38 protein-coding genes (1 of these 38 cut by a window edge) are annotated in these 40,918 nt (G+C 71.1%); 15 read left to right on the top strand and 23 right to left on the bottom strand.

What is annotated here, in order from left to right:
* The 3 genes from BLS56_RS11680 to BLS56_RS11690 form a co-directional block, all read left to right on the top strand.
* Positions 1–241, top strand: partial view of a hypothetical protein gene (locus tag BLS56_RS11680; protein ID WP_091449998.1) — the 3' portion only. The gene continues 2,012 nt to the left of window position 1, outside the view; 241 of the gene's 2,253 nt are visible here — the last part of the coding sequence; its start codon lies off the left edge, out of view; the stop codon is at positions 239–241.
* A 206-nt stretch (positions 242–447) separates the two neighbouring features.
* On the top strand, positions 448–1,248 hold the full coding sequence (locus BLS56_RS11685) for a hypothetical protein (protein ID WP_091449999.1): 801 nt from the start codon (positions 448–450) through the stop codon (positions 1,246–1,248).
* 201 nt (positions 1,249–1,449) lie between these two features.
* Complete coding sequence (locus tag BLS56_RS11690) at positions 1,450–5,337, top strand: beta strand repeat-containing protein (RefSeq protein ID WP_091450000.1); 3,888 nt, start codon at positions 1,450–1,452, stop codon at positions 5,335–5,337.
* 54 nt (positions 5,338–5,391) lie between these two features.
* On the opposite strand, the gene BLS56_RS11695 is transcribed toward BLS56_RS11690, so the two are convergent.
* Complete coding sequence (locus BLS56_RS11695; RefSeq protein WP_091450001.1) at positions 5,392–6,207, bottom strand: GGDEF domain-containing protein; 816 nt, start codon at positions 6,205–6,207, stop codon at positions 5,392–5,394.
* A gap of 234 nt (positions 6,208–6,441) precedes the next feature.
* Here BLS56_RS11695 and BLS56_RS11700 point away from each other — a divergent pair, with 234 nt between their 5' ends.
* The 3 genes from BLS56_RS11700 to BLS56_RS11710 all read left to right on the top strand — a co-directional run bounded on the left by BLS56_RS11700 (position 6,442) and on the right by BLS56_RS11710 (position 9,242).
* Positions 6,442–6,807, top strand: coding sequence for a nuclear transport factor 2 family protein (locus BLS56_RS11700; RefSeq protein WP_091450002.1), 366 nt, complete (start codon positions 6,442–6,444; stop codon positions 6,805–6,807).
* Between the two features lie 80 nt (positions 6,808–6,887).
* On the top strand, positions 6,888–7,601 hold the full coding sequence (locus tag BLS56_RS11705) for an endonuclease/exonuclease/phosphatase family protein (protein ID WP_091450003.1): 714 nt from the start codon (positions 6,888–6,890) through the stop codon (positions 7,599–7,601).
* A gap of 192 nt (positions 7,602–7,793) precedes the next feature.
* On the top strand, positions 7,794–9,242 hold the full coding sequence (locus BLS56_RS11710) for a nitrilase-related carbon-nitrogen hydrolase (RefSeq protein WP_228771560.1): 1,449 nt from the start codon (positions 7,794–7,796) through the stop codon (positions 9,240–9,242).
* A 26-nt stretch (positions 9,243–9,268) separates the two neighbouring features.
* Here BLS56_RS11710 and BLS56_RS11715 read toward each other — a convergent pair whose 3' ends face one another.
* Positions 9,269–9,886: a cysteine hydrolase gene (locus tag BLS56_RS11715; RefSeq protein ID WP_091450080.1), complete on the bottom strand. Its 618-nt coding sequence runs from the start codon at positions 9,884–9,886 to the stop codon at positions 9,269–9,271.
* Positions 9,887–10,133: 247 nt separating this feature from the next.
* Between BLS56_RS11715 and BLS56_RS11720 the strand changes: the two genes are divergently transcribed.
* Complete coding sequence (locus BLS56_RS11720; RefSeq protein ID WP_091450004.1) at positions 10,134–10,973, top strand: SMP-30/gluconolactonase/LRE family protein; 840 nt, start codon at positions 10,134–10,136, stop codon at positions 10,971–10,973.
* A gap of 362 nt (positions 10,974–11,335) precedes the next feature.
* On the opposite strand, the gene dnaB is transcribed toward BLS56_RS11720, so the two are convergent.
* From dnaB to BLS56_RS11760, 7 genes are all read right to left on the bottom strand, one after another.
* On the bottom strand, positions 11,336–12,715 hold the full coding sequence (dnaB, locus tag BLS56_RS11730; protein WP_091450005.1) for a replicative DNA helicase: 1,380 nt from the start codon (positions 12,713–12,715) through the stop codon (positions 11,336–11,338).
* Between the two features lie 448 nt (positions 12,716–13,163).
* Complete coding sequence (gene rplI / locus BLS56_RS11735; RefSeq protein ID WP_228771572.1) at positions 13,164–13,622, bottom strand: 50S ribosomal protein L9; 459 nt, start codon at positions 13,620–13,622, stop codon at positions 13,164–13,166.
* A 16-nt stretch (positions 13,623–13,638) separates the two neighbouring features.
* The gene (gene rpsR / locus BLS56_RS11740; RefSeq protein WP_091450007.1) at positions 13,639–13,887 is read right to left on the bottom strand and encodes a 30S ribosomal protein S18; all 249 of its coding nucleotides are present in this window, start codon (positions 13,885–13,887) and stop codon (positions 13,639–13,641) included.
* A 65-nt stretch (positions 13,888–13,952) separates the two neighbouring features.
* Positions 13,953–14,447: a single-stranded DNA-binding protein gene (locus BLS56_RS11745; protein ID WP_091450008.1), complete on the bottom strand. Its 495-nt coding sequence runs from the start codon at positions 14,445–14,447 to the stop codon at positions 13,953–13,955.
* 2 nt (positions 14,448–14,449) lie between these two features.
* Positions 14,450–14,740, bottom strand: a complete 291-nt coding sequence (gene rpsF, locus BLS56_RS11750; protein WP_026421757.1) for a 30S ribosomal protein S6 — start codon at positions 14,738–14,740, stop codon at positions 14,450–14,452.
* Positions 14,741–14,825: 85 nt separating this feature from the next.
* Entirely contained in the window at positions 14,826–15,641 is an 816-nt protein-coding gene (locus BLS56_RS11755) for a hypothetical protein (RefSeq protein ID WP_139190614.1), read from the bottom strand.
* A gap of 63 nt (positions 15,642–15,704) precedes the next feature.
* On the bottom strand, positions 15,705–16,760 hold the full coding sequence (locus BLS56_RS11760; RefSeq protein WP_091450010.1) for a hypothetical protein: 1,056 nt from the start codon (positions 16,758–16,760) through the stop codon (positions 15,705–15,707).
* A gap of 182 nt (positions 16,761–16,942) precedes the next feature.
* Between BLS56_RS11760 and BLS56_RS11765 the strand changes: the two genes are divergently transcribed.
* Positions 16,943–17,713, top strand: coding sequence for a deoxyribonuclease IV (locus BLS56_RS11765; protein WP_091450011.1), 771 nt, complete (start codon positions 16,943–16,945; stop codon positions 17,711–17,713).
* Positions 17,710–19,158, top strand: a complete 1,449-nt coding sequence (locus tag BLS56_RS11770) for a glycosyltransferase family 87 protein (RefSeq protein ID WP_091450012.1) — start codon at positions 17,710–17,712, stop codon at positions 19,156–19,158. Before BLS56_RS11765 ends, BLS56_RS11770 begins: the two co-directional genes overlap by 4 nt.
* On the opposite strand, the gene rarD is transcribed toward BLS56_RS11770, so the two are convergent.
* The 5 genes from rarD to BLS56_RS11795 all read right to left on the bottom strand — a co-directional run bounded on the left by rarD (position 19,140) and on the right by BLS56_RS11795 (position 26,027).
* Positions 19,140–20,105, bottom strand: a complete 966-nt coding sequence (rarD, locus tag BLS56_RS11775) for an EamA family transporter RarD (RefSeq protein WP_228771562.1) — start codon at positions 20,103–20,105, stop codon at positions 19,140–19,142. The two genes, BLS56_RS11770 and rarD, sit on opposite strands and share 19 nt — an antisense overlap.
* Before the next feature lie 37 nt (positions 20,106–20,142).
* Entirely contained in the window at positions 20,143–21,717 is a 1,575-nt protein-coding gene (locus tag BLS56_RS11780; RefSeq protein WP_091450081.1) for a glycosyltransferase family 87 protein, read from the bottom strand.
* Between the two features lie 142 nt (positions 21,718–21,859).
* Entirely contained in the window at positions 21,860–24,208 is a 2,349-nt protein-coding gene (locus tag BLS56_RS11785) for a transglycosylase domain-containing protein (protein ID WP_091450014.1), read from the bottom strand.
* An 11-nt stretch (positions 24,209–24,219) separates the two neighbouring features.
* Entirely contained in the window at positions 24,220–25,389 is a 1,170-nt protein-coding gene (locus tag BLS56_RS32740) for a collagen-like domain-containing protein (RefSeq protein ID WP_139190615.1), read from the bottom strand.
* Positions 25,390–25,622: 233 nt separating this feature from the next.
* Complete coding sequence (locus BLS56_RS11795; RefSeq protein ID WP_091450016.1) at positions 25,623–26,027, bottom strand: DUF5318 domain-containing protein; 405 nt, start codon at positions 26,025–26,027, stop codon at positions 25,623–25,625.
* Between the two features lie 256 nt (positions 26,028–26,283).
* Here BLS56_RS11795 and BLS56_RS11800 point away from each other — a divergent pair, with 256 nt between their 5' ends.
* The 5 genes from BLS56_RS11800 to BLS56_RS11820 all read left to right on the top strand — a co-directional run bounded on the left by BLS56_RS11800 (position 26,284) and on the right by BLS56_RS11820 (position 31,655).
* Positions 26,284–26,829 (top strand): PadR family transcriptional regulator, encoded by a 546-nt coding sequence (locus tag BLS56_RS11800; RefSeq protein ID WP_091450017.1) that lies wholly within the window; start codon positions 26,284–26,286, stop codon positions 26,827–26,829.
* A gap of 70 nt (positions 26,830–26,899) precedes the next feature.
* The gene (locus tag BLS56_RS11805) at positions 26,900–27,991 is read left to right on the top strand and encodes an inositol-3-phosphate synthase (RefSeq protein ID WP_091450018.1); all 1,092 of its coding nucleotides are present in this window, start codon (positions 26,900–26,902) and stop codon (positions 27,989–27,991) included.
* 276 nt (positions 27,992–28,267) lie between these two features.
* Complete coding sequence (locus BLS56_RS11810; RefSeq protein ID WP_228771563.1) at positions 28,268–30,328, top strand: PhoX family protein; 2,061 nt, start codon at positions 28,268–28,270, stop codon at positions 30,326–30,328.
* Positions 30,329–30,423: 95 nt separating this feature from the next.
* Entirely contained in the window at positions 30,424–31,116 is a 693-nt protein-coding gene (locus BLS56_RS11815; protein WP_091450020.1) for an SDR family oxidoreductase, read from the top strand.
* Between the two features lie 11 nt (positions 31,117–31,127).
* Positions 31,128–31,655, top strand: coding sequence for a hypothetical protein (locus tag BLS56_RS11820; protein WP_139190616.1), 528 nt, complete (start codon positions 31,128–31,130; stop codon positions 31,653–31,655).
* 259 nt (positions 31,656–31,914) lie between these two features.
* Here the strand turns inward: BLS56_RS11820 and BLS56_RS11825 are convergent, their stop codons facing one another.
* The 9 genes from BLS56_RS11825 to BLS56_RS11865 all read right to left on the bottom strand — a co-directional run bounded on the left by BLS56_RS11825 (position 31,915) and on the right by BLS56_RS11865 (position 40,114).
* Positions 31,915–33,225 carry an amidohydrolase family protein gene (locus BLS56_RS11825; protein WP_091450022.1) on the bottom strand — a complete coding sequence of 437 codons (1,311 nt, stop codon included), beginning with the start codon at positions 33,223–33,225 and terminating at the stop codon, positions 31,915–31,917.
* A gap of 28 nt (positions 33,226–33,253) precedes the next feature.
* Positions 33,254–34,312: a nitric oxide synthase oxygenase gene (locus BLS56_RS11830; RefSeq protein WP_324187515.1), complete on the bottom strand. Its 1,059-nt coding sequence runs from the start codon at positions 34,310–34,312 to the stop codon at positions 33,254–33,256.
* A 78-nt stretch (positions 34,313–34,390) separates the two neighbouring features.
* Positions 34,391–35,029 carry a tRNA (guanosine(46)-N7)-methyltransferase TrmB gene (trmB, locus tag BLS56_RS11835; protein WP_228771575.1) on the bottom strand — a complete coding sequence of 213 codons (639 nt, stop codon included), beginning with the start codon at positions 35,027–35,029 and terminating at the stop codon, positions 34,391–34,393.
* Between the two features lie 93 nt (positions 35,030–35,122).
* Positions 35,123–35,617 carry a hypothetical protein gene (locus BLS56_RS11840; protein ID WP_175482783.1) on the bottom strand — a complete coding sequence of 165 codons (495 nt, stop codon included), beginning with the start codon at positions 35,615–35,617 and terminating at the stop codon, positions 35,123–35,125.
* A 247-nt stretch (positions 35,618–35,864) separates the two neighbouring features.
* Positions 35,865–36,605 (bottom strand): hypothetical protein, encoded by a 741-nt coding sequence (locus BLS56_RS11845; protein WP_091450025.1) that lies wholly within the window; start codon positions 36,603–36,605, stop codon positions 35,865–35,867.
* The gene (locus BLS56_RS11850; RefSeq protein ID WP_091450026.1) at positions 36,602–37,519 is read right to left on the bottom strand and encodes an ABC transporter ATP-binding protein; all 918 of its coding nucleotides are present in this window, start codon (positions 37,517–37,519) and stop codon (positions 36,602–36,604) included. Before BLS56_RS11850 ends, BLS56_RS11845 begins: the two co-directional genes overlap by 4 nt.
* Before the next feature lie 156 nt (positions 37,520–37,675).
* Positions 37,676–38,401 (bottom strand): hypothetical protein, encoded by a 726-nt coding sequence (locus BLS56_RS11855; protein ID WP_091450027.1) that lies wholly within the window; start codon positions 38,399–38,401, stop codon positions 37,676–37,678.
* Positions 38,401–39,165 carry a hypothetical protein gene (locus BLS56_RS11860; RefSeq protein ID WP_091450028.1) on the bottom strand — a complete coding sequence of 255 codons (765 nt, stop codon included), beginning with the start codon at positions 39,163–39,165 and terminating at the stop codon, positions 38,401–38,403. Before BLS56_RS11860 ends, BLS56_RS11855 begins: the two co-directional genes overlap by 1 nt.
* 4 nt (positions 39,166–39,169) lie before the next feature.
* On the bottom strand, positions 39,170–40,114 hold the full coding sequence (locus tag BLS56_RS11865; protein ID WP_091450029.1) for an ABC transporter ATP-binding protein: 945 nt from the start codon (positions 40,112–40,114) through the stop codon (positions 39,170–39,172).
* A 435-nt stretch (positions 40,115–40,549) separates the two neighbouring features.
* Here BLS56_RS11865 and BLS56_RS11870 point away from each other — a divergent pair, with 435 nt between their 5' ends.
* A complete protein-coding gene (locus tag BLS56_RS11870) occupies positions 40,550–40,906 on the top strand; it encodes a hypothetical protein (protein WP_091450030.1) in 357 nt (118 codons plus the stop codon).
* Positions 40,907–40,918 lie beyond the last annotated feature (12 nt).

Raw genomic sequence — 40,918 nt, forward strand, 5'->3', positions numbered from 1 at the left:
GCTCGGCCTGATCTGGTTCGCCGGGCACCCGATGGAGAAGCTGGACAGCGACCTGAGCCCGGTGTGGAATCCGCCGCTGCTGGCCACCGACCTGCTGCTGCCCATCATCGACCTGGGCCAGGACAACATGTGGCGGATGGTCGGGCCGTCGCAGTGGATTTCCGGGGCGCTGATCGCCGTCGGCTGGATTCTCGCCACCACGGCGGCCGCAGGCGCGACGCGGGTGCTCAAGCGCACCTGATCCACAGGTGTGGACAACTCGGGGCGGAAATCTGCGATCACCTGGTGTAGTAACTCCTAGTGATCTGTGGAAACACTCTGTGTTCGCCACACGATCAGGTGGCGCTGTTCGGTCACGCGTGCGTAACGACGCCCTCCGGTGACAGTCTCTGCGGTGCACGGCGATCACCGTGCGACCCCGGAACGGAAAGCGACTGGTACCCCACCGTGGCTCAGGCGAAGCAGGAGACGACCGCGCTGCGGCGCGTGCTCTCGCGTTCCCTGACCGTCCTCGGCGGCACCATCGCCACCACCGCGGCCGCATGGGCCATCTCCACCGCCACCGCCGCCGCGGACGAATTCCCCGGAATCCAGGACGACCTGCGTTCCGTGGTCGCCTCGGCGCCCGTGCTCGACGTGCCCGACATGCCCGCCGCCGAGCGGGACCTGGTCTCCGGCCTCGGCCAGATCGTCAAGCCGGTCGAACCGGCGCTCGGCGACCAGGCCGCGAACACCGTCGAGCACGTCGGAACCCGGCTCACCGGGCAGATCACGCCCAGCGCGCCGGTCAAGCAGGTCGCCGAGCTGGTCGAGGTCGACATTCCCGACCTGACGCCCACGCGCGCGGACAGCGACCGGTCCACCGAGCAGACCGCGCAGCGGCTGCCCGTCGAAGCTCCTGCGGTCGAGACGGCCCCGGTCGTCGCGGCTCCGGTCGAGGCGCCTGCCGTCGAGCAGGTCGTGACCGGCGCCAAGCAGCGCGCCGACAGCGACAACGGGAGCGGACGCGGTTCGCCCGCCGCTCCCGAGAAGAGCCCCACCCCGTCCGGCCCCAGCCCGCTGGCGCCGCACAGCACCCCCGGTCCGGCCAACCCCGGCCACACCGGCAGCGGCGCCGACGCGCCGCACTCCGGCCTGCTGTCCTCGGTTCCGAGCGGCGCCCACCTGACCTCGGCCCGTGCCCTGCGCACCGCCCAGGTCTTCGTGCCCGCCACCGTCGACGCGCAGCCCGGCGTCACTCCCGACTGATTTCCGCGCGGCCGTGGAGCGGTTTCCGCTCCACCGGGTCATGCGCGCAGTCCGGCATACCCAGGCCGTGCCCCAGTCGCGGGACCACATCTGTCCCGCACGCCCCCAGAAGCGGATGACCGTCCACCCCGACGCGCCTGGCGCGCGCCCGGTCGCCCGCGCCCCTCCCGCAAGGGAATTCACCACAAGGAGAACACCACAATGCAGACCTGGGCGAAGCGCGGCCTCCAGTCCGCGCTGGTCACCGGTGGTTTGCTGATGCTGGGCACCGGCATCGCTTCCGCCGACGAGGATGTGAACCCCGACCGGCCCGCTTCCGCGCTGGATGGGTCCGTCACGGTTCCAGTCAAGATCGACAACAACGCGCTCGGCACCCCGGCCGGGCAGCGCGACCTCCCTGAGCTTCACCACGAGGCCGAGGTCGGCAGGGGCGCGCTGGCCGAAGCCGTGCCGCGGGAGCGGGTGCCCGCCGTCGTCGCCGAGGCGCTGAGCCGGGCCGCCGCCCGCGTGAGCGAGCAGGACACCACGCGCGGCAACCGGGCGAACGGAGACGTCGTCCTGCCGGTCGACATGTCCGGCAACGCGGTCGCCGCGGGTGGCGACGCAGCGGTGTCCAACACCTCGCGGCAGAGCGCGGGGCACTCGAAGCCGGTGACCAGCGTGAGCCCGCATCGCACCCTCTCGAACAACGCCGTCGACCTCGACTACACCTCCCCGGTGCAGATCACCGGCAACACGGTCGCCGCGGGCGCCGACGCGGAAAGTGTCAACCACGCCGCGCAGCACGCCACCTCGGACGGCGACGTGACCGTCGACGGCAGGCGCGGCGTGCTCGCGGGCAACGCCCTCGCCGGGCACGGCACCACCCCGGCCCAGTTCAACGGCAACGCCCTCGCGGGCGCAGGCAACGCCACCAGCCACTCGACCACCGCGTCCGAGAGCACTTCCGGTGGCGTCGTCACCACCTCCGGCCAGGACAGCACCCTGTCCGGCAACGCGGGCGCCGCCCCGGTGGCCGTCCCGTTCCGGGCCAATGGCCACGCGGTCAGCCTCGCGGGCAACGCCGACGCCATCGGCGCGAACGCCACCACGCCGAGGGCGGGCGCGCAGCGACCGGACTTCAACGGCAACCCGACCTACCTGCACACCGCGGGCGAGGACGCCACGCTCTCGGGCAACATCGTCCAGCCCGCCCTGGCCGGTCCCGCGGCTGGCGACTGCGCCGCCGCGACCGGCGTGGGCACCGCGGACGCGCTGTGCGCGTCCGCGGCCACCGCGACCGCGGGCGGCGGCAACCGCACCAACGGCGCGAACTCGGTGCTGTCCGGCGGCGCGGGGCACGCCCCGGTCGCCCTGCCCACGCAGGCCGGGGGCGCCGCGGGCGGCGTGGCGGGCACCGCCAACGCCACCCGGGCCACCACGGCCGACACCGCGGCGGGCGGGCACACCCGCACCCGCGGCCACGACGGGGTCCTGTCCGGCACCGTGCTCAGCGCGCCCGCCGCGGGCCCGACGGACATGTGCGCCAACGGCACGGGCGTCGTCGGCCAGGCCGAGGTCGCCTGCGACACGATCGTGCGCACCACCGCGGGCGGCGACACCGGCACCACCGGGCACGACTCGATCATCGGCGGCAACGGCGTGATCGCCCCGGTGGCCCTGCCCGTCGACGGCACCACCAACGGCGGCGCCGCGCTCGGCGACTCGGGCTTCACCGCGACCGAGTACAAGGAGACCATCGCGGGCGGCGACAACAGCACCGCCGACGACAACGCCGTCCTCGCCGCCAACCTGGTCCAGGCCCCGTTCGCGGGCCCGGCGCAGGTCTTCGGCAACGGCGGCGGCGCGGTGGCCAACACCGCCGCCGACGCCGCGGCCGTCAACCGGGTCGTCGCGGGTGGGAACTCCACCGCGTCGGGCACCGGCGGCACGCTGTCGGGCAACATCGCGCAGGCCCCGGCCACCGCCCCGGTCCAGGGCTTCGGCGCGGGTGCCAGCGCGCTGGGCCACGGCACCGAGAACGCCACCGGAACCACCCAGGCGACCGCGGGCGGCGCCGCGGTCACCGACGGCGCCGGGGGCCGCGGGACGGGCAACGTCGTCACCGCCCCGGTCGCCGCCGCAGGCCAGCTCTTCGGCGACTCGGCCGCGGTGTTCGGCGAGAACCGCGCCACCGCGACCAACGACATCGACACCGTCGCCGGTGGCGACACCACCACCAGCGGCCAGTCCGGCGAGCTCGCTGGCAACGTGGTCAGCCCGCAGGCGCTGCCCATCGCGCAGGCGTCCGGCCTCGGCGCCTCCGGGGTGGCGGGACACAACACCGCCACCGGGGCCAACGACACCTTCGCCCTGGCGGGCGGCGACATCGTCACCGACGGCAAGTGGGGCTACCTGGCGGGCAACCTGTTCGACGTCCCCACCGCGACGGTCGTGCAGCCGCACGGTGACGCGGTGGGCGCGGTGGCCAGCCAGTCGACCGGAAACTCGGCCACCGTCATCGACGGCGCGTCCGGCGGCATGTCGGTGACCGACGGCGACCATGGCCAGCTCTCGGGCCTGAGCCACAGCATCCCGGTGGGCACCGACGCCCCGCTCTACAACGTCCCGAACGAGGTGATCGCCGAAGCGATGACGAACGCCAGCCACGACAGCGACATCACCGTCGGCGAAGACGAGCCGCAGTTCAAGCTGCCCCCGACCGGGGCACTGCCCGCCACCGCCCTGCCGAAGGTGCCGAACCCGGCCGAACTGCGTGGCCTGTTCGGCCGCCAGGAGCAGGTCGCGGTGCGCTCGGTGGACGACCCGCTCACCGCCGTGGTCAAGGGCATGACCGGTGAGCGGGGCCTGGCCGAGGGCCTGGCCAACGGGCTCTCCACGAGCCTGGGCAGCACCCTGCCGGTCGGGCAGTTGCCGGTCAGCGGTCTGGGCGGCGAGGCGGCCGCCCGTGACCTGCCGGTGGGCCCGGTCAGCGACAGCTCGGCAGAGGACCTGACCTCGCGGGTGCCGGTCGGCTCCGTGACCGACGCCATCTCGGGCGTCCGCGGCCTGGTGCGCGGCTCAGCCCCGAGGGCCGCCCGCGACCTGCCCGTCGAGTCGGTCACCGACGACCTCGCCACCGACATGCGCTCGGCCGCCAACGGCGCCAGCGTTCGCGGCGTGGTTCGCGCTGTGCCCGGCGGCGACAGGGCAGTCCAGTCGCGCAACACCCGGGTCGCGGGCGTCCCGGTCGAGAAGGTGACCGACGAGAACGTGGCCGACGGCGTGCGCAGGCACGAGATCGGGGGCGGGAACCCCGTCGGCTCGATGTTCGACCCCGCGGGTGTGGCCCAGGTCGTCGGCCAGGTGCGCCAGTCGGTGCGGCACCTGCCGGTCGGCCAGGTGACCGACGACCTGCTCCGGCAGGACCTGGCCGCGGGTGCGCCGGGCAGCCTGCCTCTCGGATCGGTGGTGGGCGGCGACGATGTCCAGGCGCTGGCCAACCGCGTGGTGACGGCCAACGAGGTCACCGACATCCTGCCCACCGTGCCGGTGGAGCGGCAGGAACCGGCGGGCCCGGTGTTGGCGACCGGGGAGGGAACCGACGTCCTGCCCGGGCTGCCGCTCAGCGCCCCGGGACCCGCGGGTCCGGTGTCCGCGGGCCAGACGTCCGACCTGCTGCCGATCAAGTCGGTGGGACGCGGCATCCGCGCGAGCCTGCCGAGCCGGAACCTCTCGCTCCGCGACGTGCCCACCACCGCGATCTACAACGCGATCGTCGACGGCCTGCCGGTGCGCGGCCTGCCGATCAAGCGGGCGCCCCAGACCAGGCCCGCCATCCCGCTCCGCGCGCGTGCCCTGCCCGCTTCGCCCGCGTACGCCCCGCCGCGCCTCGGCGCCCCGGTCATGCCCGTCCGGGAAGCGGTGCACGGTGCGTTCACGGGTGATCTGTTCCAGGCCCCCGCCCGGGACAGGCTGCCGGTCCAGACCCCAGCGCTGTCGGGTCTGGACACCCTGGCGGCACTCCCGACTGATGTGCACGGTGCCCCCTCCCTCACCGACACGCAGTCGAAGCTGGCCGGCCTGTTCGGCCAGTTCCCGATCGGCTGACCACCGATCGAAGAACGGGCCCGGGAGCGCTGCTCCCGGGCCCGTTCGGCGTTCTCAGTGCGACAACCGGTCTTCCGCGGCGCAGACCATCTGGTGCACGGTGGCGTCGCCGCCGCTGCTGGCCCAGCCGATCCGCAGCCGGGGGCGCAGCACGCCGCCGCCGACCAGGACCCGGCCCTGGGCCAGTTCCCGCACCGACTCCGCGACCGCAGCGCCGGTCCCCCGCGCGTGCTCGGCCACCACCGCGAACGTGCCGCCGGTGTAGCGGGCCACGGTGTGGTCGGCGCGCATCCCGGCACGCAGCCGGGTGCCCAGCACGGCCAGCAACTCGTCGCCGCACTCGAAGCCGTGGGCCTGGTTCACCGCCCGAAGCCCCCGCACATCGGCCAGGACCAGCGTCGTCTGTCCGCCGTGCACGCGGGCGCGGGCCAGGCTCTGCCCGATCCGGTCGAACAGCAGCGCCCGGTGCGGCAGGCCGGTGACCGGGTCGAGCAGCCCGGCGGCCCGCGCGGGCTCGGCCGACACCGGGCGCAGGATCAGCAGCAGCCGCTCGCGGTCGGGCACCAGGTCGGCCCACAGCCGCCGGATCGCCGCGCCCTGCACCGTGACGACCAGCGGCATCGTCATGCCGGAGCCCGCGCGGGTGACCTGGGCGCTGAGGTCGGCCATCGCGGGCACGGCCGCGCCGGTGTCGTCGTGCAGCCGCCACTGCGGCGGGCGGGACCCGGTGCGCAGGTGCTCGGCGGTCAGGCCGAGCAGCGTGGCGGCGCTGGCGTTGGCGGCGAGCACGGCCCCGCGTTCGCCGTGCAGCACCACACCGAAGGGCAGGGCGGCGATCTGTTTGTCCCAATCGGACTCATTCAGCCGCATGACCCGGCGGAACCTCTCTCGTGTGAGTTGCGCAGAGCCTTCCCGCCCACAGCGTGAAGTTCAAGCGCAGCGCACCACCCGTACCGGTGAACTTCGGCCTCACCCGGTGTCGCGCTGACGGAAGGCTGACGGCTACCTGACAGGTAATCGACGGGCCGCGCGCGCCCTGGCAGGGTGATCGGTGTTGCGGCCGCGACGGACCGGAAACCAGTACCGCAGAAGGGGATTCTCGCCATGAGCGACCTGAACGAACTCGTGGACCGCTACCTCGCCGTGTGGAACACCGCGGACGCCGACGCCCGGCACGCCGCCATCGCCGACCTGTGGACCGAGGACGGTGTCTACGTCGACCCGCTCATGGAGGTCGAGGGCCACGACGGGGTCAACGCGGGCATCGGGGCCGCCCTCACCCAGTTCGCCGGTCACGAGATCAAGCTCCTCGGCGCGGTCGACGCCCACCACGACATCGCCCGCTTCCGCTGGGAACTGGTCCCGGTCGGCGGTGGCGGGTCCGTCGTCGAGGGCTTCGACGTGGTCGTCGCCGAGCAGGGCAAGCTCAAGGGCGTGTACGGCTTCATCGACAAGATGCCCGCCGCCTGAGCCGCGCCATGCCGGGCCGTGGGAGCCGGGAGCTCCCACGGCCACTGTGGGCGATTCCCGGGCGGCTACCATCGCCCCGTGTGATCACCGTGGCGACCTGGAACGTCCTGCACCGCGTCCACGCGGAGAACTGGGGCGAAGACGTCGTGCGGCGGTGGCCGGACGAGTCGGCCCGGATCGCGGCGGTGACCGCCCGGGTGGCTGGTGTGAGCGCGCGGGTGATCGCCATGCAAGAGGTCAGCGGCGACCAGTTGGCCGCCCTGCGCCGGGCGCTGCCCGACCGGACCGTCCACACGCTGCGGTACCCGCGCGTCCCGAGGCCGCGGCAGGGGGACTGCGCGCTTCGCGATCCCGACGAGCACCTGGTCCTCCTGGTCGACGGGCCGAGCCAGGAGATCGCCGCCGAGCCCTTCCCGGACGACCCGGGCAAAGGCGCGCTCGCCGTCGACGTCTCCGGGACGCTGGTCGTCGCCACTCACCTGAGCACGGACCGACGGGGCCTGCGCCAGCTCACCCGCCTGGCCGGCCTCGCCGCACCGGGCCCAACGGCGGTGCTGCTCGGCGACTTCAACACCGACCGCGCCACGGTGCTCTCCGTCCTGGGCGCGGACTTCACCGCCGCAGAACCCGCACCCGACGCCTTGCCGACCCGGCCCAGCGCCACCGAGTCGAGGCCGCAGCGCATCGACCACGTGGTCGCGCGGGGCATGGTCGCGGACAGCGCGGTGGTCGAGGACGCCGACGGCCTCTCGGACCACAACCTCGTCCGCGCCGCGGTCAGGTCGCGCGGCTGACTCGCCCGGTCCCGCCTGGAGAACCACGGCCCGTGCCGTCTCGCCGCGGCGGACATGTCGATCTCACTGCCCTGCCGGTTCCCTGGGTAGGGCCTGCCCCCGTGTGGGTTCGGTGGCCCGCCCCACTGTGCGATCGCCCGCGGGTCGGCAGGCTCGTTCCGAACAGGGGGAACTCAAGACCAGGGGGCTGACGTGGCGGTGGACGGCGGGCGGCGGCAAAGCGCGGTAGGGGCTGTGGGCGCGTTGTCGTCCTCGGCGTTGCTGCTCTATCTGGGCACCGGGCCCGCGCCGGTTCCCGCGTTGACGTGGTCGGCGCCGCTGCCGGTGCTGCTGCTGGCGCCGCGGGTCAGCGGCCGGGTGGCACTGGTCGTCGCGTTCACCGCCGCCGTGCTCGGCACCGCCAACAGTTGGGCGCATCTCCTCGTGTCGGACTCGGTTCCGCTGCCGACAGTGCCCGTGATCGTCCTCGGTGCCTCCCTCCTGCTGACGCTCGCCGTCGGGCTGTTCCGGGCGTTGGCGGTGCGGGGCCGTCCGCTCGCAGCGGCGTGCGCCGCGCCCGCGGTGTGGGTAGGTGGGCTGTACCTGTTGTCGTTGACCAGCCCGGTAGGCGTCATGGGAACGCTTGCCACGACCCAGGCTGACCTGCCGACCGTGATCCAGGTCGCGGCCGTGACCGGGGCGTGGGGGGTGGAGTTTCTGGCACTGTTCGTGCCCGCGGCCGCCGCGGCGGTGCTCGCACCCGGGGTCGCCGCAGCGGCGCGTCTGCGCACGGGTGCCGTGGTGGCGCTGTCACTGGTGGTCGTCTTGGGCTATGGAGCGGTGCGGCAGCCGGACTCGACGGCGCCCAAGTTGCGGGTCGCGGCCATCGCCCAATCGGCCAACACCTGGGCGACCGACATCGCAGGCCCCGCGGGCAGGGACGTCATGCGGTCCTATGTGGAGCAGATCGCGGCGCTGCCCGACGGTGTCCGGCTGGTGGTGTTGCCGGAGGCGGTGTTCGCGGTCGACGAAGCGGAGATGGACGCCCTGCTGGGGCCGTTGCGGCAGGCCGCCGAGGCCAAGGGAGCCGATGTCGTGGTCGGCGCGATCGTGCGGTCGGCGGCGGGCGGCAAGTACAACACCGTGCTGGGCGTTCCGGCGGACGGCAGGCCGCCCGCGGTGTTCCGCAAGTGGCACGTGGGCGACTCCCCCGGCACGCTGCCGGGCGACAAGCTGGCGTGGCTGCCGACCGGTGTGGGCCTGCAGAACTGCATGGACGTCAACTTCCCCCGGCCCAGCCGGGATTACGCGCTGGCAGGCACGTCCTTGGTCGCCGTCCCAGCCGACGACGAAGACGTCGACGGCTGGCAGCACAGCCGGACCGCGGTGCTGCGCGGCGTGGAGAACGGCATGGCCATGGTCTGGGCCGCCACCGACGGCAGGACCATCGTCGCCGACGCGTGGGGCAGGGTGCTCGCCGAGGACCGCACCGGCGGCAAGCCGTTCGCGGTGGCGGTCGCCGACGTCCCCAGCGGCGCCAGCCCCACCCCCTACAGCAGGCTGGGCGACTGGTTCGCCTGGCTGTGCGTGGCGACGGCGCTGGCCGCGTCCGCGTTCGCGATCCGCGGGCCCGACCGCGCCCCGGGACGTCAGCGTGCGTGAGCGCCGCCGCTCACGCCTGAGCCGCGCTACTGGCCGAGAGCGGAGATCACCTCGGCCGCGGTCAGCGGGGTGGAGAACATCGGATAGTCGTAGCTGATGGCGTTGTCGTGCTCGGCCTGCGATGTGGCCGCCACGCAGTCGGTCAGCGTGATCACCTGGTAGCCGTTCTCATAGCCGGTGCGCATGGTGGACTCCACACAGCAGTTGGTCAGGAAACCGCCCAGGACGATCGTCTTGATGCCCTTGCTGCGCAGGATGAAGTCGAGATTGGTGCTGGCGAAGGTGTCCAGCCCCCGCTTTCCCTCCACCACGATGTCGCCCTCCTGCGGGGCGAGGTCGTCCACGATGGCCGCACCCCAACTGCCCTTGACGAAGGCGTTGCCGTCCACCACACCCTTGAGGATTCCGTACGGATGCGCCGAAATCTCCCGGTAGCCCTGGACGAAGGTGATCGGGGCGTGCATCACGGTCACGCCCGCCTGGCGGGCCGCCGCCACCACGGCCTTGGTGTTGGCCAGCATGTCGGTCTCACCCATCACCCCGGCCACCGCGCCGTGCAGCGCCCCGCCCTCGCTGGTGAAGTCGTTCTGGTACTCGATCAGCACCACAGCCGTCGTCGCCGGGTCGAGCCGCGTACTGGTCATCGCCATGCTCCCGCCTCGCGTTCCTGCGTCGACAGGTGATCCTTCTCCCGGCCGCTGCCCGCGGCCATCCCCCGGTCGAAGGAACAACCAGACGGCCACCGCTCACCGCCGACCGCGTGAACGGTCGGGCGAACCATCTCGACCTTTGTCATCGAGTGCTGATAGATCGAGTACTGATAGACGGTCTGCTTGGAAACGTCCGCGAGTGAAGACTGGACCGTCCAGTCCGATTTCTCCGGAGGCCGCCATGCCCGCTGTGCTCCCGTCCCCGCGCCTGCTCACCGACGGCCTGACCATGGTCGAGTCAGGACGCTGGCACGAGGGCCGACTGTGGTTGGCGCATTGGGGCAGCGGTGAGGTGATCGCGGTCGATCTGGAGGGCAGGCGTGCGGTCGTCGGCCCAGGCCGCGACGGGATGGGCTGGTCGATCGCCTGGCTGCCCGACGGCCGCTTGCTGGTCTCCGGCGCGGAGTTGACCCGGGTCGAGCCGGACGGCTCAGCGGTGCGGCACAGCCCGCAGGGCGGCAACGAACTCGTCGTCGCCCCGGCAGGCCACGTCTACGTCAACGGCGCCGACTTCGACTTCCTCGGCGGCGGCGCGCCCAAGCCCGGGTGGATACGCCTGATCGGACCTGACGGCGCCGCTCGGGACGTCGCGGGCGACCTCGAGTTCCCCAACGGGATGGTGGTCACGCCCGACGGCTCGACGCTGGTCGTCGCGGAGTCCTTCGCCGGTCGCTTGTCGGCCTTCGACATCGCCGCCGATGGCACGCTGTCCGGCCGTCGCACGTGGGCGGAGGGGCTGGGACCCGAGGGCATCTGTATCGACCCCGACGGCGGCATCTGGTGCCAAACCGCCGACACGCACAGCGACAGCGGTCCCGCGGGCGCGGTGGTCCGGGTGCTCGATGGCGGTGAGATCACCCATCGTGTCGAGACTGACCTGCCGTGCTTCTCGTGCGCACTCGGCGGGCCAGCGGGCCGACACCTGTTCCTCCTGTGCAACGAGTTCGAGGGCGTCGACCAACTCGAAGCAGTCCTCGCTCGGCGCAGCGCACGCGTCTACGTCACCGACGTGCCCGAGTAGGGCGTCGCCTCGGGAACCGGGAAGCCCGGCATACCTTTGTGGGGTCTCATCGCGCATGACATGTTGATCTTGTTTGACCTGTGGTCTCGCCTTTGTCTCACGGCGATGTCCTCTTTGATCAGTCTCAGGTCCGTGGCATTTCTTGTCGCCCGGCCTGCGGCGATGGGTGCGAGGCGCAGACCGGCCGTCCCAAGAGCCTCGTCGGTGTCCGTGTCCGCCACGCAGAAGGAGTAACCAGCCCTGGTGTCGAGACGGCTGATCTGTCGTCCGATGCGCGTGAGCGTCCTCGCGGCCGGCGTTGCCCGGGAGCGAGGGGCGGGACGCCACGAACATCTTGCCGTGACGAGGAGCGCACGTTGCCATCAGGCTTGGGCGAGGTCGGCGAAGCGGCTGTAGTGGAGTTGGTGGGCGACGACCACGGTGGCGGTGGGGCCCGCGCGGTGCTTGGCCAGGATCAGGTCGGCCTCCCCCGCGCGCGGGTCGTCGCGCTCCCAGGCGTCGGGGCGGTTGATCAACAGGACCATGTCGGCGTCCTGTTCCAGGCTGCCGGATTCGCGCAGGTCGGAAAGCATGGGGCGTTTGTCGGTGCGCTGTTCGGGGCCGCGGTTGAGCTGGCTGATCGCGATGACGGGGACTTCGATCTCCTTCGCGAGCAGCTTGAGCTGGCGGGAGAACTCCGAGACCTCCTGCTGGCGGGACTCGACGCGCTTGCCGGAGGTCATCAGCTGGAGGTAGTCCACGACCACCAGCTTGAGGTCGTGGCGCTGCTTGAGGCGGCGGGCCTTGGCGCGGATCTCCATCATGGTCATGTTCGGCGAGTCGTCGACGAACATGGGGGCCTCGCTGATCTCGCTCATTCGGCGGGCCAGACGGGTCCAGTCGTCGTCGCTCATGCGGCCGCCGCGCATGTCGCCGAGGCGGATGCGGGCCTCGGCGGACAGCATCCGCATGACGATCTCGGTGCGGCTCATCTCCAGGGAGAAGATGACGCTGGTCATGCCGTGCTTGATGGAGCACGACCGGGCGAAGTCCAGACCCAGCGTCGACTTGCCGACGCCGGGGCGGGCGGCGACGATGATCATCTGGCCGGGGTGCAGGCCGTTGGTGACCTCGTCCAGGTCGGCGAAGCCGGTGGGGATGCCCAGGGAGTTGCCGCCGCGGGAGGCGATGGCGTCGATCTCGTCCATGGTGGGCTGCAGCAGTTCCTCGAGGGCGACGTAGTCCTCGCTCATGCTGCGTTCGGTGACCTCGTAGATGGAGGCCTGCGCGCGGTCCACGATCTCGGTGACGTCCGCGCCCTCGGCGCCCTGGTAGCCAAGCTGCACGATCCGGGTGCCCGCCTCGACCAGCCTGCGCAGGATGGCCTTCTCGGCGACGATCTCGGCGTAGTAGCCCGCGTTGGCCGCCGTGGGCACGGTGGCGATCAGGGTGTGCAGGTACGGCGCTCCGCCGACGCGGCGGAGTTCGTTGCGGCGTTCGAGTTCCGCGGAGACGGTGATGGGGTCGGCGGGTTCGCCGCGGCCGTAGAGGTCGAGGACGCAGTCGTAGATGATCTGGTGCGCCGGGCGGTAGAAGTCGCCGGGGCGCAGCGCCTCGATGACGTCGGCGATGGCGTCCTTGGACAGCATCATGCCGCCCAGCACGCTCTGCTCCGCGGCCAAGTCCTGCGGCGGCTGCCGGTCGAGGCCGTGGTCGGGCCCGCTGGGCATCGGCGGCATGGAACGGTCGTCGGTTAGCGCCACTGGTCCCGCCCCTCCTCGGTTGCCTGGGCACGTCTGATCGCCGAGACGATACGTGCCGGATACGACATTCGGGTGGTTCCCCCCGCCCGGTGATCTGTCGTGGGGACGACGCTAGAACGCCCGAATGGCCGCTTGCAACCGAGCTTGGGGATACACCTGTGGACAACTTGGGGATGGTTGCGCACAGCTGAGCACAGCCCGGTGCGGGCCTGTGGACAACTTGGGGACAACCGGCAGGCTTGGGTGAGAATCCGCAGGTCAGCGGCTGTGGACAAGGTGTGGAGAAAATACCCGGGGTGATCCTCGGCGTGTCGCGAAAAGCGGGCCTCTCGGCGTGTCGCGGCGGGCCGGGTCGGCGGCGGGGCCACCTGCCTGTGGACAAACTTCCGCACAGGAAACCGCCCCTCTCGGCGGTGACCGAGAGGGGCGGTTCCGGGTGTCTACCGGGTCAGCCCGCCGACGCGACGTCGACGGTGAACGCCGCCGTCACGTCAGGGTGCAGGCGCACGCTGACCGAGTGCTTGCCGAGGGTCTTGATGTGACCGCTGACCTCGACCGAGCGCTTGTCCAGCGCGGGGCCACCGGCCGCCTTGACGGCGGCGACGATGTCGGCGGTGGTGATCGAGCCGAACAGCTTGCCCGAGCCCGCGGCGGCCTTGGCCTTGAGCGGCACGTTGCCCAGGGCGGTCAGCGCGGCCTTGATCTCCTTGGCGTGGTCCAGGCCGCGGATGCGGCTGGCTTCCTGCGCCCGGCGGATGACCTGGACCTGCTTCTCCGCGCCCTTGGTCGCCGCGATGGCGAGGCTGCGGGGCAGCAGGTAGTTGCGGCCGTAGCCGTCCTTGACCTCGACGATGTCGCCGGGGCCGCCGAGGCCGTCCACATCAGCGGTGAGGATGAGCTTCATGATTAGCGTCCCCTCCTGGTCAGCGGGCGGTCGAGGTGTACGGGAGCAGGGCGACCTCGCGGGAGTTCTTGACCGCGATGGCGATGTCGCGCTGGTGCTGGCTGCAGTTGCCGGTGACCCGGCGCGCGCGGATCTTGCCGCGGTCGGAGATGTACTTCCGCAGCAGCGTGGTGTCTTTGTAGTCGATGTTCACCGGACGGTCTTTTTTGACGTCCTTGCAGAACACGCAGACCTTCTTCTTCGGCTTGCGAATCGGTGGCTTGGCCACGAGGTACTCCTGAGTGCTATCTGGGGAAATGCGTCTGGGGTTGGGTGCGGATCACCCGGCGCCGGTCAGAACGGCGGTTCGTCGTTGAAGCCACCGCCGCCGCCACCTGCGGGCGGCGCGGAGCCCCACGGGTCGTCGGCTGGCGGCGCGGACGGGCCGGACCCGCCGCCGTAGCCGCCACCGCCGCCGGAACCGCGGCTGACCTTGTTGACCTTCGCGGTCGCGTACTTCAGCGACGGGCCGACCTCGTCGACCTCAAGCTCCATGACGGTGCGCTTCTCGCCCTCACGGGTCTCGAAGGACCGCTGCTTGAGCCTGCCGCTGACGATCACGCGGGCGCCTCGGGTCAGCGACTCGGCCACGTTCTCCGCGGCCTGCCGCCAGATGTTGCACCGCAGGAACAGCGCTTCGCCGTCTTTCCACTCGTTCGTCTGGCGATCGAATGTGCGGGGGGTGGACGCGACGGTGAAGCTCGCCACGGCAGCGCCCGACGGGGTGAAGCGCAGTTCCGGGTCGGCGGTCAGGTTCCCGACCACCGTGATAATCGTGTCGCCAGCCATGATCAGGCCGTCTCGCGGCGCATGACCTTCGTCCGCAGCACGGACTCCTGCAGGGAGAGCTGGCGGTCCAGCTCCTTCACCGCTGCGGGCTCGGCGTTGACGTCGAGCACGGCGTAGATGCCCTCGCTGTGCTTCTTGATCTCGAAGGAGAGGCGACGCTTGCCCCAGATGTCGACCTTCTCGACGTTCCCGCCCGACGTGCGGATCACGTTGAGGAACGTGTCGAGCGACGGTGCGACGGTGCGCTCGTCGAGTGTGGGGTCGAGGATGACCATGACCTCGTAATGACGCATGAAGACCACTCACCTCCTGTGGACTCGGCGGCCACGGACGTTCCGTGGCAGGAGGGTCTGCGGAGTGAGCGTAACAGCAGACCGCTCAGCCTTTGCGCAGCACCCAGGCCCGCGCCAGTGCGCCACTGGCCACCGACAACGCGAGAACGGCCAGCATCACGGGCACGCTGAGGCAGGGGATCGGGGTGTCGGGCACGGACTGGGCGGCGCCGGTGGCGTGGAACGCGGCGCCGCGGCCGTCGAGCAGGAAGTCGGACCTCGGGCCGGGTGCGGCCTCGGTCGGGTCCGGTGTCCGGGTGCGCGTCGGCGTGTCGGACGGGGGTGCGGCGGACTCGCGCGGTGCGGTGCGGTCTGCGGGGTCGAACAGGCTCATCGGCCCCGGTTCCGCCGCGGGCGCCGCGGTGTCGGCCGCGGTCGCCGGGGGCGGCGCGGGCGGGTCGGCGGGGCTGGGCTGGCCGGTGTCGGGCTTCGGGTTCACCGGGCGCATGGTCAGCCCGCATTCCGCCGCGACCAGTTCGCGGACCCGGGCCGCCGCGGCGTCGGGCGCTGGCTCGACCTCGGCCATGGCGCGCACCGCGTCGGCCACCACGTCGCCGATGTGCTCGCCGGTGATCTCGCCGTTGCGCTCGGGCATCTCGCCGACCACGAGGGCCGGGCCGAGCGGGAAGGTCAGGCCGACGGCGTGCGCACGCATGGGGCCCAGGCCGGGGGTCTCCCGGACGGCTCGGACGACCAGGTCGGCGACGGCGACGCGGGCGAGGGCGACCGACTGCCCGGCGAACGCGGAAACTTCTTGCGCGCAGTCGACCGCGAGGTACGTCGCCGGTTCAGCCGCCGCGGGAGCCGCGCCGAGCGCCCCCAAGACCAGAGCGGACAGCGCTGAGCAGAGCATCCTTCGCACGTCTAGGACCTAGTCCCTTCGTCGACCGGTTACCCGCTCTCCGGGGTGAACGATAGACGGATCTCAGGCGGCTGTGCGGCGAAGCACCCAGGTGCGCACCAGACCGGCGGCGACACCGGAGAGGGCGAGCACGGCGAGCAGCACCGGAAGGGCGATCTTGCCGCCGCGCACCGGGTCGAGCGCTTCGGCGTGTCCGGCGGCGAGCACGCCGTTGGCGTCGCGGCCGCCGAGGATGCCGAACTGGGGCGTGTAGCTGGAGGTCGCGCCGTCGTAGCGGAGGCCTTCCGCGGGCGAGAACAGCCCGGCCTGGGCGAACGGGATGGCGGAGTAGTCGGTCAGCGGCGCGCGGCCGAGGCTCAGGTCCGACCGGTGGAGGGAGAGGTCGCCGCCCGCGGGCAGACCGCCGCCGACGACCGGGTTGCTGGACTTGGGCAGCGCCTGGGCGGCCGGGCTGTCCGGGCGCACGACGGCGTTCGCGCCGGGGGCGGGCGCCTCGGTGCCGCCGCCGGGGTTGGCGCCCGGCTGCTGGCCGGGGGCGGGGGTGCCCGGAGTGTTCGGAGTGTCCGGAGTGTTGTCGCCACCGCCGCCGGGAAGCGGCAGCGCGGCCGCGCCCTGCTCGACGGCGGCCGCGGCCTCCTGCACCGGGGCGACGGCGGTGTTGACCACGGTGACGGCGATGCCGCAGGTCTTGGCCAGCGCGCCGTGCACGTCGGTGACGACGCTGTTGAGGACCGGGCCGATGAGCGCGACGCCGGAGATGGCGTTCTTGATCCGGGGGGCGGCGGCGTCGGCGACCGCGGCGCCGGAGATCGTGGAGTTGGCCGACGGGACGAAGCCGAGCGGGATGGCGGGCATGGCGGACACCGCGCCGCGCACGCCGCCGGACAGCGTGCCGCCGAGCAGCGGGACCGCCTTGACCACGGTGAGCACCGGGTCGAGCACGGCGCTGGAGCTCAGCGAGATCGGGGTGCCGGGCGCGCCCTTGACGGTGGTCGAGCAGTCGCCGACGACGATCGGGGACGCCGCGGTGGCCGTGGCGGAGGTCGCCAGCAGGCAGGCCGTCGCTCCGCCGATGACGAGCGTGAGCCCAGCGGCGAAGGTTGTGACGCGCCGTCGCATGAAGATCCTCCAGTACCGGCCAGTAGTCGTCACCCGTAGAAACGACTGTAACCCGAGCTGGTGACGTTCAACGGCAGCGACTCCCCGAAAGTGGGGCACGATCGTCCGGATGGAGCACGGTCCGCCGTCGGACACCCACCGAGAGGGCTCCCGGTCGGCTCCGGCGACTACCCTCCCAGAGCATGAGCATCGGCGCCCACGTCCGCGATGACGACCCGCTCGCCGCCGCGCGCGACCGCGAAGCCGAGGTGGTGCAGTTCTTCCTCGCCGACCCGCAGGGGTGGAAGGCGCCGCAGCCGCACCCCCGCGCGGACGACCTGCTCGCCAGCGACGTCACCGTGTTCGTGCACTCCCCTTATGTGGTGAACCTGGCCTCGACCAACAACCGCATCCGCATCCCCTCCCGCAAGCTCGTCACCCAGCACGCCGAGGCCGCCGCGAAGGTCGGAGCCAAGGGCCTGGTCGTGCACGGCGGCCACGTGACCAAGGGCGAAGACCCCCAGGTCGGCGTGGACAACTGGCGCAAGTTCTTCGAGCGGCAGCACGCCGAGGGCGGGTTCGGGGTGCCGATCCTGATCGAGAACACCGCGGGCGGCGACAACGCCATGGCCCGCCGCTTCGACATGCTGGCCCGGCTCTGGGACGCCGTCGGCGAGTTCGGCGCCGGGTTCTGCCTGGACACCTGCCACGCGTTCGCCGCGGGTGAGGACCTGGTCGGCATCGTCGACCGGGTGAAGGCGATCACCGGCCGGATCGACCTGGTCCACCTGAACAGCTCCCGCGACGAGTTCGGCTCGGCGCGTGACCGGCACGACAACATCGGCACTGGAACGATCGATGCCGACCAGCTCGTCGCGGTCGTGGCGGCGGCCGGGGCGCCGGTGGTCGTGGAGACACCCGCCGAGGGGCAGGCGGCGGATATCGCGTTCCTCCGCGAGGCGCTCGGCCGGTGAGCACCGTGCCCGCAGGCGTCACGGCAACCGGGAAGGCGGAAAGCGCAGTGCCCGACGCGCCCCAGGACAGCCGCTGGTCGGCCGGGCGGCTGGGCCGGTCGGCGCTCGCGGCCCTGGTCCTGCTCTGCGGGGTCACGCTGCTGCTCGGGTTCGCCAACAAGGACCGCTGCACCGGCCCGGAGTTCGACCACTGGGGCCGCAGCCAGCCGGACTTCGGCGAGCGCAAGTACGCCGACGTCTGCTACTCCGACATCCAGTTCCTCTGGATCGGCCGCGACATCGACCGGCACGTCTTCCCCTATGTCGAGGGCGGCATCACCCCGGAAGGCGAGCTCAGCGGCGGCACCGTCGAGTACCCGGTGCTCACCGGCCTGCTGATCTGGGCAGGCGCGCTGTTCGCGCACAACGACGCCGGGTTCCTGCTCGCGTCCGCGCTGCTGATGGCCCCGTTCGGGCTGGTCACGGCCTGGCTGCTGGGGCGGCTGTCGCGGTGGCGGGCGCTGCTGTGGGCGCTGTCGCCGCCGCTGGTGCTCTACGCGTTCCACAACTGGGAGCTGCCGGTCGTGGCGTGCGCGGTGGCCGCGGTCTATGTCGTGCACCGGGGCTGGGGCGGCGCTGGGGTGGACCGGCCGCTGATCCAGCGGGCGTCGGCGAGCGCGGTGCTGCTGGGGCTGGGGTTCGCGTTCAAGCTGTATCCGGCGATCTTCGTGCTGCCGCTGATGCTGTATGTGCTCACCGGCGGTCGCGGCGGCCGTGAGCTGCCCGAGGGCAAGACGCGCGATGTGGGCGGCATGGTCAAGGTCGCGCTGATCGCCATGGGCACCGCGGTCGGGGTCAACATCCCGTTCGCGGTGGCCGGGTTCGACGGCTGGCTGGCGTCGTTCGTGTTCCAGGGGCAGCGCAAGGCCGACATCACCGCCAACTCGATCTGGTTCTGGGGCTTCCGGCCCGACTCGGACCCGGAGAACGAGGCCGTGCACCAGTTGATCGGCGTCGTGTCCCCGATGCTGGTCTTCGCGTCCTTCGCGGTGGCGTGCGTGGTCGGCTGGGTCCGGTACCAGTGCGAGGGCACGTACCCGTGGGTCGCGGTGTCCGCGGCGATGCTGTGCGGGTTCCTGCTGCTGCACAAGGTGCACTCGCCGCAGTACACGCTGTGGCTGGTGCCGATGTTCGTGCTGATGAAGATCCGCTGGGGCTGGATCGTGGCTTACCTCGTCGCCGACCTGGCGATGGGGATCGGCATCTTCCTGTGGTTCGCGGAGATCGCGGCGGGCAAGCCGTCGGGCATCTACGAGAGCTTCGCCGCCCAGGCGGTCATGATCGGGGTGTGGGGCCGGGCGGCGCTGCTGGTCGGGCTGTTCGTCGCGTTCCTCGCCGCGAGGTCCACAGTGGACGATGTGGACGCCGAGACCGGCATCGGGGAGCGTCAGACCAGTTCGGGTTGAGCCTCGGCCGGTGTCTGCCGGGCGGCCGCGCGGCGGCGGAACAGCAGCGACTCGGCGGTGATCACCAGCAGGGCCAGCCAGACCAGGCCGAAGCCGACCCACCTGGCGGTGGTCATGTCCTCGCCGAACACCAGCACGCCGACGCCGAACTGGATGATCGGCGCGATGTACTGCAGCAGCCCGAGCGTGGTCATCGAGACGCGGGTGGCCGCGGCGCCGAAGCACAGCAGCGGGATCGCGGTGATCACGCCGGTGCCGACCAGCAGGACCACGTTGAGCCAGCCCGCGTGCCCGAACGTCCCGCCGCCGCCCGCGTGCACGACCAGCAGGTAGGCCAGGGCGACCGGGGCGAGCACGACCGTCTCCAGCGCCAGGCCCTCGGTCGTGCCGACGTCGGCCTTCTTCTTCATCAGCCCGTAGGTGCCGAAGGAGAACGCGAGGGTCAGCGCGATCCACGGCAGCCTGCCGTAGTCGAAGGTCAGCTCCACCACCGCGGCGAACGCGATGGCCAGGCCGAACCACTGCGTCGGCCGCAGCCGCTCCCCCAGCACCAGCACGCCCAGCAGGATCGTGACCAGCGGGTTGATGAAGTAGCCCAGGGACGTTTCCACGACCTGGTTGCTGTTGACGCCGTAGATGTACATGCCCCAGTTCATGCCCACCGCGACCGCGCCGACGGCGATGTAGCCCAGTCTGCGCCGGTCGGCGACCACCGCGCGCAGGTGCGACCAGCGGCGGGTGACCGCGACCAGCGCCGCCACCGCGAGCAGGGACCAGCAGATCCGGTGGGCCAGGACCTCCACCGACCCGGCCGGTTCGAGCAGCGGCCAGTAGAGCGGGAAGAACCCCCAGAGCAGGTAGGCGGTGAAGCCGAGCCACAACCCGAGCCGCTGACTGGCCACCGAGCCCCCGATCATCCCATCACTGGTCCGGGGTGAGTCTGTCACCCGGACAGCGCGGAATCGACCGCCTTTCGTGCCCGGCTCAGCCGGTGGGGACCCGCTCCCGCTCGGCAGGCTCGACCGGACGCGGCTTCACCACGACCTTGTCCGGGGTGTCGGCGAGCACCCCCGCCACCGGGTCGTCCTCGCCGAACCGGCGCACCAGGTCTCGGGCCGGGTGGTAGATCTCATAGATCACCAGCGCGCACAGGACCACGACGAACAGGTCGCGGGCGACCACGAACCCGAGGAACCACTCCTCCGGCAGCCCGCGGTTGCTCTCGCCCAGGTAGAACGCCATCCGCGGGGCCCAGACCAGGGCGTCGACGGTCATCCAGGCCAACAGCAGCTTCCAGCGCGGCATGGCCAGCACCGCCAGCGGCACCAGCCACAGCGAGTACTGCGGGCTCCACACCTTGTTGGTCAGCAGGAACGCCGCCACCACCAGGAAGCACAGCTGCGCCACCCGCGGCCGCCGCGGCGCGTGCAGCCCGATGAAGGCGATGCCCGCGCACAGCAGCAGGAACAGCGTCGCGCTGACCAGGTTCAACCAGAACGGCGACTCGCCGAAGGGCACCTCACCGTCGAAGCCCGGCCAGCCGGTGAACCGCATGATCACGTTGTAGAGCGAGTCAGGGTCCGCGCCCCGCTCCGAGTTGCGCCGGAAGAACTCCCACCACCCCGGCCGCGTCGAGGCGAACAGGAACAGCGGGGCGTTGCACGCGACCCACACCGCGGCCGCCGCGCCCGCCGTGCGCCACCAGGCCCGCATCTTCCCCGACCGCAGGCACAGGATCAGCAGCGGACCCAGCAGGAACAACGGGTACAGCTTCGCCGCCGCGCCGAGCCCGAGCAGGGTGCCCGCCAGCGTCGGGTGCTTGCGCGACCAGGCCAGCAGGGCCGCCGCGGCGCACGCCGTGGCGAGCGTGTCGAAGTTGGTGAACGCGTGCACCACGACCAGCGGCGACAACGCGATGAACGCCGCGTCCCACGGCCTGCGCTTGGCCACCAGCGCCGTCGCCCAGATGGTCACCAGCCACGCCAGCGCCAGCCAGAACGCGCTGATGTCGAAGTACAGGACCACCGGCAGCGCGCTCGGCAGCCACCCGTCGGCGGCCAGCTCGGCCCAGCCCTGCGCCAGCTTCGCGTTCACCCACTGGAACATCCCGGTGATCACCGGGTACTCCATGTACCGGGTCTGCTGGGTCGGCTCGCCCTCGTCGTCGTACCAGCTCGTCCGGTACGGGAACGTGTCCGGCCGGTCGAGGCGTTCGGCGGAGTACAGCGGGATGATGTCGGAGTAGCACATGGCCGTGAACGGCCGGTTCGAGCGCCAGTCCAGCTCCAGCTTCCCGCCGCCCGCGTCGTATTGCTGCGCGCACGCAGCCTTGCCGAACCAGCCCAGCGCCAACGCGACCACGGCCAGCAGCAGCGCCACCCGCAGCGGCGTCCAGAACCAGTGCCTGCCCACGACCGCGTGCCTGCCCAGCGGCCCGCCGAACGGCCCGCTGGCGTGTTCGGCCAGCGGCTCGGTCCACGTGGGACGCACCCGCTCACGCGGCCCGAGGGTGGCGGTGTCGCTCACCTCGCCCGCCCTGGACCCGCTGGGGGAACCGATCTCGTCGGCTTGACCTCGGTCGCCTGGCACGCGGCGATGCTACGGCCTGCGGTGTGCGAACGCGGTCAGCCGAGGCGAAACACACCGACGGCCGGGAGAGTCCGCAGCGGACGCTCCCGGCCGGTATGTGTCGGCTAGTGGGCTATCTTGAGCCCCAGCGGTCGTTCTCGTCCTCGTCGCCGCCCATCCCCGGAATCGAGATGCCACCGGAGTCGCTCGGCCGGGTGGGCCGGGTGCGCGTCGGGGACGTGGTGGTCGTCGGCGCGGTCTCCGACGGCTCCGGGGTGGTCGTCGTGGTCACGGGCGCCTCGGTCGACGGCGGCGGGGCGGCGCTGGACGAGTGCTGCGTCGGCGGCGGCGCGACCGGCTCGGCCTTGCCGATCGGGACGAACTTGCTGAACTGCTCCTTCGGCAGCTTCTTCGCCGAGTGGTAGCTGTCCATGAACTTCTTCCAGATCTTGCCCGGCAGGCCGCTGCCGAAGATCGGAACGCCCTTGGCGTCTCTGAGCTGAATCATGGTTTTGTCGCCGCTCAGCGACACCGCCGTGGACAGCTGCGGGGTGTAGCCGACCATCCACGCCTTGGAGTTGTCCTTGGTGTCGAGGTACTGGTGAGTGCCGGTCTTCCCGGCGCACGGCCGGTCGTTGGCGCACTCGATGCGCGAGAACTTCGGCACCGGCAGCAGCGACTCGGTGACGTTGCGGGCGATCTTCTGGTTGCGCTCCGGGTTGTCCTGGTCGAACGCGGGCCGCTCCTGGAAGTCCTGGTGCGTCGCGGCGTTGAACACGATCCCGCCGTCGGGGTACTCGATGCGGGACACCAGTCGCGGCTTGCGGTAGATGCCGTCCGCGGCGAAGGTCGCGTACGCGGAGGCCATGTCGACGGTGCTCACCTGGGTGGCGCCACCGCCGATCGCGATGTTGATGTCGTCGGCCGCCTTGTCCAGCGGCGAGCGGATCCCCGCCTCCTTGGCCGCCTCGACGACGCCCCTCGGCTTCACGTCGTTGTAGACCATGTCGCTGAACACCACGTTCAGCGACTCCTTCATCGCCTGCGCGACCGTGCACTGCCCACATGACGGGGTCGACGCGTTGCGCACTTTCTCGTCTCTGTCGCCGAACGACTTCGGCGAGCTGTCGTAGACCTCGCCGAGCCCCTTGTCCATCTTGAGCAGCCCGACCAGGTCGAACGGCTTGAACGCCGACCCCGGCTCCTGCCTGGCCTTGGCGAAGTCGAATCCGACGCCGTTCGAGCCCGGGTAGTAGGCGACGATGTTGCCGGTCTTCGGGTCGACCGCCACGAGGCCCGGGTGCAGGTTGTCCGGCTGCCCCGCCATCACCTCGGCCACGGCCTTCTCGGCCAGGTCCTGCGCCACCGGGTCGATCGTCGTGGTGATCTTGTACCCGTTCTGCTTCATGGTCTCTTCGCTGATGTTCAGCGCTTTGAGCTCATCGGTGACCAAGTCCGGAATGCCCTTGCGGGGGCCGGGCAGGGTGGAGCTGTTGTCCGACGGCGGCAGCGGAGCCGGGAACGGCTCGGTGCGCTCCTGCTTGGTCATCCACTTGTTCTCGACCATTTTGTCCGACACGTAGTTCCACCGCTGGTGCTGGTACTCCACGTCCTTCCACCGCGACGGCGTCTGGATCATGCCCGCCAGGAACGCGGCCTGCTGCTTGGTGACCTGGCTGATGTCCACGCCATAGTGCGCCTTCGCCGCGGCCGCGATCCCGTACGCGCCCCGGCCGAAGTAGATCGTGTTCAGGTACGCGGTGATGATCTCGTCTTTTTCATAGGTCTCGTTCATCTTGTAGGACTTGACGAGCTCGACCCACTTGCGGGACAGCGTCTTGTCCTCTTGGCCGCTGGACTTCTTGATGTACTGCTGCGAGATGGTCGAGCCACCGCCACCGCCGCCGGTCACGTTGTTCCAGACCGCGCGCATGATGCCGGTGATGTCGAACCCGGCGTTCGACTCGAACGTGGCGTCCTCGGCCGCGTAGACCGCGTGCAGCACATGCTTGGGAATCTGGTTGTACTCCAGCATGATCCGGTTGGCGCCGGACCCGGCGATCTTGGTCATCTCGGTCTTGCCGTCGGCGTAGTAGAGCGTGACGACCTTGTCCTGCTCAGCGGCGACCTCCGCGGGTTTCTTGACCTCGACGAACTGGTAAGTGATGAAGAACGCCAGGACCGGGATGATGATCATCAGCGCGGTGCCGACGTACATGGTGCGGCGCACCCGGCGCCAGATCTTCTTCCGGCGCATCGCTCGCTGCTCATCGGTCAGCGGGCCGTCCGCCTCAGCGGCGCCCGGCTCGTCGTCGTAGTCGTCATAGTCATCGTGGTCGCCGTAATCGGGCTCCGGCTCCCGGTGCGTGAGCAACTCCGGCTCCGACCGCGACTGCCCCGGCGTCTTGCGCATGAAGACGGTCTGGTCGGCGTCCTCCCCGGGACGGCCGACGGCACCCAAGGCGACGGTCGCGTCCGACACCGGCGGACCACTCAGCTTCCGCAGCCCAGGCGGCGGCGTCGACGGCCCGCCCTTGGTCCTGCCCGCCCCGGGAATCGCCCTGGTCGCGCCAGGCCCACCAGGCCCCACGGGCCCACCAGGCCCTGCCTGCGCACCGGGCCCACCCGCACCGCCAGGGCCACCGAGCCCGCCGGGTCCGCCGGGTCCGCCAAGCCGCGCCGCGGCCCCGAGCCCTGCCACGGCCCCGTTCGGGCCGCCCGTTCCAGCGCTGCCGTTCGGCCCCGCGGGCCCCTGGGGACCGCCGGACCGGTTGGGTCCCCCAGGCCCACCCGGTCCGCCGGGCCCTCCAGGTCCACCGGCCCCGTTCGGACCGCCGGGCCCCTCTGGCCCGCTGGGCCCGCCACGCCCGCCGAGCCCACCTGGCCCGCCGGGACCACCTGGCCCGCCGAGCCCACCTGGCCCGCCGGGACCACCTGATCCATGGGGTCCGCCAAGCCCGCCTGGTCCGCCTGGTCCGTTGGGTCCGCCTGGTCCGCCGCGCCCGTTGGGGCTGCCGACTCCGCCACGCCCGTGCTGGCCGTCCGGCCCGCTTGGCCCGCGGCCGCCGAAGCCACCTGGCCCGTCGGTACCGACGGGCCCACCTCGACCACCCGGCCCACCTGCTCCCCCGCCAAGCCCGTTAGAGCCACCGGGCCCGCCAGGCCCGTTCGGGCCGCCGAGTCCGCCAGGCCCGTTCGGGCCGCCGAGTCCGCCAGGCCCGTTCGGGCCGCCGAGTCCGCCAGGCCCACCGGGTCCGCTGGGGCCGCCGGGCCCGTTCGGGCCGCCAAGTCCGCCAGGCCCACCGGGTCCGCCAGGCCCACCAGGCCCGCTGGGGCCGCCGAGCCCGCCGGGTCCACCTGGCTCGCCGGGACCACCTGGCCGGGGTCCGCCATTGCCGCGTCCACCGCCGAGGGGACTACCCGGCCCACCTGCCCGCCCGCTGGTGGGGCCCAGTCCCGCGCCTGCCGCCACCGCTCCCGCTGCGCCCGGTCCACCCACGCCGCGACCGCCGCGACCACCGGTGGCGCCGTTCGGAGCCGGGCCGCCGCGCATCGGCGCGCCCGCGACCGGCCTGCCGCCGGGGATGCCGTCCGGGCCGCGCCGGTTCGGCCGCTCGCCGCGGCCGTCCGCCTGCGTGCCGCCCTGGTCGGCGTCGTCGTCATCCCACAGTGGGCTCCAGAAGCCGGTGCTTTCCACCGACTGCTCGGCGGGGCCCCCGCCTGCGTCCGGGTCCTCTCCGGTGGGCCACTGGGGCTCCCCGCGTCGTCGCTGGTCACGGTGGTCGTTCACGAAACAGCCTCCCAGACCGAGGCCCCGGCACGGGGCGTCGTTCGGTGGTCAAGCGCGGCGGGCACGGCGATCAGCCTGCGAAGGCACTGGGTCACTCGCAAGCTCCTCACTCCGCTGCCGTCCTCCTGCGGGTTTTGGGCGTGCGAACGCCCCCCGTCCCCAGGACGTATGACTGGACCAGGTGGTTCCATGAGCAAGTCCGGCAGACCTCCACCGTGTAAACGGTGAACTCCTCGAACATCGCTGCCATCCGCGCCAGCTCCTCCGGCGCGCGAGCCGAGCCGGAGGCGTGCTTGAGTTCGTCGCCGTAGACCCAGTTCACGTGCGTCAGATGTTCCTTGCGGCAGACCGGGCAGGCCACCTCGGTCGACTGGCCATGGAACTTCGCCGCGCGCAGCAGGTACGGGTTCGCGTCGCACACCTCATGGGTGCCGACCCGACCCGAGTAGACCTCCGCGAGCAGCGACCGACGCTGCAACGCGTAGTCGACCACCTGTCGCTGCGTTCGCACGAGGACAGCCTACGCGGCGCTGTTACCACGGCGGTGGGCCGATCGGCGTCACGAACATGCACCGTGCGTCACATTTGTGATCTAGGCGCTGGTGACCGGCCGGGAAGCGTGCGATCCGGCGCGCAAGGCCCTCACCTGCGGTGTTTACGTGGCGATTGACACACGCCCGCAAGTTGGACACCCTCGTGATGTATCGGCACGATATAGTCGCCCACTAGGTCAACTCGTATCGTGCCTCGTCCGTCAGGAGGTGCCCGTGCTCGAATTCGCGATCCTCGGGCTGCTCCACGAGGCGCCGATGCACGGCTACGAGCTGCGCAAGCGGCTGCACGATCTGCTCGGCACGCTCCGCGCGTTCTCCTACGGCTCGCTTTATCCGACCCTGCGTCGGCTGCTGCGGTCCGGGTGGATCGTCGAGGAGGCGCCGGACCCGGAGCCCAGATCGTGGGGCAGGCGCGGCAAGCGCGTGTACAAGCTCACCGCCGAGGGTAAGGAACGTTTCGCGGAGCTGCTGGCCGACGCGGGCCCGCAGACCTGGGACGACGAGGGATTCGGCGTCCACATGGCGTTCTTCTCCCGGACACCGGCCGAGGTCAGGATGCGGATCCTGGAGGGCAGGCGGCGGCGGGTCGAGGAGCGCCGGGAGGGTCTGCGCAGCTCGATGGCGCGGGCCGGGGAGCAGATCGACCGCTACACCCGGGAGTTGCACCGGTTGGGACTGGAGACCAGCGAGCGCGAGGTGCGCTGGCTGAACGAGTTGATCGCGCACGAGCAGCGCGAGCAGCGCGGCACCACGAATTGACCGCCAGGCAGGCGACGCGCCTGTGACGAGGACCGCGCCAGGCGCGGCTAGAACGAGAAGGAGAACCGGCATGGGCGAGAACCGCCAGAGCGTGCGGGTGGCCATCGTCGGCGTCGGCAACTGCGCGGCGTCGCTTGTGCAGGGGGTGCACTACTACCGCGACGCCGACCCAGCCTCCCGGGTGCCCGGTCTGATGCACGTCCAGTTCGGCGACTACCACGTGCGCGACATCGAGTTCGTGGCCGCGTTCGACGTCGACGCGAAGAAGGTCGGCCGCGACCTGTCCGAGGCCATCGTCGCCAGCGAGAACAACACGATCAAGATCTGCGACGTCCCCCCGCTGGACGTCCCGGTGCAGCGCGGCCACACCTTCGACGGCCTCGGCGAGTACTACCGGGAGATCATCTCCGAGTCCGACGAGGACCCGGTCGACGTGGTCGCGGCGCTGCGCGCGGCCAAGGTCGACGTGCTGGTGTCGTACCTGCCGGTCGGCTCGGAGGACGCCGACCGCTTCTACGCCCAGTGCGCCATCGACGCGGGGGTCGCCTTCGTCAACGCCCTGCCGGTCTTCATCGCCTCCGACCCGGAGTGGGCGGCCAAGTTCACCGAGGCGGGTGTCCCGATCGTCGGCGACGACATCAAGTCCCAGGTCGGCGCCACCATCACGCACCGGGTGATGGCGAAGCTGTTCGAGGACCGCGGCGTTGAGCTGCAGCGGACCTACCAGCTCAACTTCGGCGGCAACATGGACTTCATGAACATGCTGGAGCGCAAGCGCCTGCAGTCGAAGAAGATCTCCAAGACCCAGTCGGTCACCTCCCAGATCCCGCACGAGATGGCGAAGGCGGACGTCCACATCGGCCCGTCCGACCACGTGCCGTGGCTGGACGACCGCAAGTGGGCCTATGTGCGCCTGGAGGGCCGCTCCTTCGGTGACACGCCGCTGAACCTGGAGTACAAGCTGGAGGTCTGGGACTCCCCCAACTCCGCTGGCGTCATCATCGACGCCGTCCGCGCCGCCAAGATCGCCCTCGACCGGGGCATCGGCGGCCCCATCCTCTCGGCGTCGAGCTACTTCATGAAGTCCCCGCCCGAGCAGTACTCCGACGACGACGCCTACGAGGCCGTCGAGGCCTTCATCCGAGGCGACGTCGAACGCTGAGCGAGAAGCACTGAGCGATTCAGGAGGCCACCATCGGGCGACTTCGCCTGGTGGTGGCCTTCTGCGTCGGCGAAGTGCTCCGGTCGCGCTGAGCGGATCATGATCGCGAGGGGTTGCCGGGTCGTCGCTCAGTGCGACAAGCTGGGCAGACAGTGATCTGTTCGCTCGCCGTTCACTTCGATGTCCGCTGGCCCTGGCTTGCGGCTCCTACGGTCGCGCTCAGTTCCCACTGACCATGGTCGGCCCGCGCCACCGGGCGGACCGGAGGAGGCCCCCGTGTCCACCACCGACGGCCGGATACCCCTGCCGCTGCTTCCGTCGACGCATCCGCTCGGCCGGGCCGCGGTGACGTGTGAGTACCGCTGCGGCAGCGCCTGTTCCCATGAGGCGCCCAACACCTCGGACAACGCGTACTTCGGTGACGTTGTCCGCTCGATCGTCAGCAGACGCGGAATGCTCAGGGCAGGCGCCGTGCTCGCCGTCGCCGGGGCGGGGGCCGCTGTGGTCGGCGGGTCCGCCGCGGCCGCGCCCGCAGGCGAGCAGGGGCAGGACCGGCGTCGGCCCGCGCGGGGGCTGGACTTCGCGCCGGTCGCGCCGAACACCGAGGACCGGATCGTCACGGCCGAGGGGTACGAGTCGGCGGTCGTGATCAAGTGGGGCGACCCGGTGCTGCCGGGGGCGCCCGCGTTCGACTTCGACAAGCAGACCGCGGCGGCGCAGGCGAAGCAGTTCGGCTTCAACAACGACTTCTGCGGGCTGGTCCCGCTGACGCACGACCGCTACCTGATGGTGTCGAACCACGAGTACACCAGCGAATCCTTCATGTTCAAGGGCTTCGACGCGGCCAACCCCACCGAGGAGCAGGTGCGGATCGGCTGGGCGGCGCACGGGCTGTCGGTCGTCGCGGTGGAGCGGGACGGGCGCAGCGGCAAACTGCTGCCCAAGATCGACCGCAGGTACAACCGCCGGATCACCATGACCTCGGAGTTCGAGGTCGACGGACCGGCCGCGGGCAGCGCGCTGCTGCGCACCAAGGCCGACCCGAGCGGGCGCAAGGTGCTGGGCACGATGAACAACTGCGCGGGCGGCGTGACGCCGTGGGGCACGATCCTGTCCGGCGAGGAGAACTTCAACCAGTACTTCGCCAACGCCAACCAGGTCACCGACCCGGTGGCGAAGGCCCGGCTGGCCCGCTACGGCCTTTCCGGCGGCGCGACCACCCGCAAGTGGGAGCGCTTCGACGAGCGGTTCGACGTGGCCAAGGAGCCCAACGAGGTCAACCGGTTCGGCTGGGTCGTCGAACTCGACCCGCTTGAGCCCGACTCGGCCCCGGTCAAGCACACCGCGCTCGGCCGCTTCAAGCACGAGGGCGCGAACATCCAGGTCGCCCGCGACGGCCGCGTCGTGGCCTATCTCGGCGACGACGAGCGGTTCGACTACATCTACAAGTTCGTCTCCACACAGCGGATGCGCCCCGGCCAGAGCCGGTGGGCCCGCGCGCACAACAAGAAGCTGCTCTCCGAGGGCACCCTGTACGTCGCACGGTTCACCGGCGACAGCCCGGCGTCGGAGATCGGCTCGCAGACCCCGCCCAGCGACGGCGCGTTCGACGGCACCGGCGAGTGGATTCCGCTGGCGTCCGGCGACAAGTCCTATGTGGACGGCTTCACCGCGGAAGAGGTCTACGTCTTCACCCGGCTCGCCGCGGACAAGGTCGGCGCGACCAAGATGGACCGTCCCGAGGACGTGCAGCCCAACCCGGTCACCGGTCGCGTGTACGCCGCGCTGACCAACAACACCGACCGCGGCAAGCCGGGCAAGGAAGGCCCCACCGAGATCAACCCGCGCAACGGCAACCGGCACGGGCACGTGCTGGAGTGGGAGGAGAAGGGCGGCGACCACACCGCGCTCACCTTCTCCTGGCGACTGCTGCTGGTCTGCGGCGACCCGGCCGCGACCGACACCTACTTCGGCGGCTACGACAAGTCGCAGGTCAGCCCCATCTCCTGCCCGGACAACCTGGCGTTCGACCGGCACGGCAACCTGTGGATCTCCACCGACGGCAACGCGCTCGGCTCCAACGACGGCCTGTTCGCGGTAGCCACCCAGGGCCCCGAACGCGGCCACGTCAAGCAGTTCCTCACCGTCCCGATCGGCGCGGAGACCTGCGGCCCGGTGATCGAGGACAAGTTCGTCCTGGTCTCGGTGCAGCACCCGGGCGAACTGGACGGCGCGAGCGCAGACAACCCGATGGCCCACTGGCCCGAGGGCGGCTCAGCCCAGCCGCGCCCCGCTGTCGCGGTGATCTGGAAGCCAGGCCGCAAGATCGGCGAGTGATCCGACGCGCGCCTGCCGCCTCCGAGCCGTTCCGGGGGCGGCAGGCAGCGCGTTCTATGGCAGCGCGCCTGTCGTGATGCCCTAGATTGGCAGCCATGAGCGAGCGGCCCCAGGCCTTGATCACCGGCGCGTCCCGCGGTATCGGGGCGGCCGTGGCCAGAGCGTTGGCCGAGACGCATTCGCTGCTGTTGGGCGGGCGCGACCTGGCGGCGCTGCAATCGCTGGCGGACGAGTTGCCCGACGCGCGGCCTTGGCCGGTGGAGTTGACCGACACGACCGCGTTGCGCGCCGCGACAGCCGGGCTGTCCCGGCTCGACGTGCTTGTGCACTCGGCGGGCGCCGCCCGGGTCGGCCCGCTGACCGAGGCGTCAGCGGAGTTGTGGCGGTCGATCTACGAGGTGAACGTGGTGGCCGTCGCCGAGTTGACCCGCCTGCTGCTCCCGGCGCTGCGCGCGGCCCGCGGCCGGGTCGTGCTGGTCAACTCCGGCGCGGGACAGGTCGCCAACCCGGGGTGGGGGCCGTACGCGGCGAGCAAGTTCGCCCTGCGCGCCTACGCCGACGTCCTGCGCGCGGAAGAGGAAACCTCCGGCGTCCGCGTCACCTCGGTCTTCCCCGGCCGCACCGACACCGCCATGCAGCGCGGCGTCCGCGCCGACGAGGGCGGCGAATACGAGCCGGACAAGTACCTGCGCCCCGAGAGCGTCGCCGCCGCCATCCGCACCGCGGTCACCGCGACCGATGACGCCCACATCACCGAAGTGGTCATCCGCTCCCGACCCAACCGCTGATCTCCTGCGCCATGGGGGAAGCAGCCATGGTGGCCGGGAAGCAGCCGAAGATCCTGCGCTGGTTCGTGCTGTGGGTCGTGCTCACCGCGCTGGGCCTGCTGTGGCTGCCGATCAGCCTGCTCGTCATGGGCACGAGCCACGTCGGCGGCTACGGCCAGATCCCGGTCGCCAACACCGCCCGGTTCGAGGTGGAACAGGGCGAGGAGTTCGGCCTGCGCACGGGCGTGGACACCCTGATCGACTGCGAGGTGCGGCCGGAAGCGGGCGAGGCCAGGTCGTTCAGCATCATGGACCACAGGCACAGCCGCCGCGGCGGTTATGACGGTGTGGTCCAACCTGCCTGGTTCAACGGCGCGGCGACAGTCACCTGCGAGCAAGAGGCTGTCGTGGACCTCCCCAAGGTCTTCACCCGGGACAGCGTCCTCCGCAACATCTCGTACGTTCTCATGTCCGCGGGCGCGGCCTGCCTCCTGTTCGGCGTGTTCCGCCTCTGGCAACGCGGCAGGCGCATCAAGCGCGCTTCCCCGGCCACGTTCTAGTTCCTCATCCTGCCGCTGCTCCCTGCTCTGGGCCAGGGCGTGGCTGTGGGGTTGCTCGATGGGGTGGAGTGGTTTCTTCGGGACCCCTACGAAGGAAGATCCCGTCGTGGGAAAGACGGGTGGGAAGCCTTCGGCCCCACGACCACGGCGAGTTCAGGGATCTTCCTTCACCCCCGCCCTGGGGGACCATCCCAGATCCATCCTATCGCCGCAGGTCAGCGGGGGAAGAGGGTGTCGCGTGCCTGTGGATAACTCGGGCTCAAGCGGACAAGAGCCTGCTGGTCACCTTGCCCGCCAGCGTTTGCGCCTCGCCCCGGTCGACCCGGGTCGGCTCGCTGTCGGTCAGTACCTGTTCCCCGGCCACCCACACGTCGCGCACGGTTCGGGAGCCTGCTGCCCAGACCAGGTTCGACAGGAGTTGGGCGTCGGGGACGTCCAGGCCTGCCGAGAAAGCTGGGTGGTCGGCGTCGATGTGGGTCAGGTCTGCCCAGGCGCCGGGGGTGAGGGTGCCGATGTCGTCGCGGTGGAGGGCCTTGGCGCCGCCTCGGGTGGACATGAGTAGGACGTCGGCGGCGCCTAGCGCGGTGGAGTCCTGTGTGGACAGTCGGGCGAGCATGGCGGCCAGGCGGAGCTCTTCCCATAGGTCCAGGTCGTCGTTGCTGGCTGGGCCGTCGGTGCCGAGGCCGATCGGGACGCCTGCGGCGCGGAGGTCGGGGACGCGGGCTATGCCGGAGGCCAGTTTGCCGTTCGATGCCGGGCAGTGGGCCACGCCGACGCCGTGGTGGGCCAGTAGGGCGATGTCGGTGTCGGACAGGTGCACGGCGTGCGCGGCGAGCACTCGGCCGCCGAGGAGGTTCACCTCGTCCAGGAGGGCGGGCACGGAGCCGTGGCGTTCGCGTTGGGTGGTGTCCTCGCCTAGTGACTCGGCGACGTGGATCTGGATGAGCGCGTCCCGTTCCCGGGCGGCGGCGCCGACTTCGGCGAGGGCTTCCGGCGGCAGTGTGTAGGCCGAGTGCGGGCCGTAGCCGATCTCGACGCGGTCGCCGGGGCCGAAGCGCAGGCCGTCGGCGTCGATCCAGGCGCTGGCCTGCGCGAGCATGGCCCGCCAGTCCCAGCCGGGGGCGTCGATGATCGCCGGGGCCAGCACCATGCGGGCGCCGGTGTCGAGGACGGCGCGGACCAGTTCCTCACCGTGGAAGTACATCTCCGCGCTGGTGGTGACGCCCGCGCGCAGCATCTCGACCGAGCCGAGGACCATGCCCGCGTGGATGTCCTCCGGGGTCAGCCGGGCCTCGGCGGGCCAGATGACCTCGGTGAGCCAGCGCATCAGCGGGAGGTCGCCGCCCATGCCGCGCAGCACCGTCATGGGGCTGTGCGCGTGCGCGTTGACCAGGCCGGGCAGCAGGATTCCGGTCAGCGTGCGGACCGGGCCGTCGAACGCGGGGGCGTCGGCGAATGGTCCACAGTGGACGATGCGGCCGGTGTCGTCGATGTCGACCACGGCGTCGCGCAGCACCGAGCAGGTCGGGTCGCAGGGCAGCACCACGGGGGCGCGCAGGCGCAGGCTCATGGCGCTGATCCTGCCACCGCCGCTGGGCTCAGCGGGCGCGCACCGGGATCTGCCGCAGGAACGCCGGGTGCCCGTTGGCCTCCATCGCGGGCACGTACACCTCGGCGGAGTGCTCGATGGTGACCCCGGCCGCGTCGAACGAGTGCAGCACCGCCCGGTTCAGCTCGACCGCGACCCGGTCGCGCCACAGGGTGCGCTCGGACGTCGTGTCCAGCCCCAGCTTCTCCGCGATGACCGGGCCGAGGCCGTACGCGTCGTCGTCGGCCAGCACGTCCTCGCCGATGGCGCGGCAGATGTAGACGCCGTTGTAGGGCGCGGCCGGGTAGTCGATGCCGCCGATGTGCAGGCGCATGTTGCTGATGACCGGCACCGCGTGCCACCGCAGCCCCAGGTCGGCGAACCACGGCAGGTCCGGGTGCGTCAGCGGCACTTCCCGGACCACCTCGCGCGGGAGCGTGTGCAGCGAGACGCCCTCGTGGCCGGTCTCCACGACGAGCGGAAGCCGGTCGAACGCGCCACGGGTGGCGGGCGGGCGCCAGCCGAGCCTGCACACGCCGGTGGTGAAGTCGACGTAGCGGCGGTCGCCGACGACGCGGGCCTCGTCGCCCGGCTCGCGGTAGCCCGCGTAGCGGACGAGCTGGTCGTTGCGGATACGCGGCCCTGGCCGCCAGGGCGAGTCGGGCGCGAAGACGCTCACCATCGGCCGCACCGCCCCGTCGCCGCCCGCCATCCGCAGGTGCTTGGCGCATTCGGCGGCGACGTCGGCCGCGTCGCGGACCGAGCGCAGGTCGCGCACGAGCAGTCCGCGCCACGGCACGTCCTCCGGGCACCAGCCGCTCTCGCGCAGCGCGACGCGCGCGCCGAACGCGAGTTCCGCGGGGGTGTGCCGGTAGGTGCCGGTGGCCGCGATCTCGGCGCGCACCTTGGCGAGCCTGCTGTTGATGTGGCCCGCGTTGGGCCGGGCGTTGTGGAACATCCGCAGGAACTGCTCCGCGGCGTGGATGGAGTCGTGCGGCGAGTCGCGGTCGGACCGCCCCGTGGGCTGGGGGATCAGGTCGGCGATCGGGTCGTCGCGCAGGGCAGTCACATCAGGGGTATCGGTTCAGAAGATCCCCGACTCGACTACTCGGTCGTGTGTTTCTCGCGCGTCAAAGATCACACAACGTCAGCCCGGCACCCGCTCGAAGATCAAGTCGCGGCTGATCCGGCCCTCTTCGCGCGCCCGCGACTCGAATTTCGTCACCGGCCGCCAGTCCGGCCGGGGTGCCCAGTCCGCGTGCCGGTTGCGCAGCAGCGGCTCGCCGGAGAGCACGTCGAGCATCTGCTCGGCGTAGTTCTCCCAGTCCGTGGCCAGGTGCACGGTGCCGCCGGGGGCCAGCCGCGACGCGACGAGCGCGATGAACTCCGGCTGCACGAGCCGCCGCTTGTGGTGCTTCTTCTTCGGCCACGGGTCGGGGAAGTAGATCCGCACCGCGGACAGCGAGCCGGGCGCGATGTGCTCGGTGAGGAGCACCACCGCGTCGCCGCGCAGCAGCCGCAGGTTCGTCAGGCCCAGGGCCTCCGCGCGCAGCATGAGCTGCGCCAGCCCCGGCTGGTAGACCTCCACCGCCAGGTAGTTGACCTCCGGCGCGGCCTCGGCCAGCCGCGCGGTGGTCTCGCCCATGCCGGAGCCGATCTCCAGCAGCAGCGGCGCGGACCGGCCGAACCAGGAGTCCACGTCGAGCGGGCCGTCCGGCAGGTCTTGCACCTGCCTGCCCAGGTCGGGCCAGCGCCGTTCCCAAGCCTTCGCCTGGCCGACGGTCATCCGTCCGCCGCGGTGCACGAAGCTCACGACACTGCGTTTGCGCGGCTCCTGGTCGGTGGGTGTCACGGCGGACAGCCTGCCACCCCGCCGCCGTCACGGTCTCAGGGACTCCAGGCGCGACAGGTTGGACCGCAGGTCGGCCAGCCCGCCCACGGCGGTCGGCGCGGGCGCGGGCCCGGCGTGCACCCGCACCACGTCGATCCAGCCGCCGTGCCGGTCGGTGTGCGCCAGGGTGGTCGGCATACCGGGCTCGGCCAACATGCGTTCAGAAGGCATGTACTCCCAGTACCCGGAGTCGCCGTCGACGCCCCAGGGCACGAAAACCCACCCTGGCCGGGCGTCGAGGAGCTTGGCGACGCGGTCCTCGATCAGGAACCCCTCCCGGCGGGAGCCGAGGCCGCCGGACGCGACCGCGCGCAGCCACCATGGCGCGGGCAGTGCGGGTTCGGCGGCTGACGCCGCGCGGTAGAGGGCGAGGACCTGGGCCTCGGGCGCGCGGTGCACCCAGGCTCTGCGGGCCTCGGCGGGCGATGCCGCCGTGGCGCCGTTGGGTTGTTCGAGAGCCTCCGACCATTCGAGGCCGATCATCGGCTCGACGTGCAGGCCACGGTTCCGACCGCGCTGCGCGGGCGGGGCCTGCTTCTTCGATGCGCTGGAATCAAGCACCGTCAAGGTCCACCTCCAAGGGCTCCGAGACGGGTCCGTGTGTCCATCTGACCCCGCGAAGCTAAGCCGCGTCCGTAAGCTGTGGGGGTCCTCACAGCTTCTTAACGTGGTCTTAATCCTCGTGCTTGTTGTAAGAAACTCCGCCGCTTCGCGCAAGAGGCGGAAGACCTCATGCGTCCCGCCGGTTGGCTGTGATGATCGCCACGGCGAGCACGGCGACGGCGATCACCGCGAAGTACGCCAGGTATCCCCATGGGCTCAGCGGGAGATCGCGCGGCGGCTGCCCGCTCGCGTCGTTGCCGATGAACTGGTCGGCGGCGAAGAACGGCAGCCACTGGTGGATGTCGTCGCCGATCCTCGGGATCAGCGTGACCAGCCCCTCGACCAGCTGCGAGTAGACCAGCAGCAGCGCCACCGCGCCCGCGGTCTGCCGCACGAGAATGCCGACGCCCAGCGCCAGGACCGCGGTCAGCGCGAAGACCAGGCCGACGCCCGCGACCGAGCGCCAGTCGTCGGCGGTGTCGAGCGCGAGGTCGGCCTCCGGCTTGATCCACCGGCACACCGCCCACGACCCGAACGCCACCAGCTCGCCGATGACCGCCGCCAGCGTCGTCACCACGGCCGTCTTCGCCAGCAGCGCGGACACCCGGTTCGGCGTGGCCTGGAAGGTGCTGCGGATCGTGCCGAACCGGTACTCGGTGGTGATCGCCAGCGCGGCCATCACCATGATCACCGCCCGGCCGAGGCCGTTGGCCGCCTGCGTGGTGCCCACCGTCAGCGGCACCTCGTCGCCGCCCTGGCTGGCCAGCAGCGCGGCGAACCCGATGGGCAGCGCGATAGCCACCAGCGCGCACCACCACGGCGAGCGGGTGCTGAACAGCTTGATCCGCTCCGCGGCGACAAGACTCATGCCGTCGGCTCCTTGTCGTGCGCGTGGTATTCGACGGACTCGCCGGTGAGCTGGATGAACGCCTCTTCCAGCGAGCCGAGTTGCGGGTTCAGCTCGTGCAGCACGATCCGGTGCGCCGCGGCGAGTTCGCCGATGGCCGAGCTGGCGAGGTTGGCGACGCGGATCGAGTCGCCGTCCTCGACGACCTGGACGCCGTCGGCGCGCAGCAGGTCGGCGAGCCGGGTCAGCTCGGGGCTGCGGACGAGGACGGTGTTCTCCGTGGCGTTCTCCACGAAGTCGCTTACCGTGCCCTGGTAGATCAGCTTGCCGCGGCCGATGACCACGAGGTCTTGCGCTGTCTGCGCCATCTCCGACAGCAGATGGCTGGAGACGAACACCGTGCGCCCCTCGGCGGCCAGGCGGTGCATGAACCGGCGGATCCAGAGGATGCCCTCCGGGTCGAGACCGTTGACCGGCTCGTCGAACAGCAGCACCTTCGGGTCGCCCAGCAGCGCGGCGGCGATGCCCAGCCGCTGCGACATGCCCAGCGAGAACCCGCCCGCGTTCTTGTTCGCCACCGAGCCCAGCCCGACCAGGTCGAGGACCTCGTCCACCCGTTTGCGGGGCAGCTTGGTCGCCTTCGCCAGCCAGCGCAGGTGCGCCCGCGCCGACCGGTTCGGATGGACCCACTTGGCGTCCAGAAGCGCCCCGACAGTCGTAAGAGGGAGCTTCAAGTCACGGTAGTGCTTGCCGTCGATGCGGACGTCACCCGACGTGGGCCGGTCGAGCCCCAGGACCATCCGCATGGTGGTGGACTTCCCGGCCCCGTTCGGCCCGAGGAAGCCCGTCACCCGCCCGGCTTCGACGGTGAACGACAGGTGGTCGACCGCGACGGTGCGGCCGTAGTGCTTGGTCAGCCCGGTGGCCTCGATCATGCCGATTCCCCGATCCCCAACATGGGACCGATCTTGGCACGCCCGCCCGGACCCCGCCGGACGTGCGGGAACCCGGGCCATCCCCCGATTGGTGGCCCGGGTTCCCGTCCCCGAGATGGTCCCGCCCTCTCCCCCGAGGCGGGCGGGACCGGCAGGCTACGCGTCCCGCTTGGCCGCGCTCCCCAACGCGGCGACGAGCAGGACAGCGGTGACGCCTGCGAAATAGGCCAGCGAGGCCCATGGCCCCAGCACCGCGTCCGGGCCGGGGTTGCCCAGGAAGCGCTGCACCGCGATGAACGGCAGCCACTCCTGGATGTCGGCGCCGACCCTCGGAATGAGGCCGACGAGGTTCTCGACCAGCATGACCCAGATCAGCAGCACGGAGATCGCGCCCGCCGACTGCCGCACCAGGATGCCGACCGCGACCGCCATGACCGCCGCGATGCCGTAGACCAGGCCGGTGCCCGCGACCCGCCGCCAGTCGTCCGCCGTGGTCAGCGCGAGGTCGGTGTTGGTCGCGGTGATCTTCGCGGCGGCCCAGGAGCCGAACGCGGCGATCTCACCGAGAACGGTGGCCAGGAGCGCGACCACGGTGGTCTTGGCGAGCAGCGCGGCGGTCCGGTTGGGGATCGCCTGGAACGTGGCGCGGATCGTGGCGAACCGGTACTCGGTGGTGACCGCGAGCGCGGCCATCACCAGGATCACCATCAGGCCGAACTGCGTGCCGAACTGGGTCTGGGTCAGTGTGAGCGGCCGGGGACCGTCGTGGGTGAGGCCGACCATCGTGGCGAGCCCGACGGTGACACCGAGCGCGAGCACGGTGGACCACCACGGCGACCGGGTCGTGAACAGCTTGATGCGTTCGGTGGCGAGCAGGGTCATCAGGCGTCCCGCTTGTTCGCCACGGTCAGCGCGATGACCAGCAGCACCACCGCGAAACCGGCGAAGTAGGCCAGCGCGGGCCACGGGCTGAGCACCGCGTCGGACAGGCCGGGGCCGTCCTGGATGGCCCGCGCGCTCGGGTCCGGGTCACCGGTCACGAACTGGTGGGCGACGTTGAACGGCAGCCACTGGTGGATGTCCCGCCCGACCCGCGGGATAAGCATGATCAGGTTCTCCAGGAGCGAGGTCCAGATCAGCAGCACCGAGATCGCGCCAGCCGAGTGCCGCACCAGCACGCCCACCGACACCGCGATGACCGCGGCGAACCCGTAGACCGCGCCGATGCCCGCGATCGCCCGCCACTCGAACGGCGTGTTGATCGCCAGGTCGGCGGTCGGCTCGATCACCGTCGCGATGCCCCACGACCCGAAGGCCGCGATCTCACCGATGACCGCGGCGAGGAGCGCCACCACGGTGGTCTTGGCGAGCAGGGCGGCGGTCCGGTTGGGGATCGCCTGGAACGTGGCGCGGATCGTGGAGAACCGGTACTCGGTGGTGATCGCCAGCGCGGCCATCACCATGACCACCATCAGCCCGAAGCCGTACCCGAACTGGGTGGCGGCGATGGTGATCGGCGACTCGGCGCTGGCCGTGCCCGCCATCAGCGCGGCGAACCCCACGGTCACCGCCAGCGCAAGCACCGCGCACCACCACGGCGAGCGGGTGGTGAACAGCTTCATGCGTTCGACTGCGAGAAGAGTCATGTCGTCACTTCCCCGCCGGGACAAGGGTCGCCGGAACCTGGCCGTCGGCGATTTCGGTGTGGTACTCCACGGAGTCACCGGTGAGCTGCATGAACGCCTCTTCCAGCGAACCGCGCTGCGGGCTCAGCTCGTGCAGCACCGCACCGGTCGACGCGGCCAGCTCACCGACCTCGGCGCAGTCCATTCCGGACACGATAAGACTCTCGCCTTCGTCCCGGATGGACACTCCCGCGCGACCGAGCGCGGTGCGCAGCGCGGCCAACTGCGGACTGCGCACGCGCACCGTGTTCTCGGTGGCCTGGGCGACGAAGTCCTCGGTGCTGCTCTGCGAGATCAGCTTGCCGCGCCCGATGACCACGAGTTCCTGCGCGGTCAACGCCATCTCGGAAAGCAGGTGGCTGGACACGAAGACCGTGCGGCCTTCCTCGGCCAGCCGGTGCATGAACTTGCGAATCCAGAGGATGCCCTCCGGGTCGAGCCCGTTTACCGGCTCGTCGAACAGCAGCACCTGCGGGTCGCCCAACAGCGCCGCCGCGATCCCCAACCGCTGCGACATACCAAGAGAGAACCCACCCGCGCGCTTACCCGCGACGCTGGTAAGCCCCACGATCTCCAGCACCTCGTCCACCCGCTTGGCCGGGAGCTTGTTGGACTTCGCCATCCACTGCAGGTGAGCCCGCGCCGAGCGGTTCGGGTGCACCCACTTCGCGTCCAGCAGAGCGCCTACCGTCCGCAGAGGGTGGTGCAAGTCGCGGTAGTGCTTACCGTCGATTAACGCCGACCCCCCGGTGGGCGCGTCGAGGCCAAGAATCATCCGCATAGTGGTGGACTTCCCGGCGCCGTTAGGACCGAGGAAGCCGGTCACCCGCCCGGCCGGGACTGTGAACGACAGGTTGTCGACGGCGAGCGTCTTCCCGTATCGCTTGGTGAGGCCGACTGCCTCGATCATGGTTGCTCCAGTTTCATCGTCTTCGCGCGCCCATGCGCCTTCCCCTCATGACCCGGCCATCCTGTTCCGCCGCGCCGCCGTCGCGCGTCGTCCTGTGGTAGCTCCCCGGATCACCTTGCAGACGTAGCCTCCATCAGCCGAGGGGGTGGGGGAATCCGTGACCACCCTGAGGAGACCCTGATCCGGGCCGCCGTCCCGTCGGGGACGGCTGGTGGTTCCCTGACGGGGTGGACCGGGCAGGCACCAGCACTGACCAGCGACTGATCGACTCCGGGTCACCCTGGCCGGACCTCCAGGGTGACCCGCCTGAGCACTACCCACACGTGTCGCACCCGGCTCCACCCAAACCGCCTACCACTGTCTTACCCCCTCGCTACCATCGGATTCCGTACCAGTGAATTCCGTCAGGGGGGCACGACTATGGAGTGGGCAGACATGGACGGCATGGCCAAGAACATGAGCAAGTTCTCCGCCAGCGCCAGAGCAGGCGAGTTCACCGTCAACCAGCACGGCGGCGACGCCATCCTGGCCGCCATCCGTACCATGCAGGACTGGTACCAGGCTTCTGCCCACAAGCTCAATCAACTTGCTCAGGAGCCCAAGCTCGGCAGCAGCAACAATGCCAAGATCATGGCGCCTCTCCTGGTGCAGGTCGCCACCGACCACCAGGGCTTCCTCACCCAACTGGAAAAGTTCAACGACGTCCTGACCGAGGCTGAGGAAAGCATCAAGATCGCCATGGCGAACTATCGCAACGCCGACGACGATGCCCAGGGCAAGTTCACCACCTGACCAGCCATCGCC

The sequence above is a fragment of the Actinokineospora iranica genome (genome assembly GCF_900101685.1).
Taxonomy (GTDB): Bacteria; Actinomycetota; Actinomycetes; order Mycobacteriales; family Pseudonocardiaceae; genus Actinokineospora; species Actinokineospora iranica.

Excerpts from the sequence above, each read along its gene's own strand:
- BLS56_RS11745 (WP_091450008.1), bottom strand. The coding sequence starts at position 14,447 with ATGGCTGGCGACACGATTATCACGGTGGTCGGGAACCTGACCGCCGAC.
- BLS56_RS11695 (WP_091450001.1), bottom strand. The coding sequence starts at position 6,207 with ATGCGGCTGAATGAGTCCGATTGGGACAAACAGATCGCCGCCCTGCCC.
- BLS56_RS11815 (WP_091450020.1), top strand. The coding sequence starts at position 30,424 with ATGAGCGAGCGGCCCCAGGCCTTGATCACCGGCGCGTCCCGCGGTATC.
- BLS56_RS11715 (WP_091450080.1), bottom strand. The coding sequence starts at position 9,886 with ATGACCAGTACGCGGCTCGACCCGGCGACGACGGCTGTGGTGCTGATC.
- BLS56_RS11720 (WP_091450004.1), top strand. The coding sequence starts at position 10,134 with ATGCCCGCTGTGCTCCCGTCCCCGCGCCTGCTCACCGACGGCCTGACC.
- BLS56_RS11860 (WP_091450028.1), bottom strand. The coding sequence starts at position 39,165 with ATGACTCTTCTCGCAGTCGAACGCATGAAGCTGTTCACCACCCGCTCG.
- BLS56_RS11855 (WP_091450027.1), bottom strand. The coding sequence starts at position 38,401 with ATGACCCTGCTCGCCACCGAACGCATCAAGCTGTTCACGACCCGGTCG.
- BLS56_RS11825 (WP_091450022.1), bottom strand. The coding sequence starts at position 33,225 with ATGAGCCTGCGCCTGCGCGCCCCCGTGGTGCTGCCCTGCGACCCGACC.
- BLS56_RS11820 (WP_139190616.1), top strand. The coding sequence starts at position 31,128 with ATGGGGGAAGCAGCCATGGTGGCCGGGAAGCAGCCGAAGATCCTGCGC.
- BLS56_RS11760 (WP_091450010.1), bottom strand. The coding sequence starts at position 16,760 with ATGCGACGGCGCGTCACAACCTTCGCCGCTGGGCTCACGCTCGTCATC.
- BLS56_RS11700 (WP_091450002.1), top strand. The coding sequence starts at position 6,442 with ATGAGCGACCTGAACGAACTCGTGGACCGCTACCTCGCCGTGTGGAAC.
- BLS56_RS11690 (WP_091450000.1), top strand. The coding sequence starts at position 1,450 with ATGCAGACCTGGGCGAAGCGCGGCCTCCAGTCCGCGCTGGTCACCGGT.
- trmB (WP_228771575.1), bottom strand. The coding sequence starts at position 35,029 with ATGACCGTCGGCCAGGCGAAGGCTTGGGAACGGCGCTGGCCCGACCTG.
- BLS56_RS11865 (WP_091450029.1), bottom strand. The coding sequence starts at position 40,114 with ATGATCGAGGCAGTCGGCCTCACCAAGCGATACGGGAAGACGCTCGCC.
- BLS56_RS11805 (WP_091450018.1), top strand. The coding sequence starts at position 26,900 with ATGGGCGAGAACCGCCAGAGCGTGCGGGTGGCCATCGTCGGCGTCGGC.
- BLS56_RS11765 (WP_091450011.1), top strand. The coding sequence starts at position 16,943 with ATGAGCATCGGCGCCCACGTCCGCGATGACGACCCGCTCGCCGCCGCG.
- BLS56_RS11845 (WP_091450025.1), bottom strand. The coding sequence starts at position 36,605 with ATGAGTCTTGTCGCCGCGGAGCGGATCAAGCTGTTCAGCACCCGCTCG.
- rpsF (WP_026421757.1), bottom strand. The coding sequence starts at position 14,740 with ATGCGTCATTACGAGGTCATGGTCATCCTCGACCCCACACTCGACGAG.
- BLS56_RS11850 (WP_091450026.1), bottom strand. The coding sequence starts at position 37,519 with ATGATCGAGGCCACCGGGCTGACCAAGCACTACGGCCGCACCGTCGCG.
- BLS56_RS11870 (WP_091450030.1), top strand. The coding sequence starts at position 40,550 with ATGGACGGCATGGCCAAGAACATGAGCAAGTTCTCCGCCAGCGCCAGA.
- BLS56_RS11840 (WP_175482783.1), bottom strand. The coding sequence starts at position 35,617 with ATGATCGGCCTCGAATGGTCGGAGGCTCTCGAACAACCCAACGGCGCC.
- BLS56_RS32740 (WP_139190615.1), bottom strand. The coding sequence starts at position 25,389 with ATGACGACGACGCCGACCAGGGCGGCACGCAGGCGGACGGCCGCGGCG.